Annotated in this window: 56 protein-coding genes (2 of these 56 only partly in view); 7 read left to right on the top strand and 49 right to left on the bottom strand. The window is 47.1% G+C overall.

Annotated elements, in window-relative coordinates; translation table 11 throughout:
• The 10 genes from gpAD87_RS17800 to gpAD87_RS17845 all read right to left on the bottom strand — a co-directional run.
• Positions 1 to 2128: the 5' portion of a 2-oxoglutarate dehydrogenase E1 component gene (locus gpAD87_RS17800; RefSeq protein ID WP_064639518.1), read on the bottom strand. It extends 746 nt beyond the left edge of the window; 2128 of the gene's 2874 nt are visible here — the first part of the coding sequence; its start codon is at positions 2126 to 2128; the stop codon falls past the left edge of the window.
• 677 nt (positions 2129 to 2805) lie between these two features.
• The gene (locus gpAD87_RS17805; RefSeq protein WP_442950741.1) at positions 2806 to 6435 is read right to left on the bottom strand and encodes a DUF5704 domain-containing protein; all 3630 of its coding nucleotides are present in this window, start codon (positions 6433 to 6435) and stop codon (positions 2806 to 2808) included.
• Positions 6436 to 6498: 63 nt separating this feature from the next.
• On the bottom strand, positions 6499 to 7782 hold the full coding sequence (locus gpAD87_RS17810; RefSeq protein ID WP_064639522.1) for an S-layer homology domain-containing protein: 1284 nt from the start codon (positions 7780 to 7782) through the stop codon (positions 6499 to 6501).
• Between the two features lie 342 nt (positions 7783 to 8124).
• Complete coding sequence (locus tag gpAD87_RS17815; RefSeq protein WP_231952610.1) at positions 8125 to 8538, bottom strand: NUDIX domain-containing protein; 414 nt, start codon at positions 8536 to 8538, stop codon at positions 8125 to 8127.
• Positions 8539 to 8701: 163 nt separating this feature from the next.
• Positions 8702 to 9064, bottom strand: coding sequence for a cupin domain-containing protein (locus tag gpAD87_RS17820; protein ID WP_064639527.1), 363 nt, complete (start codon positions 9062 to 9064; stop codon positions 8702 to 8704).
• The gene (locus gpAD87_RS17825) at positions 9061 to 9579 is read right to left on the bottom strand and encodes a GNAT family N-acetyltransferase (RefSeq protein WP_072734060.1); all 519 of its coding nucleotides are present in this window, start codon (positions 9577 to 9579) and stop codon (positions 9061 to 9063) included. The genes gpAD87_RS17820 and gpAD87_RS17825 overlap by 4 nt, the downstream gene beginning before the upstream one ends.
• Positions 9580 to 9746: 167 nt before the next feature.
• Entirely contained in the window at positions 9747 to 10169 is a 423-nt protein-coding gene (locus gpAD87_RS17830; protein ID WP_331710894.1) for a GNAT family N-acetyltransferase, read from the bottom strand.
• Between the two features lie 168 nt (positions 10170 to 10337).
• Positions 10338 to 10706: a YybH family protein gene (locus gpAD87_RS17835; RefSeq protein WP_064639530.1), complete on the bottom strand. Its 369-nt coding sequence runs from the start codon at positions 10704 to 10706 to the stop codon at positions 10338 to 10340.
• A 44-nt stretch (positions 10707 to 10750) separates the two neighbouring features.
• Complete coding sequence (locus tag gpAD87_RS17840) at positions 10751 to 11245, bottom strand: 8-oxo-dGTP diphosphatase (protein WP_064639531.1); 495 nt, start codon at positions 11243 to 11245, stop codon at positions 10751 to 10753.
• A 277-nt stretch (positions 11246 to 11522) separates the two neighbouring features.
• Complete coding sequence (locus gpAD87_RS17845; protein ID WP_064639534.1) at positions 11523 to 12308, bottom strand: DUF3891 family protein; 786 nt, start codon at positions 12306 to 12308, stop codon at positions 11523 to 11525.
• Between the two features lie 193 nt (positions 12309 to 12501).
• Between gpAD87_RS17845 and coaA the strand changes: the two genes are divergently transcribed.
• Positions 12502 to 13431 carry a type I pantothenate kinase gene (coaA, locus tag gpAD87_RS17850; protein WP_063564168.1) on the top strand — a complete coding sequence of 310 codons (930 nt, stop codon included), beginning with the start codon at positions 12502 to 12504 and terminating at the stop codon, positions 13429 to 13431.
• A gap of 58 nt (positions 13432 to 13489) precedes the next feature.
• Complete coding sequence (locus tag gpAD87_RS17855; protein ID WP_063564167.1) at positions 13490 to 13852, top strand: DUF423 domain-containing protein; 363 nt, start codon at positions 13490 to 13492, stop codon at positions 13850 to 13852.
• Between the two features lie 70 nt (positions 13853 to 13922).
• On the opposite strand, the gene gpAD87_RS17860 is transcribed toward gpAD87_RS17855, so the two are convergent.
• The 21 genes from gpAD87_RS17860 to gpAD87_RS17955 all read right to left on the bottom strand — a co-directional run bounded on the left by gpAD87_RS17860 (position 13923) and on the right by gpAD87_RS17955 (position 32096).
• Positions 13923 to 14474 (bottom strand): histidine phosphatase family protein, encoded by a 552-nt coding sequence (locus gpAD87_RS17860; RefSeq protein WP_064639536.1) that lies wholly within the window; start codon positions 14472 to 14474, stop codon positions 13923 to 13925.
• 32 nt (positions 14475 to 14506) lie between these two features.
• The gene (gene murI / locus gpAD87_RS17865) at positions 14507 to 15331 is read right to left on the bottom strand and encodes a glutamate racemase (RefSeq protein ID WP_082935157.1); all 825 of its coding nucleotides are present in this window, start codon (positions 15329 to 15331) and stop codon (positions 14507 to 14509) included.
• Positions 15332 to 15576: 245 nt separating this feature from the next.
• Positions 15577 to 15963 carry a hypothetical protein gene (locus tag gpAD87_RS17870; RefSeq protein ID WP_082935158.1) on the bottom strand — a complete coding sequence of 129 codons (387 nt, stop codon included), beginning with the start codon at positions 15961 to 15963 and terminating at the stop codon, positions 15577 to 15579.
• A gap of 227 nt (positions 15964 to 16190) precedes the next feature.
• Positions 16191 to 16886 (bottom strand): GNAT family N-acetyltransferase, encoded by a 696-nt coding sequence (locus gpAD87_RS17875; protein WP_064639541.1) that lies wholly within the window; start codon positions 16884 to 16886, stop codon positions 16191 to 16193.
• A 233-nt stretch (positions 16887 to 17119) separates the two neighbouring features.
• Positions 17120 to 18004, bottom strand: coding sequence for a hypothetical protein (locus tag gpAD87_RS17880; RefSeq protein ID WP_064639543.1), 885 nt, complete (start codon positions 18002 to 18004; stop codon positions 17120 to 17122).
• Positions 18001 to 18582: a GNAT family N-acetyltransferase gene (locus tag gpAD87_RS17885; RefSeq protein ID WP_082935159.1), complete on the bottom strand. Its 582-nt coding sequence runs from the start codon at positions 18580 to 18582 to the stop codon at positions 18001 to 18003. The genes gpAD87_RS17880 and gpAD87_RS17885 overlap by 4 nt, the downstream gene beginning before the upstream one ends.
• Entirely contained in the window at positions 18579 to 19160 is a 582-nt protein-coding gene (locus gpAD87_RS17890) for a DJ-1/PfpI family protein (RefSeq protein WP_064639545.1), read from the bottom strand. The genes gpAD87_RS17885 and gpAD87_RS17890 overlap by 4 nt, the downstream gene beginning before the upstream one ends.
• Positions 19161 to 19181: 21 nt before the next feature.
• Complete coding sequence (locus gpAD87_RS32815) at positions 19182 to 19304, bottom strand: hypothetical protein (RefSeq protein WP_256336659.1); 123 nt, start codon at positions 19302 to 19304, stop codon at positions 19182 to 19184.
• Positions 19305 to 19344: 40 nt separating this feature from the next.
• Complete coding sequence (locus gpAD87_RS17895; protein WP_269453516.1) at positions 19345 to 20307, bottom strand: SDR family oxidoreductase; 963 nt, start codon at positions 20305 to 20307, stop codon at positions 19345 to 19347.
• A gap of 26 nt (positions 20308 to 20333) precedes the next feature.
• Entirely contained in the window at positions 20334 to 21647 is a 1314-nt protein-coding gene (locus gpAD87_RS17900) for a F390 synthetase-related protein (RefSeq protein WP_064639547.1), read from the bottom strand.
• Entirely contained in the window at positions 21644 to 22504 is an 861-nt protein-coding gene (locus tag gpAD87_RS17905; protein WP_064639549.1) for an MBL fold metallo-hydrolase, read from the bottom strand. The genes gpAD87_RS17900 and gpAD87_RS17905 overlap by 4 nt, the downstream gene beginning before the upstream one ends.
• Positions 22498 to 23493, bottom strand: coding sequence for an NAD-dependent epimerase/dehydratase family protein (locus gpAD87_RS17910; protein ID WP_064639551.1), 996 nt, complete (start codon positions 23491 to 23493; stop codon positions 22498 to 22500). The genes gpAD87_RS17905 and gpAD87_RS17910 overlap by 7 nt, the downstream gene beginning before the upstream one ends.
• Positions 23490 to 24785, bottom strand: coding sequence for an ATP-grasp domain-containing protein (locus tag gpAD87_RS17915; protein ID WP_231952612.1), 1296 nt, complete (start codon positions 24783 to 24785; stop codon positions 23490 to 23492). Before gpAD87_RS17915 ends, gpAD87_RS17910 begins: the two co-directional genes overlap by 4 nt.
• Complete coding sequence (locus gpAD87_RS17920) at positions 24775 to 25776, bottom strand: beta-ketoacyl-ACP synthase III (RefSeq protein WP_064639553.1); 1002 nt, start codon at positions 25774 to 25776, stop codon at positions 24775 to 24777. Before gpAD87_RS17920 ends, gpAD87_RS17915 begins: the two co-directional genes overlap by 11 nt.
• Positions 25777 to 26032: 256 nt before the next feature.
• On the bottom strand, positions 26033 to 26914 hold the full coding sequence (locus tag gpAD87_RS17925; protein WP_064639555.1) for a TIGR01777 family oxidoreductase: 882 nt from the start codon (positions 26912 to 26914) through the stop codon (positions 26033 to 26035).
• An 82-nt stretch (positions 26915 to 26996) separates the two neighbouring features.
• Positions 26997 to 27518, bottom strand: a complete 522-nt coding sequence (locus gpAD87_RS17930) for a hypothetical protein (protein WP_064639557.1) — start codon at positions 27516 to 27518, stop codon at positions 26997 to 26999.
• 154 nt (positions 27519 to 27672) lie between these two features.
• On the bottom strand, positions 27673 to 28293 hold the full coding sequence (locus gpAD87_RS17935) for a YdcF family protein (protein ID WP_162842429.1): 621 nt from the start codon (positions 28291 to 28293) through the stop codon (positions 27673 to 27675).
• A 163-nt stretch (positions 28294 to 28456) separates the two neighbouring features.
• Positions 28457 to 29008, bottom strand: a complete 552-nt coding sequence (locus gpAD87_RS17940) for a nucleotidyltransferase family protein (protein ID WP_331710895.1) — start codon at positions 29006 to 29008, stop codon at positions 28457 to 28459.
• 262 nt (positions 29009 to 29270) lie between these two features.
• The gene (locus gpAD87_RS17945) at positions 29271 to 30152 is read right to left on the bottom strand and encodes a glycoside hydrolase family 43 protein (RefSeq protein ID WP_064640997.1); all 882 of its coding nucleotides are present in this window, start codon (positions 30150 to 30152) and stop codon (positions 29271 to 29273) included.
• A 78-nt stretch (positions 30153 to 30230) separates the two neighbouring features.
• A complete protein-coding gene (locus gpAD87_RS17950; RefSeq protein ID WP_231952614.1) occupies positions 30231 to 31088 on the bottom strand; it encodes a DMT family transporter in 858 nt (285 codons plus the stop codon).
• A 42-nt stretch (positions 31089 to 31130) separates the two neighbouring features.
• Positions 31131 to 32096 carry a metallophosphoesterase family protein gene (locus tag gpAD87_RS17955; RefSeq protein WP_064639559.1) on the bottom strand — a complete coding sequence of 322 codons (966 nt, stop codon included), beginning with the start codon at positions 32094 to 32096 and terminating at the stop codon, positions 31131 to 31133.
• Between the two features lie 272 nt (positions 32097 to 32368).
• Between gpAD87_RS17955 and gpAD87_RS17960 the strand changes: the two genes are divergently transcribed.
• The 3 genes from gpAD87_RS17960 to gpAD87_RS17970 all read left to right on the top strand — a co-directional run bounded on the left by gpAD87_RS17960 (position 32369) and on the right by gpAD87_RS17970 (position 34941).
• The gene (locus gpAD87_RS17960; protein ID WP_064639562.1) at positions 32369 to 33139 is read left to right on the top strand and encodes a DeoR/GlpR family DNA-binding transcription regulator; all 771 of its coding nucleotides are present in this window, start codon (positions 32369 to 32371) and stop codon (positions 33137 to 33139) included.
• 76 nt (positions 33140 to 33215) lie between these two features.
• Positions 33216 to 33746 (top strand): TetR/AcrR family transcriptional regulator, encoded by a 531-nt coding sequence (locus gpAD87_RS17965; RefSeq protein WP_064639564.1) that lies wholly within the window; start codon positions 33216 to 33218, stop codon positions 33744 to 33746.
• 88 nt (positions 33747 to 33834) lie between these two features.
• Positions 33835 to 34941 (top strand): MFS transporter, encoded by a 1107-nt coding sequence (locus tag gpAD87_RS17970; RefSeq protein WP_064639567.1) that lies wholly within the window; start codon positions 33835 to 33837, stop codon positions 34939 to 34941.
• 36 nt (positions 34942 to 34977) lie between these two features.
• On the opposite strand, the gene gpAD87_RS17975 is transcribed toward gpAD87_RS17970, so the two are convergent.
• Together gpAD87_RS17975 and gpAD87_RS17980 are read right to left on the bottom strand one after the other, a co-directional pair.
• Complete coding sequence (locus gpAD87_RS17975) at positions 34978 to 36012, bottom strand: formylglycine-generating enzyme family protein (protein WP_082935161.1); 1035 nt, start codon at positions 36010 to 36012, stop codon at positions 34978 to 34980.
• 239 nt (positions 36013 to 36251) lie between these two features.
• Positions 36252 to 36707 (bottom strand): hypothetical protein, encoded by a 456-nt coding sequence (locus tag gpAD87_RS17980; RefSeq protein WP_231952616.1) that lies wholly within the window; start codon positions 36705 to 36707, stop codon positions 36252 to 36254.
• 247 nt (positions 36708 to 36954) lie between these two features.
• Here gpAD87_RS17980 and gpAD87_RS17985 point away from each other — a divergent pair, with 247 nt between their 5' ends.
• Positions 36955 to 37272, top strand: a complete 318-nt coding sequence (locus tag gpAD87_RS17985) for a SunI/YnzG family protein (protein WP_064639569.1) — start codon at positions 36955 to 36957, stop codon at positions 37270 to 37272.
• Positions 37273 to 37387: 115 nt separating this feature from the next.
• Here the strand turns inward: gpAD87_RS17985 and gpAD87_RS17990 are convergent, their stop codons facing one another.
• From gpAD87_RS17990 to gpAD87_RS18035, 10 genes are all read right to left on the bottom strand, one after another.
• Positions 37388 to 38350 carry a glycosyl hydrolase gene (locus tag gpAD87_RS17990; protein ID WP_064639571.1) on the bottom strand — a complete coding sequence of 321 codons (963 nt, stop codon included), beginning with the start codon at positions 38348 to 38350 and terminating at the stop codon, positions 37388 to 37390.
• A gap of 91 nt (positions 38351 to 38441) precedes the next feature.
• The gene (locus gpAD87_RS17995) at positions 38442 to 39452 is read right to left on the bottom strand and encodes a carbohydrate ABC transporter permease (RefSeq protein WP_082935162.1); all 1011 of its coding nucleotides are present in this window, start codon (positions 39450 to 39452) and stop codon (positions 38442 to 38444) included.
• Positions 39453 to 39484: 32 nt separating this feature from the next.
• Entirely contained in the window at positions 39485 to 40384 is a 900-nt protein-coding gene (locus gpAD87_RS18000; RefSeq protein ID WP_064639573.1) for a carbohydrate ABC transporter permease, read from the bottom strand.
• Positions 40381 to 42966: a DUF5696 domain-containing protein gene (locus gpAD87_RS18005; RefSeq protein WP_064639576.1), complete on the bottom strand. Its 2586-nt coding sequence runs from the start codon at positions 42964 to 42966 to the stop codon at positions 40381 to 40383. The genes gpAD87_RS18000 and gpAD87_RS18005 overlap by 4 nt, the downstream gene beginning before the upstream one ends.
• Before the next feature lie 14 nt (positions 42967 to 42980).
• Positions 42981 to 43601 carry a YIP1 family protein gene (locus gpAD87_RS18010; protein WP_064639578.1) on the bottom strand — a complete coding sequence of 207 codons (621 nt, stop codon included), beginning with the start codon at positions 43599 to 43601 and terminating at the stop codon, positions 42981 to 42983.
• Positions 43582 to 45048 carry an NHL repeat-containing protein gene (locus tag gpAD87_RS18015; RefSeq protein ID WP_064639580.1) on the bottom strand — a complete coding sequence of 489 codons (1467 nt, stop codon included), beginning with the start codon at positions 45046 to 45048 and terminating at the stop codon, positions 43582 to 43584. The genes gpAD87_RS18010 and gpAD87_RS18015 overlap by 20 nt, the downstream gene beginning before the upstream one ends.
• 11 nt (positions 45049 to 45059) lie before the next feature.
• Positions 45060 to 45923 carry a carbohydrate ABC transporter permease gene (locus gpAD87_RS18020; RefSeq protein ID WP_064639582.1) on the bottom strand — a complete coding sequence of 288 codons (864 nt, stop codon included), beginning with the start codon at positions 45921 to 45923 and terminating at the stop codon, positions 45060 to 45062.
• Between the two features lie 2 nt (positions 45924 to 45925).
• Positions 45926 to 46837, bottom strand: a complete 912-nt coding sequence (locus gpAD87_RS18025; protein WP_064641001.1) for a carbohydrate ABC transporter permease — start codon at positions 46835 to 46837, stop codon at positions 45926 to 45928.
• A gap of 75 nt (positions 46838 to 46912) precedes the next feature.
• Positions 46913 to 49840, bottom strand: a complete 2928-nt coding sequence (locus tag gpAD87_RS18030; RefSeq protein WP_064639584.1) for an extracellular solute-binding protein — start codon at positions 49838 to 49840, stop codon at positions 46913 to 46915.
• A gap of 115 nt (positions 49841 to 49955) precedes the next feature.
• The gene (locus gpAD87_RS18035; RefSeq protein WP_231952618.1) at positions 49956 to 51332 is read right to left on the bottom strand and encodes an ABC transporter substrate-binding protein; all 1377 of its coding nucleotides are present in this window, start codon (positions 51330 to 51332) and stop codon (positions 49956 to 49958) included.
• A 521-nt stretch (positions 51333 to 51853) separates the two neighbouring features.
• On the opposite strand from gpAD87_RS18035, the gene gpAD87_RS18040 reads away from it, so the two are divergent.
• Positions 51854 to 52894: a LacI family DNA-binding transcriptional regulator gene (locus gpAD87_RS18040; protein WP_231952619.1), complete on the top strand. Its 1041-nt coding sequence runs from the start codon at positions 51854 to 51856 to the stop codon at positions 52892 to 52894.
• A gap of 112 nt (positions 52895 to 53006) precedes the next feature.
• Here the strand turns inward: gpAD87_RS18040 and gpAD87_RS18045 are convergent, their stop codons facing one another.
• The 6 genes from gpAD87_RS18045 to pgsA all read right to left on the bottom strand — a co-directional run.
• The gene (locus gpAD87_RS18045; RefSeq protein WP_064639586.1) at positions 53007 to 54185 is read right to left on the bottom strand and encodes a DUF4272 domain-containing protein; all 1179 of its coding nucleotides are present in this window, start codon (positions 54183 to 54185) and stop codon (positions 53007 to 53009) included.
• Positions 54186 to 54207: 22 nt separating this feature from the next.
• Positions 54208 to 55428, bottom strand: a complete 1221-nt coding sequence (locus gpAD87_RS18050) for an RtcB family protein (RefSeq protein ID WP_064639589.1) — start codon at positions 55426 to 55428, stop codon at positions 54208 to 54210.
• A 199-nt stretch (positions 55429 to 55627) separates the two neighbouring features.
• Positions 55628 to 56050 (bottom strand): hypothetical protein, encoded by a 423-nt coding sequence (locus gpAD87_RS18055; RefSeq protein WP_064639591.1) that lies wholly within the window; start codon positions 56048 to 56050, stop codon positions 55628 to 55630.
• A 107-nt stretch (positions 56051 to 56157) separates the two neighbouring features.
• Positions 56158 to 56595 (bottom strand): GNAT family N-acetyltransferase, encoded by a 438-nt coding sequence (locus gpAD87_RS18060; RefSeq protein WP_063564138.1) that lies wholly within the window; start codon positions 56593 to 56595, stop codon positions 56158 to 56160.
• A 39-nt stretch (positions 56596 to 56634) separates the two neighbouring features.
• Positions 56635 to 57060, bottom strand: coding sequence for a GNAT family N-acetyltransferase (locus gpAD87_RS18065; RefSeq protein ID WP_064639593.1), 426 nt, complete (start codon positions 57058 to 57060; stop codon positions 56635 to 56637).
• A gap of 75 nt (positions 57061 to 57135) precedes the next feature.
• Positions 57136 to 57671: the 3' portion of a CDP-diacylglycerol--glycerol-3-phosphate 3-phosphatidyltransferase gene (gene pgsA / locus gpAD87_RS18070; protein WP_064639595.1), read on the bottom strand. Its footprint extends 34 nt past the window's final position; 536 of the gene's 570 nt are visible here — the last part of the coding sequence; the start codon falls outside the window, past its right edge; it ends in the stop codon at positions 57136 to 57138.

Below are 57671 nucleotides of genomic sequence, written 5' to 3' on the forward strand. Positions count from 1 at the left end.
CGAATTGGTCAAAAATAACCTGTGCACAGTTGGCAAAGTCTCCGAATTGTGCTTCCCAGATTACAAGCGTATCTGGTGAATAGACGTTATATCCGTATTCGAAACCAACAACGGACTCCTCAGACAACGGACTGTTGTAGATGGCAAAAGATGCTCTTGCCTGTGGCAGATGATGCAGTGGGCAGAATTTCGCACCATTCTCGGAGTCATGCAACACCAAGTTCCGATGGGCAAACGTTGCACGCTCTGCATCCTGTCCACTGATCCGGATTGGTTTGCCATCTGCAAGAATGGTAGCAAACGCAAGCGTCTCTGCAAGACTCCAGTCTACTTTCTCGCCTTCGTTCAGAGATGTGCTTCTGCGCTGCAAAATACGCTGCAACTTCGGATACACATTAAAATTCTCTGGCCATTTCAGCAAATCGGCGTTAATTGTCCGCAGATTTTCCAATGGTACCGCAGTTGGAATAATCGAAACGACTTCTGGCTCGCTAATTTGACGTTGATAATATTCATGTACTTCATTGTTCTTCATCTGCTCGTATGCTTCTTTTAAGCGGTTCGTCACAGCTTCACGAATGCTGTTGATGGAGGCATCGTCGATAACCGATTCCTCTTTCAGATGATCCTGGTACAAGTGACTAACCGTTGGATGAGCTTTTACTTTGTCATACACCGTCGGCTGTGTTGTTTCTGGATCATCCGTTTCGTTATGACCATAACGACGGTAACCGATCAGGTCAATTAAGAAGTCCTTTTTGAACAGGTTACGGTATTCCGCTGCCATACGAATAGCTGCGATACATGCATCCGGATTGTCTGCATTGACATGCACAATCGGAATTTCATATCCTTTGGCAAGGTCACTCGCATAATACGTTGAGCGTGAATCACTGCTGTCTGTTGTGAATCCAAGACGGTTGTTCACGATAATATGAATTGTTCCGCCATTTTGGTAACCAGGCAATGCTTTGAAATTGAGCGTTTCTGCTACAATACCTTCCCCAGGGAAAGCCGCATCACCATGCATCAGAATAGTTGCTGCTTTGGTTACATCCTGCTTCGGATATCCGGGATCACGGCGATCATCCTGTGCTGCACGTGCAAAGCCCTGTACAACCGGATTTACATATTCCAGGTGACTCGGGTTATTGGCTAGCGTAAGACGCGCTTGTACTGTTTCACCGTCTTTTACATAACGGTTTGCGCCCAGATGATATTTGACATCCCCCGTCCAACCGTAATTGATTCCTGTTGACCCTTCGGAAGGAACCAAATCCTTGTTCGGAGAATGATGGAATTCAGAGAAAATTTTGCTATACGGCTTGCCCAGTACATGAGCAAGTACGTTCAATCGACCACGGTGAGCCATCCCCATCAGAATATGGCTGGAACCAGCGTGTGCCATAATTCGGACTGCTTCATCCAGCATAGGGACTAACACGTCGTTACCTTCAATGGAAAAACGTTTTTGCCCAACAAATGTTTTGTGGAGGAAATCTTCAAATTGCTCCACTTCAACCAAACGTTCCAGTAAAGCTTTACGCTCCTCTGGATTAAGCGGTGCCGGCGAAGTACGAGATTCTGCACGGCGGTTCAGCCATTCCCGCTCATGAACCTCATGCACATGGCTGAATTCATAAGCGATAGGACCAGTATATATTTGCCGCAGGCGCTGGATGGCATCCAATCCTGTTACCGTCTGTCCATCTGCACCTTCCCAGATCAGGGAAGCTGGCAGAGCTTTCAAATCTTCTTCATTCAATTCAAAATGCTTCGGTTCAAGCAAAGAAGTATCTGAATCTTCACTGATTCCAAGGGGATCAATATCGGCCGCAAGGTGACCATAGGTACGAATATTCATTACCAGTTTCCCTGCTGTAACCGCTTTCTGTAATAGTTGAATATCCACGCTTCCGGAAGCCTTTTGGGCGTTGCCAAAATACGAGACTGTATGTGCATCCCTGCCAGACATCGGCGGTGCACCCCATTGTTCAAATAATTCCCGATAAGCCGGTGTAACTGCACCCGGGTCTTCGGAGTATAATTCATATTGTTCCTGTACGTATCCCATATTCGGGCCATAGTAACTTTCCCAGGGTTTCTTGTTGCCTTCCTCGATCGTCATCGACGTTCCCTCCGTCTTGATTTAGTCATAAGTTTTTGACGGAAATCATTGACTAAGCCGTAATTTGCGTTCGTTCAACATTTTAAGCTAAATTTTTCATGAAGTCCAATAATCGTGCTGTTGGTGGTAGTAACGTTGTTCCGACGCTCCCGTCAAGGTTTGTCTGCGTTTTCAAAATCATAGTAAACTGATGATTGTATATACCGTCGCACAGATGTCGAATACTGTCCTGATCCGTTCGAGGGTTACACCTTCCTCAACTTTTTCAAGTGAAGTCCGTGTTCTAATATCTATTCTATAAACTTTTACGCTCAGGAGCATTTCCTATTTTTAGTTCAATTGATGCATAAATTAGATGAATCGAATAATTGGAACATTTCCGACCCACAAATGTGCTCTGATTGTATGGCGTTTTGTTGTTAATCGCTTATCCTGCGATGGTTTCTACACCTTTTCAGATTTCGCCCGATTTGTAGCCTCCTTATTTAGAATTGTGGTCCATAATGTTCAAAAACAAACCGTCAAGATAAATATTAACCATTTGGCTTGATATTCAACAAAAAAATGGGTGTCTCTTGCAATCCAATGTTTTAAACCAAAAGCCGCCTGAATGCGTAAAAGCATCCGGGCGGCTCTTTTGGACTTAGTTTATTTAAACTGACAGACATTTCATTTTTTTAATGTGGCACCTGAGACTGAAAATCGCTCCGGCTGGACTGATCTGCATGGTAAAAGACCACATCGCCATCCTTTAAGAGCCAAGTTCTGCCTTGACTGTCTACTGGACTGTTGTTGAAACCTTCCATCTTCCACTGATTCATCAGTGGAGCATAAATGTATTGCAGGTGTGGAGCTTCTGTATTCCCATCTCGAAGTGTCTCGATATTGAAGTTGACCACGATATATCCGTCCTTCAGAAATACAGAAGCCTTTTCATCCAGTTGATTTTGTCTGGCGAGCGATTCGAGATTGGTTCCCTTCGGCACGGCGTATACATCAGCAGGCAGGCTGTATTCTCCGTACCAACGCTGGATCGCCGCATTCGCTCGGTCCACACTAACACCCGAAGGAATGTCTGTCTTTGGTCCAATCAGTGTACGAATGGAAGCGGGTAGGATCATCCAGTCATAGCGGCCTACCCACGTTTTCTGGTGAGAGGTTTGATCTACAAGCGTAACCATATAATCAGCGAGCGATCTCTGGTTACGTTCATCGGCTGTCAGTTCATACGTATACTGATAACGCGCCGTATCCCCCAATTCCGTACCGGGTACATTACGCAATCTCGAGTTCAGGACAACAAACCGTTTCTCCAAATCCTGCGCCGATCCTATCCGAATTAGTCGCTCTTGACCGCGGTGGTAGTATAGATCGACTTCTTGTCTGGAAAAGCCGTCTTTGCTCACAAAGTAGAATGTTGGAGTAATTCGAACACCATCCTGTTTGCCAAACATATTTCCTTTTGTTTTCAGGTCGAACTTGATATGGTAACCCGTTTTCACCGCAATATTACTAAAACCCTGCACAGGGTGACTGCCTGGGCGAACAGGTAACACGAATGGTGCCAGATTCCCTCGCGGATCACCATCAATACTATTAAGTCCTGTCCAGTAACTCACCCCTGTCGGCTCTGAACTCCCGAGCTGCTTGCGGAACACATTTTCCCAATTATAATCAGCGATATCCGTAACGTGAAAATCATACAATCGCCCAATAACCTCCACCGGAACCGTATCTGCCGCAACATGATGGGTCAGATTTGTGTTGGCCTCTTGCTGTTCGGTGAATGTCGAAGGAGCATTTTCCGCAATATTGCGAAATTCAATTCGGTAATGTCCTTCATCCACCCATACTGGAAGATAGAAAATGGTATCCAGTTGGTTAACCGGAATGTCCACCCAGGTCTTGGCTGGAATGAACTGACTCCTATCGGCGTTATAGACGTCAAATGGGAAACGAATCTGCTTGATGCGAAAATACTTAGCATAGTCCCTATTGCCATAACCCGGGTAACTGGTTGCTTCCAGATGCTGCCCTGAGGTCGGGATGCGCACGATAAACGGTCGTTCCAGAATAAGCGCCGAACTGGTCGGATCAGGCACTGTTTTCTGGTTATGGGGCTGATCATCAGACACCCAGGCGTAGTTAACGACAGGCGTGTGCACCGTGACAAAATTGATTCCTTGAATAGAAAACTTCTGATCCTGACCGCCTTTAATGTTTCCAGGAATCAAGCCATATGCGATCTCGCCCGTTGTCGGTTGGTCCGCCTTGTTGACCAGTGCATTCTGAATAGTTAAACGATTCTGGTACAGCACGTTGTCGCCGATCATACCAGGCTGTGGAATTGTCCCAGGTCGCGGAGCAGTCTTATCCATCGAAGCAGAATCCATCACAGTGGTACCGTTAAACACTACCTTGTCATTATTTACAGTGTTCTCTTTAACCTCGGCTTCTGCTTTGGTTTGGAATAATGACGTCTCATCAGGTGTAGGCGGCTCGCTGTCACCGCCTGACTTTGTTTCAGTGCCAAGGTCGATTTCCTTGCAAGGTGCAGGTTTCACATGTGCGGTAACCGCATCATCATTAGCCGATTGTAAGGTCGGGGGTGTATATCCGTTTGGAGTCAACGTTACTGTACCACCGTAGCCACCAAGTGCATAATTGGATATCGTAGCTTGATTTAGCTGGTAGACTTCCAAATTATCAATCTGCCAATAACTATATTGTCGGATGACCTGCATTGGTTTTTCCACAGGAACGTCTAGTTCCTTCGGTTGTGGAGGTGTGCCTGGATCATTCGGCCCTGTCGAGGCTCTGCCCGGAATCGTCCATGTTTTGTGATACTTCTTTTTTACGTTGACCGTATAAGTCACTGTTCCCGTCATGTTCACCCAACGGTGCTGGAACAAGTATCCTCTAGCCATGACATTTGCATAGAGATCTTCAGAAGTCGGGATGCCACGGGTGACATCAAACTTCTCAGATCCCCGATCATCAGCTTTCAGCACTCCCCGGACAGATGGGTCCATGGCAGCCGAATCGATCAACGCTCCTTTATTAGGTGGACTGATAGTCACGGGGCAACCCACAACACCACCGCCGTTACCTGGATCAGTTCCCCCGTCTCCTCCGTTGCCTGTGCAGTCCTTTACCTCTAACACCTGTGTTCCTCGCTCATCCAACTGCTGGGCAGTGTCCACAAATCGGGCAGTGATGGTGGTGCTGCCGACGATACCTTTGATCGTCATTTTCCCATCTGCACCTATGGTCGCTACTGCTGGATTGGAGCTTTGCCAGGTCAATTTGGGATGAGCGGTAAGCTCATGAACAGAAAGATCTGACTTGGTCAGGATAGCTTTAGCTTGCAGCGGTGTAGCTGTGTCTGCTTTACAAGCGTTTGGCAGGTTCACAATGAGTCCTGGTTCGGACGTTACCGTAATGTCAGCCGTATCCGAGATGAGGTATGTACCGTTGTTCCAGATTGCACGCACAAAAGCAGTACCCGGCTTTTCAGCCTTCACCATTCCGGTTTTGGGTTCAATACTCACAATACTCGGATCGGATGACCACCAGGTGGTTTCAGCTTCGCGCCGACTTACGTCGATGCCTTCACTAAATTGAGTTGCACCATAGTTTTTCGTTTTAACTTTGGCTACCATCTGTTTAGTTTCTCCGACCGTTAGAGTGGAGTCTGGAGTTACTTCGATTTGCTTTTCTTCTTCGAGATCCCCTTCCCAGATGATATCCATTGGTGTATGGTAGGCTACTACTTGCTTCACACAATTTTGATTAGTTTTACCACCATTTTCGAACTCTGTTCGATCACTTACTGAATGATTCCCTCCTGTTTTTGTGTTGATTTTTACAATGGTACTATCTCTTCGTATTACCGTTTCACCAATTCCTGTATAAGAAGTTTGCTGTAATCTGGTTTGATAAGTAACACTTTTTATTCTTATAGACTTAAGAACTGATGAAGTTATAGGATATCCATTATATTCATTCCATTGAGTAGCAGGCCAATTGGAAAAGTCAACTTCATCGGGTATATCTTTTTCGTCAGGATAAGGAGACGAACAAGACAAGGGATTCAAGTTTCTAGAGAAAGTAGGCCCAGTAGTATGATCAGCTTTAAAACTTCCATCATCAAGCTGATACCAATAAACACCTGGATTAGCAACTCTTGGTGCAGATTTTACGGTCAGGACAGATGGACTCTTCATTGATTTTGGACCGTACGGATCATTGGTAGCTGCTTGAATTGGAAGATAAAATGTACACATAGCACCTACAATTAAAAACATAACGTTAAATACTAACATTAATTTATAATGGAGTTTCAGTACTCACTCACCGCCTTGAAGAAACTACATGTTCTGAATTTGAACTAAATCATTGTTGTTAGCTTTTAAATAATAAGAGCCACCTTTTGCCACGAGCACAGAGGAAGTCCAAAAACGTTTTTTAACATCTTTCTTTATAAGATTACTAGACATCTCTGGAATAGTTATGAATCCATTTTTTTCGGCATGTTTAACATCCATACGATTAAATCTTAACAATGCACTGTCTAGACCACCGCTAAAAGCTAAGAGATTCGATTTTTCTATATTGGATGTAAACGAAATATCTGCAAATGTCATGTAGCTTCCTGGAAACTGAATGGAATCGGGACCAATAAACAGTGATGAGTAAACCCCTTTCGGCGTGCCTTTCGTAACATCTACTACAATAATTCGATGCAGTCGAAGTATGCCGGAATTATTAGAGAGAGTTATATCTCCCTTAGATAGATCACTTACCGTAACAGAATTTTTAGTATAAAAGTAATTACTAATCGTCGTTAAATTCGTTCCTGTTGTACCTACCTCACGCATTTCATTCAGATCACTGTACTTCCCTGCATCCGTACCCTCGACATCCATATAACGCAGCAAAATGGCAGACACTTCAGCTCGCGATGTTGGATCAGCAGGCTTCAAGGAACCATCCTCAAATCCACCCACAATGCCAGTGCCGCGAACAAGTGCAAGATAAGGAATTTGCTCTGCACGAATCGTTCCCCGATTTACTTCAGGGGTAGGTAGCAGTGTATTTTTGCTATCGTCAAAAGCATCATGGAAACTAGTTCCGGACTTGATCAGTCCGTTCGCAATCCATTTCATCATCTCGTAGCGTGTCAGCTCGGCATTGGGGTTGAATCCTTTCGGATAATCACTTGCATGAATAAAGCCTTGGCCAACCAACTGTGTCACAGCTGATTCAGACCAGTGCCCCTTGAGATCAGCAAAAGGGTTCTCGCTTTGTACCTTTTCCAAGCTGGTTGCACGGCTGAGAAGTGTGGCATACTCACCACGTGTGATTTTGGCATTGGGGCGGAACGTACCATCCTGATAGCCGGAGATCAGATTTTTATCATAGGCTTTAACAATTGTGGCTTGCGCCCAGTGCCCTTTGATATCTTTGAACTTCGTGAGCGCAGAAGCAGTTGTGCCCGCTCCATTCGTGCTTGTAGCAGCATCCACAGTAGACACCAGACCCACGGTTCCAGTAGTCAGCAGCGTTCCTGCCAGCAAAGCCGTCGTCAACAATCCGACTATTAACACATTCCTTTTTGATTTACTACCGTTTAATCTCATCTGCTTCTTCAAATCTACTCACTCTCCTATGTACCTTAGTATGGGGCAAACTTCTGCTTCTTCAGCAATCGTACTACTCTTCAAGCCAAAACCTAAATTTGTCATAATCATCAATATTCTACCATGCAAATCTAGGCTATTGGTATTATTTTTCAGCAATCCCCATCACTACAAGGCCTGCAACCTCCCCTTCCAAAGACCTAATTCACCCCTAAAAACACAAAAAAAGGCCACGAATCCGCAGATTCATAGCCTTATGCTTTAAGGTGTCAGTCCTATTCATTTGAAAAAATTGTAATCTATCTATCACAGAATAAACGATTCTGTTCCATTTGACCAGTCCTAAAATTCAAATCAAGTAGTTTTGTTAATCATATACTTTGCAAATGGCGTCAACGATAACACTCCGACCTCTTCCATAGTAAACCATTGTGCGCCCAGCGAATCTTCACCATCCGGGTCCCTTTTGATCTCATAAGGCCGACTTTTGCTTGTCAAATATACATCGTATAGAATTCCAATATGGTGCAGCTCTTCCGGCTCGCCTTCGTAAACCCACTCCAATACGTTCGATTCCGCAGAACGAATCACCAATTGTAGATTGGAAAGACCCGTCTCTTCCTCGATCTCACGGTGTAGGGCGGTCTCTGGTTGCTCACCAAACTCCAACCTTCCTCCAGGCAAATCCCATTTCCCTAGATAGGCTCCTCTAGCCTTATGTATTAACAGGACTTTTTGCTCCCAAGTGACTAAACCGTATACCCCCATGTGTGTGTACCGATGCACTTAAAGGTTCTTCCTCTCGTCTGAAAGATGCCTAACTTGCTCTTCCAATCTACGAATACGCTTATTCAACTGATAGAACGATGGAGTAAATATCACTCCAATAATAATAACAATGACCCAAACACTCAAATCATCAGCCCCTATCTTAAGAATCTCCCGACTCTAGCGATAACCGAACAATCAGTTCTTCACCTTCAATCAACAATGCGGTTAACCCTTTATCCGATCCAGATTGGTGATTCTCTCCGTTGGTCCAATACGCGGCTTCTCCCGATCGTACAGCTACCCGTTCGCCTGTCTCACCTTCCACCCAACCTTCCCCTTCAAGCACCAATAACACCTGCTCTCCCACAGCTGGATGCAAACCTACACTTCCTCCTGCAGACAGTTTCAGTTGTGCTACGTGGCAGGCTGTTGCGCTTCGGAGTAACGGCGTAATCTCTGCTCCCTCACTGCCATAAGCGGTGATGGTACGTCGGTCCTCTGGTTTGAGACGATATATCTTCACTTCTTATTCTCCTCTGCCACGGTATCCAGATCCAGAGACAAACGAATCATATCGACGCAGCGAATACCATCTTCTATAATCTCTTCTTCATAATGCTTCACAAAGAAATCCCGATCGACCCCTACAATGCGAAAACCACAGCGTTGATATAGCTTCAACTGATGAAAACTTGAGTTGCCTGTCCCAATTTCTACCGTTCGACCACCGAGCCTGCGTGCTGCCTCTATCGCTTCCTTAATCATGTGTTTGCCAACGCCCTGTCCCTGTAACTCTTCCTGTACGGCAATATTAACAATCTCTACCGTCTCTGGACGCGTCTTAAGCAAAACAAACTCTCCTACCATTTCTCCTTCATATTCAGCGATAAAGCAAACACCGCGACTCAGATATTCGTCAACTATGGCTTTGGACGGATCAGCCATCAATAAAAGTTGATAAGGTTTTTCTTCTTCCCAGTCCAAAATCCGGAACGACAATTTCACACCAATCTCCACCTTTTCCTCGTACATATTCATTTACGTCCCGTTTGCAGAAGCCTATGTATGGCTAGTCACCAAATATATAACAACCTTCCGTATATAAATGTTTTAGTCTGAATTCATATTTTTCTCTTTATTATAACTTCGGGTTACTCCGGAACGATTTTTATACTTTATTTCAACCATCTAGTTCACCAAATCTATTAGCTATTTACCGCTCCAGCCTGATTTTGATAATGACGAATCACCATGCCAGATGCTTTTTGCATGCCCTGTTTCTCATAGAACTCCTGAAGTTCGTTATCGCACAAAAGATCAATCATATAGAGATCACACAGACGATTAAACATACGCTTGATGAGATCTGTTCCGATGCCTTTACCCTGATACTCCGGAAGTACTTCCAATAAGGGAATATATGCACTAAGAACTCCATCTGAAATCGCTTGAATAAAGCCCACCACATTTCCGGTTTCTTCATCAACAGCCAGTTCGACAGCATAGGATTGTTCCAGCAACTTCAGAAATGTAGGCGTAGATGGAGGGTTTGGCCAACCTTCGAAAAAATCCCCGCTAAGTTGGTCGGTACCTATTCCCTCCAGCGATTCACGAAATGTAATATCCATAATAGCAAGTCCTCTCCTTTTAAAAAGTAAACTTCATTATATCATAATATCTGGATATAAATATATAGAATTGGCTGATAAAATAAGAGACATGCTTCAAATAGAAGCCTTAATTATTAGCTTTATTCATGTAGACTGTTATAACAACGCAACGTTCTATTCCTCACGTTATACACCCGCACTTAAATGTTCGTGGATTAATTTCCATTCTCCGTTGATGCCTGCAACAAAAACATTGGTAGCCCGACCTTTTCCAGCAGCCGGCTCCCCTTGATACATTCCTTTCCAGTGATAGGTATAAATACAGACCGCCTGTTCTTCGCCAGTCGTAATCCACGTGACATCTTCTGCACGATATACCTCATCCTTGACTGTCTCCCAAGCGTTTTCAAAATAAGCCCGAATTTCGTTAAGGGTAGTACAAGACGTTCCCGTAAACCAATATACGGCATCCGGTGATAACCATTTGCTTACCTCATCAAACTGATGTGTATTGGTTGCTGCAATGTATCCTTCCAGTGCATGCTGGTATCCCATAAATGCTTCCTCCTCCTGAGCGTTTTGAATTATTTAACTTCACTCTATTCAAGAACCGAATCGCTATACACCATAAACGTCTCTTTCAGTGTACGTCCGGTTGATTTCTCCCAAATCACACTCCGCTCAAACGTACCTGCTTGAAAAAATCGCGGGAAACGTTCTGCAAACCAATCCTGCATGGGCAGCTCAAGCGCCTGTCCTAGAGACACCCACAACAGTTCGCCTTCCGGCGGCTCGTTCAATAGCTCTCCCTCATAAGAAGTAGCCACGTAGTTGAAGACCATATAACGCAATCCTTGCTCCGGATCACAAAATTCATCAAGACCTTTGTATGTAATCTCTTTCACAACAAGTCCTGTTTCCTCTTTAACTTCTCGCACGGCACCATCCACAATACTTTCTGGAAAATCAACTTTCCCTCCAGGAGCAATGTATCCCGGAAATCCTTTTTGGTTCGGACGATTCATTAATAGCACCTGATCATTCCGTTTGTCCCATACCATACACATCGTTAAAATCTCAGTTCTAGTGTTCATGTTTATCCTCCCAGTTGCCTTATACAAAACTTAATCCCTTGCAATTCATACATAGAATTAAGCTTATATACTTCGTTGTACACTAACACTTCTGGTACATAGATAGATTCTCCTGCTTCAATCTCTATTCCGAATCTCTCTTCACTTTCCTGATTATCTGCAAATTCAATTTTGATATAAACGCATACGAAAGACGGACACCGGAAATTTCGGAGGCCCGCCTCTTTATGATGTATGCAATGTTTTGCTTTTGAACCGAATATCGAATAGGCGATACTCAGCTCATGCCTGTAATTAATACCCGGCGCTCTTTCCACTCGGCACGGCGATAAGCCTGCAGCAGACCAAATTTGCGGATACTTGCTTTCGGTACCGATTTGTAAGGCATAACGACTGTAAAGTCCTCATCAAACGGCACAAAAGACAATCCGACTTTCTCATTGGAAAGCCACTCGGCCTGAATGGGCTGCCTTGAACAGGCGTCGAAGGTAGAGCCCAGTCCATCAGCGAAAAAATCATAACGTGCAGCAGGTGTTCCGGGTTCCTCCATACAGAGAAAAAGGCTGAGCTGATCACAAAATAGCATAATTTCTAAATCATGTTTCAGCCTAAGCTTCAACGCTTCACCACTACCAAGCTGCTGTTCCCAACGTAACTGATGCTCCCGTTCATCGTTTAGATACTCCCTGATATCTTCATCATCATTTGCGTTAGCACCCAGGTTGTTTTGAAACAAATCTGTATACATCATGCTGCACAACAACCCGGCGTACAGGTTTTTCTCCCGAACCTCTTCAATACCTTTACGGTAAAATACAAATCGTGGACGTAGCGGAAAATCACGAAACGAATACGGTATCTGACTATAATCATTCCAGAATGGAGCAGAATCCAGTTCAATCCATCCCCGGTCATGCTCTTTTGCGGCAAAAATCAGATCTTCTCGATGCGCTTCATCAGTTAATAATTCCGTTTTCCAATGGGAAGCCATTTCTCCGGCTACTAGTCCATGCTCATGCTGTGCGGTCAAAACAAAATCATGCTCTCTCTCATATACGATCATTTGCTGTCACCCTCCCGCATGGTATACGTTGACTTTAACATAATTTGGTTTACAATTTCCTATAAGTTGCTTTTCATTCAACTTTCAGGGAATATACTAAGGGACCATCAATGCAAAGGTGTTGTCAGTTCCCTGAAATTTGGTACACTAATGATTGTGCCAACATAACATTACATACAGAAAGCGGGATCTCATGAATTTATACTCTCCTTACACCGAGTTTAACCGCAAGGAATGGGCTGACTTGAAGAAATATCAGACCACTCTGCCACTAACGACAGCGGAATTGGAACAGCTAAAGGGATTAAATGAAGAGGTATCCATTCAAGAAGTTGAGGATATTTATCTACCTCTTACCCACTTTATTGACTTATATGCAGGAGCTTCACGAGAGCTGAATCGCTTAACGGCATCTTTTTTAAAAAAAGAAGCACATCACGCTCCCTACATTATCGGTATTGGGGGCAGTGTTGCCGTGGGCAAAAGTACAACTGCCCGCCTGCTTCAGGCTATGCTGGCCAGAGGCAAAGGAAATCCAAAGGTGGATCTGGTCACTACGGATGGTTTCCTGTATCCCAATGCCGTGCTGCAAGAAAAAGGCATCATGAACCGAAAGGGATTCCCGGAAAGTTATGATATCAAGTCACTGATTCAGTTCATGGGTGATGTCAAATCGGGCAAACCCGAAGTGATGGCTCCCGTATACTCCCATCTTGCCTACGACGTCATTGCAGGTGAAGAGAATGCCATATGTCAGCCGGATATCCTCATTATTGAAGGAATTAACGTGCTCCAGGTCAAAAAGGAAACCCCACTGTTGGTCAGTGATTTTTTTGACTTCTCCATCTATATCGATGCAGAAGAGGAGCATATCCGTCACTGGTACATTGAGCGTTTCAAGCTGCTACGCAATACAGCTTTTCAGAATGAGAATTCCTTCTTCCACAGCCGTTTTGCCAATCTGGAAGAAGATGAGGCTGTTCTTACGGCAAGTCAGATCTGGAAAGATATCAATGCCAAAAATCTGCACGAAAACATCCTGCCAACCAAAGGACGAGCCAGACTGATTCTGAAAAAGGAAGCGGACCATTCGATTCAGCGCATCCAATTGCGTAAGCTGTAAGCATCATAATGAGCAGAAACATTCTGCTTAATACTCATTAAAAAGGAGACAAGACTACATGCAGATCTTGATTGTACTTGGAAGTATCATGATGTTTCTTGCTGTTGCCCTTGGAGCATTCGGTGCACATGCGCTCAAACGCAGATTGTCTGCTGACATGATCAAAATATACGAGACTGGCGTTCAGTATCACCTTGTTCACGGACTCGGAATCATCCTTCTCGGACTGTTCGCTGATCGACTGGAGCAGCCTTCTCTTGTGTTGCTGGCTGGATGGCTGCTATTCGCCGGCATCCTCTTGTTCTCGGGCAGTCTGTATGTCCTAAGCGTAACTGGCGTTCGAAAACTGGGGGCGATCACACCCCTTGGCGGAGTAGCATTTTTGGTCGGTTGGGTAATGTTATTAGTCGCCGCTTTGTAAAACCAACATCGTAAACTGAAAAGAGTGTTCTAGCCGATCTCAAAAAATCGCTGGAGCACTCTCTTTATGTTTAACTTCGCCCTATACGGCGAATGCTGTGTGTGACTTTATCTCCCTGCTGTTTTTCCAGGACATATACATCAGGATTAGATAGATTTTTCCACTCCTCGAATCCAAAGGATTCATCATGGCTGCGAATGAGCAGAGATAACAGATTACCGTGTGTAATCACAGCCCCGCTATGCTCAGGCCGGCTCCACAGCTCGTCCAGCACCTCAAGGCCCCTGGCTGTCGCGAAACGAGAAGATTCACCACCTTCTTCCGTCCAGTCTTCGTCCGTGTATGTACGTTCAAGCACATCCATCCAGTTATCCAGATGAAGGGTACTAAGCACCCTTTCTTGAAGACGTTCATCCGTATGTATATGTTGCAGGACGGTTTTGCCCAGTGGGGCAGCGGTTTGAAGTGCTCTTTTCCACGGACTCGACACAATGTATTGGATTGGGTGCTCCGCCAACATCTCAGCAAGTTCTTCTGCCTGACGAAGTCCTTCATCCGTAAGCTCGGCATCCAGTTCTTGCCCTGTAGCTTTGGCATGACGAATGAGATAAATAGACTGCATCGCCCTTCAACTCCTGTTGATTCAAATTACATTCAATGCTTCTCCAGATATTCGAGTGCAATTCGCATGTTCTCCCGGTCTTCCGAACGGCCAGATGAACTAAGAAAAGTAACCTTTTCCTCTGTCCACACACCCTTTTGATCTGCCAACCCAAGAAGCTGCTTCAAGCGGTTAACTGTTCCCGTACTGCCATCAATAATCTGAATATGATCTGGTAGAACCGTACGAAGAATCGATGTGTAAAACGGGTAATGCGTGCAGCCAAGCACAACTGTACCGTATAAGTTCAGATCAAGATCAGCCAGTTTAAGGCGGAAATACGCCGCAATCTTCTGTGGATCAAAGTCCAACTGCTCACACCACTCCACAAGTTCAGGTAATGGAATGGAATCGACACTGTGGTGGTCATCCACACGGGATACCAATTCATGATATTTCGTTTGACTCAAAGTCAGGGCTGTAGCAAATACAAGCACTCTTTTGCCGCTTCTTCGATTCATTTCCACAGCTGGTTTCACAGCAGGCTCCATCCCGATAACGGGGATATCATACTTGGCACGTAAATCCTTCACGGTCAGACTGGTCGCTGTATTGCAGGCAATCACAATCGCTTGCACATTTTCCTGAACAATAGCCTCCACACAATTGAAGATATGTCCTCTAACCTCATCGGCGGACTTGGTCCCATAAGGAACATGCAATGTATCGGCATAATACAGAAACGCTTCTTCAGGGAATTGATGCAATGCTTTATGCAAGACGGTTAAACCACCGATTCCCGAGTCAAAAAATGCAATTTTCTTCTTCAAGGGTTTCACCTCTATAACGTATTCTTTCAGGTTCCTGGAACCTCTCATTCCTGCTCATGATGACTGGGAGGTGAGTTATGTTATTCCGGATCATCACAGACGTTAACGTTTGACGATCTGCGGTGATCGTTTCGGTTACGGATCGTTCTTTCGATCGCTGTTGTCTCCAAATTTTCTTGATATATTTTATAAATGTCCAAATTTGGAGACAAAGGCGAACGCTACCGCTTCTTCAGAATCGATTCCGTTCCCTCCACTACCTTCGCTGTAAGTCATGCACTAATGAAGAGCCATTATTCTAACTTCATTTTATACTGTCTGATCCAGTCTTTGCCACTTTGCCAGCGTTCCACGGGGTTACGCTCTCCGAGCAGTTCAGTACTAGCCTGAGCCATAAGCCATTCCTTAAGGCCATCATTCGAACTGGACTCCAGCTGCTGAATCAGGACGTTCAGTCCCTCTTCACCCGTATCCAGAATCTGAGCATACGCCTCTGTATTAGCAGCAATATAATCACCTGGATTACTGCTGGTCAGAATCTCAGGTTCGTTCACGATTTGCTGAAGATTGCTATCAATTTTCCAGCTAACGTCATGACTTTCCACCTGATTCGAGCATGCTACCAACATCCATGCTGCACACAGCATCACCGTGCTGCTTGCAATACGTTTGCGAATCATGGAATCACTCCTGTCCCTGCTCAAACTTATGAACGGCATTCTCATTAAATTCGACATACCTATGATCATAATTATACTCATCCCGATAGATACGGATATGCGCTACAATGACTTATTACAGGTCCTTTTGTAAACAAGTCCCAATCATTGCTGCAAGACCAACTTTTGTTTTTGAGTTTCAACGAGCAAATTGATGCAATTCATTTAACATAAAAGAATCCATCTTTTTATGACGAGGTCGTGATGCTGAAATCCACACCAAACTGGATTAGTCCCAACTTCCGGGCAACAGTCTGCGAAGCTATATTATCCCATGATGTACTATAGATTGGAATGCGCCCACTCTCTTTAACATAATACTGCCAGCACTTTACCGCCTCTGCTGCATAACCCTGTCCTCTGAAATTAGGCGCCGTATACAGACTAGCCTCAGCACCCTGTTGGGATACACGGGCTGAACAACATACAGCAACAGCCGAATTCTGCATAATATAAGCGGCAATGGGCATTTTCTCTTGCAGTCGTTCTATTAAATCAGGAAAATGCTCTTCCAGCAAAAAAGCACCATGACTCTCTATAAGCTGAACATTTGGATGCCATTCGCCGCACTTCTCGGGAAATGTATAAGCCGGGCCCATCCATGCACTCTTCACTGGCTTAAACGTCTCCACTCTCCGAATCAGCTTCGCAATATCGAGCGGAAGCTCAGCATCACAGCCTAGCTCTTCAATCAGAGTGAACGGCAACTGCTCATGATAGTAGGAACATTGCCCGACAGAAGTTATTCCAATAAATAAGGCTGGAGCCTGCCCACCATCCGGTTCGTTAATACTTAACAGACGCTTCTGATTGTCCATCGTATACAATGTATCTGCCTGAATTTTCATCATATCCATGGGTGAACGGTTTGAAATGGGATTCATAATTACGGAATGTACCTCTGCAATAATGGTTCGCCTACACTTCTTTTTCCAGCGTCATGCTGCTTCAGAAAATCAGTTATTAATCCTGATATCGTATATTTGCACACTGGCTATACCCCCTCATTAATTTCCATTATACGGTATATCACGTGCAGATACGAATCAAATGTGCACAATTGCGTATGAGTAATATATTAGAGAATTTTAAGATCTAGACAGTGATTCAATATCGTTTATTGATCCTGCAGCACGGCTTTTTTCCATGCTTCACCCAATTCAGCAACCGATGCATAACGACTTGCCCGCTCAGGGTCTACTGCTCGAATAACCACCTGGTACAACGCTTCTCCCGCATCCCATCTGGCATATGAACGATCCAACTCTCCACCCAGCAGGGAGAAAGCCATCGCTCCTAAGTTGAACACATTCGTAATTCCATCCATTGGTGCACCCAACTCAAATTCCTCAGGAGACATAAACCGGGATGATCCCCACATCCGTCCCATCGTATTCGTGAAAGAGCCCTTTCGATACAAATCAATATCACATATTTTCATCGATTGTTTGTCAAAATCATAGATCAGACTGCCATCGTAAAAATCAACAGCCACATACCCTCTCCGTTGCACTTCGATGTAAAAATCCAAAATACGCTCCATCGCCTGAATACGCGTCTTTACCGGAAGCTGTCTGAATCGATAATAGGGGGAACGAGGGTCCTCATATTTAGCTGGTGGTGGAAAATCCCAATGGGAATGCAGACATTCTCCTTCCACCCAATCGAATACACAGGCGTAGCCATGTTCTGTTGCAAAATGGTCTTTTAAATGAATCAATGTGTCATGTGCCAAATCTTCGTATATGGAAACGGATGATTTCAAATAATGAATCGCTTCGGCAGGTGCACTTATACTGTTCGCATGTATCGTGCATGCTCCAGCATATTTCACGAATATCCGCTTTCCGTCCAGACCCAGAATACCAAAGGACAAATTGCCAGAATCCTGCTGATCAAACACACGGAATACAGTACCCAGGCGCGCGATCCACTCGAATGAATGAGGTTCTTTTAACTCAAAAGAAATGCCGTCAAGTTCAAGCTGAATCGTGTCCGTCATAAGTCACCACCTGCTTCAACATGGTCATCGCACATATTCAAACGCTCAGCATAAAAGTACGTCATATGCGCTTCATCGTAACCTTTTCCCTGAACGACCAGTGCATTGCGCTCAATGCCATAGGTTTCAAATCCATGCTGCTCATACAATCGCCTTGCTGACCCGTTTGTGGTAACCACACTAAGATTGATTTGCTCTATACCTTCCAATTCCCTGCCCCGATCCAACACTTCGCGGAGCAAGCGGGAAGCAAGTCCACATCCACGATAAGACGGGGAGACATAAACTCCCCAGATGTATCCTTTGTGCCTCAGCTTTAGTCCATGTTCTCTTTTGAACCCCATCGTTCCTGCGAGGATGCCTTCTTCTGTATATGCACCCAGAATGTAATCATCAGCTTCATTATGTATACGTTCCTGCACTTCACTCATGGGAAGCTGAATGGACATTTCAAATGAAGCCCCGAAGGCTTCCGGATGATTTTTCAGTGCTTCCAGCCGCAAAGGCCAATATTTCTCTGCCTCATCTCTTCGTATATTGCGAAGGATGAACACGTTCTCCTTTTGACCTTCATTCATTCTTCAACAACTCCCTGCATGTCATAAGGATAATCGATCTGGAGCTTCACATTATCTGCGGCTTCCTGGCCTGCAAGCAAACCTACAACATAGACCCCAAGATCAATGGACGTCGCTACCCCGCCGGCTGTGATCACATTTCCGTCTTTCACAATCCGGGTTTGAATCACCTCAGCAACATATGGCTCAAGCAGTTCATAGACATTGGGATGCGTTGTTGCTTTTTTACCCGTTAAAAACCCCGCCGCCCCCATCAGCAGAGAGCCTGTGCACACGGATACCTTCAGTGGAACATTCTCGGCCTGTCTCAGCCAGCCGACAAAAGCCTCATCGAATCGAAGCTTGCGTGTTCCCATACCACCAGGCACAAAAACGAGATCATATTCCGCCAAATCAGGCTTCACCCGGTCCACCTTCAACGTTAAACCCGATTCGTCTCTAACCTGATCTGTCATCGCACATGTTTCCCACGTTGTGCCTTTGGTTTGTTCAAAGAAATTCAACCGATTGATCACATCATAGAATCCTGCAAAATCAAGGAAAGTCAAACCATCAAACAAAACAAAAGCGATTTTCATATGAAAGGCCTCCATTATTTTTTATTTCGACGCATCCCGTTCCATGGCTTCCTTCACCCAATCACGTTCGGGTAGTTTACTGTTGATACGGAAGAGCAGGCCAACAATGGATAGCAGTAAAATAATGACGATGATTTCGAACATAGCTCTTTACCCCCAGCATATTAGTTGAGTGCGTTTTGCCCTACTTCAGTCCACGCGCAATAATCCACTCCAGCCATTTCCATGGAAGCAGCAGCTTGACAATGATAAGCAAACGCGAGCCTTTGCCCAGCGCATAACGAAGTCTTGGTGCACGCATCCGTGCAATGCGAGCAATCAGATCGGCCACTTCCTGCGGATCAGGTGCAGTCTCTCCAGCATGCTGGGAATAGCGAAGAACCGCATCCAGCTTATCTTTATAGGGAGAATCATCGCTCCTGTGAATTTCGCCCAAGCCTTTACTCCATATGGGTGTACGATAAGCACCCGGCTCTACCAGCACAACCCGGACGCCAAACGAGGACATCTCATGTCGCAAACTTTCCGTGAAACCTTCAACGGCGAATTTGGATGCAGCATACGGCGCATAACCTGGAAAACCGGACAATCCGCTGACGCTGGACAAGTTGATGATCAATCCCTGCTTTTGCTCACGCATGATAGGCAGGACCGCACGTGTAACGGCAATCAAGCCAAACAGATTCGTTTCCATTTGCCGACGCCAATCATCCATGGATACTTCCTCAATAAATCCGCCAAGCGCAAATCCTGCATTGTTCACCAGCATATCGATCCGCCCATTGTTTTGAAGTACCGTCCGAACAGCCCCCTGCACTGAATCAGCATCCGTTACATCCAGGCGAATAACCTGTAACCGATCCGAAATGCCCGCCTGCTCCGCCAGCCTTGCCAATTCTACATTCCGACTCAAATCTCGCATCGTTGCTGCAACACGATATCCTTGTTTAGCCAGCGTAACCGCCGTAAGCATACCGAATCCACTCGAAGTACCCGTAATTAACACCACAGGGGCGTTTGAGTCGAACTCTTTCGATCTCCCCACGGTTGAACCTGTTTCTCCCTTTATATTATCATCCTCTGTCTGTATCTTCTGTTCTGTCATCTGCTTCACCTCTTCCTTCGGTGGATTTAGTCGATTTATCACGTTACCTTATCATCCAAACGCTTCACTTAAGTGTGTTGTCTCTCCACTCGGCGCAGCTTCGTTATTCCCGGTTCAAACGTATAAGGAACGAATATGATCTCGGGTATGGTGCATTCCAGCCGCTCTCCCAGCTTCGTCAGCTCCCGCTTCACACAAAATTCCACCTGCTGCATCCCTTCTCCTCCTCCAAGCCGAAGCGATACTTCCAACATTCCGTTACCTCGCTGCACGACCCGATAATGCTCAATAGCTGGAGAGGCTGCAATCACCGAACGCGTAACAAAATCCGGAAACACAGGTACGGCTTCGCCCGTTTGTCGATGTGGAAAATAAAGCGTGTCATCACAGCGCCCTTCGATCCGCTCAATGGCAGTGAATGGAGACCCACAGGCACAAGGAACCGCTGCCTCGGTCAAAATGTCGTTCAGCCGATAGCGGATAATCGGCTGTGAGGTTCTGGAGAAGTCGGTGATCACAGGCACGAACCTCCGGGTCGCGGGATCAATGAACTCTTTTTCAATATGAACGATATCTTCATTCAAATGCAAAGTACCGAAGCGGCAGGTTACGCCCAAGAACCCCTCCGTACACTGGTACACCTGATGAATCGTTTGCCCAAAAACATGCTCCAGCACCTTGCGATCCAGCGGGTCCAGCACTTCAGCAACCGAAATGATTTTGTCCGGTACAGTGGTCAATGTGCCTGACGTATAAGCGTCAGCCAACATTCTCAGCATGGAAGGCGGCGCTACCCATACGGTGGGTCGGTATGTTTCCATACGCTCAACCAAGGTATCGACACGCTCCAGCAGATCGAAATATTGAAATTGCAGTTTACCCCGCTGCACCGATTCATACAGATTACTGTTGGCCCGGAGGAAAAAGGCGATCTTGGCAGGCTTCCACAGTCCGCCAGGCAGGAGCTTGGCCAACACAGTCCCTGTCCACGCATCCTGCTCACGATCACTCACCAGAAACAACCCCCGGTTGCCCGATGTGCCTGAGGACAAGCCTACCGTCACGCCCTGAACGGATGGCTTGAAATCACGCGTTTCCTCACTTTCCCCGGCGAGAGCCATCGCTTCGCCCTTGGAAATGCCCACCGTGTTGAGCCGATCGAAATGCTGCATCATGATCGTTTTGTCAATCAGCGGAAAGCTTCTCCAATTGGCATCAGCATCACCCCACCACTCCCGGTAAAAAGGCGACTTTTTACGAACCAACTCCACTTGCCGAATGATCTGGCGTTCCTGCCAGCGTTCAAGCTGCGCTCGTGTTTTCCATTTTCTCAATCCCCGTGCAAGTGCATAATGATAGACAATACGCAGTGTACTGCTCATATGTGCTCACCCACTGTACCCCAAGCATTCAGCGATTCACGGCAATGACTGGGCACAATCCGAATCGCTGGAAACTGCTGATACAACTGAACGAGTCTGTCAAAGTTTCTTCGATACGCCTGACGATCCGACATAATAATTCCAGCGAGTGCATGAGGTCTGCGTTGTTCCTGGAAAGCACGACTCGACCACACCGCGTCCGCACACAGAAAATAGTCATGCGACTCCGTACTAAGCAAAATCCCCATCATGCCTTCCGCATGACCCGATACGTCAACACCCAGCAGACTGCCATCACCGAAAATATCGTATACCTCGGAAAAGGGAAAATCCTCACCCGCTCTCACCCATCGCTCCGGCTGCTTCGTAACAGGCAATGATCGGGCATCAAAGTCCTCTGGCAGCAGGCTGGGCAGAAAGCCTGCCTTTACAGCCGCAATGGGGCCAAGTGAACGCACCGCGTCATAGGCTCTTGGCAGATAGATCAATTGTGCCTGTGGGAAATCCCGCACACCTGCAATATGATCCCCATGAAAGTGTGAGAGGATGATGTACCGGATATCCGAAGCTTCCAGTCCTAAACGAGCCAGAAAATGTACCGCACTGTCTTCTTCACGATAGACCACAGGTGTAATATGACGGTACAACGCATTTGGCAAATGAGCGGTTTCCTTGAAAAAGCGTGAGCTATATCCCGTGTCCAGCAGAATCGGACCATGTACAGGATGAATGATACACGCAAAGCCTGCCGGAAAGGCCACCGGACGCAAACTTCCACCACGCAGCGTCAGAAACTCCGGATGTGTACAGTAACCTGCTGCGCCCAGATGAAGCTTTACCGAAGTTGTTGTCAGCATGATTCAGCCCTCCACCAGTCTGCAAATTGTTGTAACCCCTCATCAATGGACAACCGAGGCACATACCCCAGCTTCTCACGGGCATCCGTAATATCCAGCGTCTGCGGGATAGATAACGAACCAACCGTATACCGCGTCAATTGAGGTTCACCTAACGCAGGAATCAAGCGGTGTACACGTTCCAGCACTGCGGCTGCTCCGTATGCTGCTCGGTAGGGAATATTTCGACGATGTAAAGACATTTCCAGCTTTCCAAACAACGTGCTCACCAAATCCTGAAACGGTCTCGGATCTCCATTGGAAATATTGTAGGCACGACCCAGCACTTCTGTCTTGGCATCCCTGCATAACAACAGCGCATCCACCACGTTATCCACACAAGTCAGGTCAATGAGTGCCTGTCCGCCTCCGATCATAGGTACACCCGATTTGGCATTTGCTGCAACGATTCTGGGAAAAAGGGTCTGGTCATATGGACCAAAAATAGCTCTCGGACGAATCATGATCGATGGAAGTCCATTAACATGAGCCTGCAAAACCACTTGCTCAGCGAGCCGCTTGGTGGCTGCGTAATGATTAGCTGGTTTGGATGGCAAGGGGTCATTCTCATGTATGGCATATCGCGGACTGTAGTTAAAATATAAGCTCGGCGTTGATACATGAATGAAGCGCTGTACGCCACCTTTCATACAACGGTCCACCAAATGCTGTGTCCCCTCCACATTACTGCTGTAAAAATCCCGATATTTGCCCCACGGCGACGATAACGCCGCACAGTGAAACACAACATCCTGACCCGAACAGACCTCATTCACCGCCGCCTGATCCCGTATATCTCCGTTATAAAATCGAATGCCTGCTGCCTCAAGCTGTGCACCGTGCTTTGGCTGGCGTCCCATACCCGTAACTTCCCAGCCTTGCTCTGCAAGCCGTATCGCCAGATGCCTGCCCAGACATCCGGTTGCTCCTGTAACCAATGCTCTATTCATCGTTGTTCACCGTTCCATTCTATGTCGTGAGTCAAAGCTTCAGTCAGCGAGAACTTATGTTTCCTTGCAAGCCGCCAGGCGGAGAGTACAATTGCAAATTGCTCAAACAAAGGTTTCATATCGTATCTCAGATACACCACATCCCTCGTTCCCCGCCAGGCTGTCATCCATGTCCGCAGGCTGCCCTTCCCCCAGAGTTGCTGCAATCCACTTCCCAACATCGGAAGCATCAACATCGCTTTGCTTCCTTGCTTGGGGATGATCACCTTTGCTGCTTTCACCAGCTCTTCAGGTGCAATTAAAGCACGTACCAAACCATCACCAGGGTGAAACAAATGGATGCCACTGGTCGCCCTCGGATTACACTCAATGGCATACACTTGTCCGTCCTCTGTTTCGATAAAATCAAACCCAATCTGCCCGCTAAACCCTGTCGCCTGTACAAATTGCCTTACCCACTCGTAAATTTCTTCATGCTCCACATGTTCAAAAAAAACACTCGCCCCTACGCTGCCCGTTCGATAGCGACTGTCGTAGGTTGTATGTGCAACGATTTTCCCTTCATAAGCTACGCTGTATGTACATAACATTTGCCCGGCAACATAAGCCTGTGCAACCCAAGGGGAAGCCGAGGATATTTCCGTGTCACCAGGAGGATCATTCTGTAAACGGTGCTGCTTCATTTTACCTTCGTATATCTTCTGATCAGGTGCGCCTCTATCAAAGTCTGCTGTGGAGGATATCGGCATACGAACTCTGGCAGCAAAGCGGGAGTATACGGGCTTCCATACCCATTCCCCTTCTATATCCAGATCAGCCTGCGCTTCCATCCATTCCTGCCGACTGTTGATCAGACGGGTATCCGGCACCGAAAGGCCAAACGACTCTGCAAGCTGAATAAAGCGATATTTATGATGCAATTCATGCAGCTGCTCTATAGGCGAAACAAGTACACGGCAGTGATTACGCAGTCGATCTGTCCCTTGGGCAATATAAAAAACTTCTTCACACATCGGAATCAACAAGTCGATCTGCCAGGTTTGAACCAGACTCTCCATCTCTAACAAGTAATCCTCTGATTCATGACGTGGAGATGGAACCATGAAACACTGCTCCACCGCACTGGTCAATCTGCACAAATGACGCACCACGCTCTCCGCGACGTAAACCCGGTGACCCGCACGATGAAGCATACGCGCCAGATCGAGCGTTACCGGAGCCCGCCCGCCTGTGAGCAGCACATTTAAGGACGTAGATGCTTGATGTTCATTCTTCATGAATCTAGTAGTCAAAAATAAGTCCTCCCAGTGATAATCCGGCGGCTGTTCCGATCATTAGCACCCGATCTCCCCTCTGAATGCGCTGCTGCTTGATCGCTTCATGCAGCCCCATCGGAATGGAAGCGGCAATGGTATTGCCGTGATTTCGTGTAATGTCCATAAAACGGTCCTCTTCGATTCCTAGCTTCTTGCGGATCAGCCTCATCGCCATGGCACTTCCCTGATGCGGAATTACCAATTGGAAATCCTTCATCTGATTACCGGTTGCTTGCAACATATCGTCAATAAATGCTGGCAGCAACCTGGAAGCCATACGGAAGATGGCCTGTCCATCCATATGAAAAAGATAGGGGTCCGGCTGCTCTGCCACATAATTCGAGGCATGCAGACGAGTACCCCCACCGGCAATTTCCGAAAACCGCGCGCCGCGGCTGTACGTTTTCAGCGAGGCATGCACAATCTGCGAAGACTCTCCTTCAGCAGAGCGTTCAATAATGACAGCAGCAGCTCCATCACCGAACAGGGCAGCACTCTCCTTGTTCGACCAATTCAATCCCTTCGAAGCGATCTCCGTAGCTACAAGCAGCACCCTTTTATAACGCCCGGCATCCACCATATAGGAGATAACATCCAACCCGTTTAGGAAACTTAAACAGGTCGCATCCATGTCAAAAGCCGGTACACCTGAATCCTGCTGTCCCATCGCCTGCTGAATGAATACCGCCGTACTGGGTAAAGGTTGTTCCTTCGTACCGCTCGTACACACCAGACAGTCTATATCTGCGAACGTCAATCCCGCATCAACAAGTGCGGCTTCGGCAGCCCTCGCTCCCATGAAGGAAGAGGTCTCTGCACCAGAAGCGTAATGACGCACACCTACACCTGTTGCTTTGCTGACCCAGCCCGCAGGCACCTGCAAACGGCGATCCAACTCCTCGTCGGTTACTTCCTGTTCAGGCAAATACTTGCCTGTTCCAACAATTCTCACTCTTCTAAGCTGCATATGACCTACCTCTTTCTCTTCTTCTGACTGAATATAAGTTCAACTAATAAATATGTACACTAACACTCCAATGACAGAACAACCTTGTTATCGCAGTTATCGTGTAAATGTTTAGTCGAACATATCTAAATGAAAATTACACTTCACCCCGCCTGGCTAAACGCCATGACGAAGTGCAGAAAATACAGCAGAAGGGCAGATATCTCTGCCCCTCCCGTTGTGTTATTTTTTTATTCAGTCATGTTGATTCATTTCCTTACTTCAAAATCTCGGCCAGTGCAAGATCGAGCGTATCATACTTGAATGTAAATCCTTCTCTTTCCAGCCTCTCGGGAATAACCCAGCGACTTTTGAGAACCAGCTCTGTTTCGGTCCGGATGAATCGTGCCCCCAGTTCCAGCATCCAGCGAGGTGAAGGAAGTCCAATCCGAACTCCCATCTGCCGCCGCAGACTCTCCATAAGCTGGCGGTTCGTGACAGGATGCGGAGAGGAAGCATTAAATACACCCTCCAATTGCGGATGCTGCTGAACATAGATCACCATGCGGAACAAATCTTCTATATGAATCCAGCTAAACTGCTGGGTTCCAGGTCCTTGTGATCCACCCAGCCCAAAGCGGACCAGATTGGTGAGTGGCTCCATGACGCCGCCTTCTCCCAGCACAATGGCAATCCGTAATGCAATCTGACGTGTAGACGGCAGGCTGAATTCAAAAAAAGCCTTTTCCCACGCCTTGGCGACATCCACCGAGAATCCGGAGCCAATCTCGCCCTCTTTCTCCGTCATGGGACGATCTTCTGCATGTCTGTATATGGTGGCCGTGCTCGAATTAATCCATAATTCAGGAGGGTTGCTACAAGCCAGAACAGACTCGCCCAAAATGCGGGTTGTGCGTGTTCTGGATTCCAAAATGACTTTGCGGTTCTCGTCCGTGTAACGGCAGTTTACGGATTTTCCGGCCAGGTTAATCAGCAATTCTGCACCTTCAAGTGCCTGTATAATTCCAGCCTGGTTCTCCCAGGCAATATGACCGGGCTGACGTGAGATAATGAGCACCTCATAACCAAGCTCCTTGAATCTTTGGGCAAAATCCTGACCAACAAACCCTGTTCCACCCGCCAACACAACCTTTTTCACGGTATCCCCTCATTTCCCCATACTGGGTAAAGCAACTACGCTATATATGGACTAACACTGTCTGCGACCGTTTTGTTTGGTTTTAATTTACGCCCAATGCTGCGTATAAGCGATTGCGTTCTTCAATCGCCCATGCGTTCGCTGAGTTTTGCTCCAACTGATACATAAGCTCATCATGGAAATCATGAATCATGAACCCTTCAGGCAAATTCCCCAGCATGGCTGTAAAATTGTATTCAGGCAGTTTTCTTTGTCCTTTACCGATCTGCTTCAACCATTCCATCCATTCGACAAGCGTCAGCACTTCTGCCTGCCATAGTTCGGCCTGTAATCCAAGTGCATCCTGAAGCTGCTCATAAGCAGATAGCTCGGAGAAGGGACGACAAGCTTGCACAGCCAATTCATACAATTCGATTACTGCGCGCCGCACCTCATGCTCAAGCTCGATTTCCAACCCTTCCATGAAGTCCTGAACTTGAATTGACAGCCCGTCATCATATAGTAATGGTGCGTGTGCCAACAGACGCACAATCTCTTCCATGTCATGCGCTGAAACTTTCTTTTGCTCATAGAGAGCAGGTAACATATATGCTGTAATGATCATTCACTCCTACATCGTTCTTCTATTAATGACGTATATTATATCATGATTTGGCGGGTTATCCTTGAATCACTTTAACGATGACAAAAAAGGCAACCTAACTCTTTCAAGAGAGCATAGGTTGCCTTTCTGTTCTTATTGGAGAAGCAAACAGCATCTAAATAAATGCTTTAACCGCTGCAAAATACTCCCGGATCATATTGATCGGTTTCAGATAACCCGGTGAAGGAGCTGAAATGCCGTATTCGGCAGCGTAACCGTTCTTGGCGGCCAAATACTTGGATCTGAACATATGGTAATCACTTGTGACAATCATGATCTTGGGATGCTCCAGCCCGGATGCATCAATGATTTTTTTGGAAAAAGCCATATTCTCCTGGGTGCTCGTCGATCGATCTTCCATAATGACTTGTGTGGGGCTGATCCCCTGATCAACAAGGTAGTTTTTCATGGCGAGTGCTTCCGGAATCGATTCTCCCGGCCCCTGCCCGCCGGATACAATCACTGGCGTCTGAGGATGACTGCGGATATAGTCCAAACTGGCATCCAGCCTTTGTTTCAAGGTCAATGACAGTTCAGTTCCCTTGATGCCCGAGCCGAGAATAATGACATAGTCCGCTTCTTCAGGATCATTCGCGTTAAGCTGAGTAAACACAAGTGCTTCGATAATTACAAATGAAACCGCAGCGATCCCGAAGCCAGTAAGCAGAATGCGTTTTAGCAGGATATGCTTTTGATAATCAATCCGCCTCAACACGATAAAAGCTATAGTGATCATGCCAAAAAACTTCACTGCGAAGTTCCAGCCCCAGAAAACAAGGAAGAACACAAAACATGCAATGAAAAAAAGATCAAGGATTAGGCCTTTTTCTCGTATAAACTTTTTCATAAATCCAGTAACACTCCTTCTCGGGCCTTCACTTCCGTCATATGCCCTTGATTCAGGATTTTATGATCGTGAGCTTGGGCCACTGTTGTTGCCAGCATTTCTTCTCTACACGATGATTATAGTAGTCTGCATCCGAGAAAAACGGACTTTGGCGTACGATTAACGCATACAGATCCTCCAGCCCATGTGGGGCACAGATACACACCTGACCCAGTTCATCTAACCGCACACCTATGGCTGTGACGATTTCTGGCCAATATCGAAGGGCATCTTCTGTGGATTGATAGGGCTTGTTTCCATTACGCAGATGCATCCTCGCCTGATTTTTCACCGACCATTTGGAATTGCCTGTCTGCTCGCGAAGCCCTTGTTCCAGCAGCAGGTCCCGCTCCTCACGCATATCTTCCGTATCGTAGTAAATAACATCAATATCGCTGTGAAGTTCGCGAAGAGGATAGCCATGAAGCACATCCCAGATATAATTGCGAATATACCCCGCACCTATGTAACACTGAGGCAGATCCAGACTGCGAATCCGCCGCAGGTCGAGCATTAATTGTTCATGCTCCGTAATCGCCTGGATCAACTTTTCCTTATGCAACATATAACGTCTCTCCCCGTCACTCTGTCCATTTCATTGTAGAGCTATCATTGCTCGCTTTTACATTACCGACACGCTGCTCCTTCCAATATATCATGTTTGAGTACCTGCGATAAAATAAACAAATCCCCTCAGGCAGTCATCCTAGGCTCATCTGAACAGATGTTCCTTAAGATCATTTACCCTGAGGGGATCAATTGAAGAAGATTGAATAAGCGATTAGGCCAGTGCCTTTTCCGAATACGTGATCTGCATTTTCTACATTTTACGTTGGATTATCCATAAGCGTCAGTTGTCCTTGCTTCTCCTGCATGCGGAAAATAACGGGTCGTTCCTTCGGATGATTGTTCGGAGCATGAATGGTGAGACACAGTTGTCCTTCGAACGTTCGAAACAGCATCCCATGTCCTCCATTATTGGCGAACAACGGCTTGTCATCCTGCTTCCATGGTCCTTGCGGTTTACCGGACACCGAGCGGGCCAGCCCCAGTGTATAACCGTCTTGACCGGATGTGGACCACATCATGACGAGTTCATTATTTTGCATACGATACAGAAACGGACCATCTGTGACATAACGGTTTCGCTGTTCTCCACCTCCAACAGACCATGGCGCTTCGGAAGCTTTGAATAACAGATCAGGTTTGCCTATCGTTCCTTTCAGATCCGGTTTCAGACGTACCGCGTACATCTCCCCATCCTCCACCTGCACCCATTCCTTGCAAAAGATCATCCACGGATCACCCTGATCGTCCACATACAATGTACCGTCCAGGCATTCCCAATCGGGAGGCGTAAGGGAGCGACACCACAATTCAAAAGGTCCCTCCGGCTGATCAGCCACCAATACACCTGTTACCCGCGGAACACCTTCCGCCTTAAAGCTGGCAAACATATAAAAGCGACCTTCCCATTCATAGACTTCCGGGGCCCAATAGTGGTGATCGGACCAGAAGTCCGCAGGTGCACGGAAGCATGGGGAAGGACCGCTCCAATGAATCAGGTCTTCGCTCTCATAGACATCAAAACCGATGGCTGGGCCATTCCACACATTTTGCCCGATAGAGCCATATAAATAATATTTCTTGCGCGATGGTATAGCCAGTATGTAGGGATCACGAAAATGAATATCTTCCAAACGGTGCACGTTCAATGGTTCATCCTCCTCATGAGAGCGGTTCATTAACCATGAGTATACACCATATCTCCAAATACTGGAATTCCATTAACCCCACATACCAATCAGCAATATGCCGCCAAAAATAACGATGGAACAGAGAATACGCTTCTTCCCCTGCTGTTCTTTCAGTAACAAAATACCGAGGAAGGCCGCGAATACCGTTCCTACTTCCCGAAGCGGGCCCAGTCTGGCCATTGGCGCCTGCTGCAATGCAAACAGAAACAACAAGTACGAGCCCGGATTCAGCAGCGCTCCCAGCATAATGGTTGATCGGTTCTTCTTCCACTCTTGACGCAGTTGGCGGGAAGCGAGCAGCGCCGGAGTCAAGCCGGCAACAAAGCCAATGTTCGTCACTTCAAGTAACGACAGGGGTGAAATATGCTCTAGATTTAATTTGTCCACGAACACATAACTCGTTGTACATAACCCGACACATAAGGCCATCAGAACCGGCTTTGATCCTGTTACACTTGAGCCAGATTTGCCAACTCTGCTTCCCACACCACTCAGCACCGTAAATCCTACAATCATGCAGGCAATACCGACCCAGCCGAACATGGACAACGTTTCCCCCAGAAAAGCAACACCGATCAATGGCACTAACAAGGTGCTCGTTCCCCGCATAATCGGATAAATCTGCGACAAATCGCCCAATTCATACGTCTGCGATAGCAGCCAGGAATACAAGGCTTGCAGCGCCATCGATAACACAAGTAGTGCATAGGCTGGTATGGATAAAGGTTCCCGTACCAACTCCACGATAAGCACAGGCAGCAGTATTACGGTTGGAATCATCATGATAGACCATAAAAACACACTTTTGTTTAAACTGCGTTTGGTGAACATACTCCAGACAGCGTGAGCCATCCCGGAAGCGAGCACCAGAACTATAGGTAAAATCATAATCAAAACGTTCCTCTCTAATGCCTTGCTCTTCTATATTCTCTAATGTGCTGAAGTGCTCTCAGGTTGATGTTCTGGCTGTTCCTTCACGACCAATCCGTCTTCCAGACGAATCCAGGTATCAAAGCTGCGTTGTCCCGCCTGCAATTGAATGACCCGTCCTCCGCGCAGCATGCCTTCCCTTCCATATGTACTGTGTCCACTCGAACGCCCGTAGCAGAGACGAATGCCGTGGTAAGTCCCCTGAAAATCATTCACATGATCATGTCCGCAAAAGGTCCCCATCACATCGCCCATCTCCAGCAGTGCAGAGAACAGACCCGAGTTCACTTGGGCAGAGCAGACAGGTTCGTATTTGCTGCCGTAACAGATTTGTGTGTCCCACATGGACTGATATTCAGGAATCGGGATATGGAAAAACGCCAAGGCTGGGAGCTTCTCCCCGCGGCTGCGGCCGGGATTAACGCGTGTGGATTCAGACATCAGCCACTGGATCTGATTAGGCTGAATCCAGCCATAACCGGGAATGGACTCGAACTGGGAATAGTTCCCCGAATCGAGTAAATACAACACTGCTGCCGGACAGCCATCCGCTCCGGCAATCTCCAATGTGTAATTGCCTAGTCCCGCAATCTCACGCGGTCCAGGTTCTGTCACGGTATGCGCATGCTCCTGAATCACATCCATTAATGCATCGGGGGTAATCCGATTCTCTGTATCATGGTTGCCATACACAAAAGCCCACGGAATACCACGCTCTTCCACTACCGACACAGCATCCCGGAATGCCTGCTCCGGGTGTTCACATTCCTTATTGCCAGGATCGACTGGTCCCGTGTAGATGACATCGCCTGTAAAGACAACCAGATCGGGCTGTTCCGCTTCAATGACCGTTTTCATTAATTGCCTGGTCCGAAGATCTTCAGGTCGCCCATCTTTCCAGTGTAGATCTGTAAACTGCACGATTTTGAATGCTCCATTTGCTTGAAAAGCAAGCTGACGTTTCACCCTTTTTCCTCCCTGATGATCCATATACTATGGATTAAAGTTTTCAGTGTTGTTTGTTGTGGTTTTACGTTGTTTTATATGATCTTATCGTCACATCATATTGCTGTCAATACATATTAAGAACAGAATTTACTTCTCATTATACTCCTCATTACATTTCAAAATTGACAAGGTCTTCTCTCCAACTTAAACTATTAAAACAACAACAATCCACACTATCTCACAACTCTAAAATAAATAGAACTTAGATCGAAACTTCAGGAGGCACAGCCATGTCTTTAACGTATGAAGAACGCAGACACACCATTCTTATCCAACTTGCTACCCAGGGCAAGGTTCAGGTACAGGTTCTGGCGGATCTGTTCCAAGTATCCACGGAGACGATCCGGCGGGATCTGGATCGACTTGAAAAGGAAGGCGAATTGCGCAAAGTGTACGGAGGCGCTGTACGTGTACGCTCAGGCATGATCGAAGCCCCTTTTCAAAAGCGAGCGCAGCTTCAACTGAACGAAAAGCAGGCCATTGGCGTGGCAGCCGCCTCTCTGATTGAGGATGGAGAGACCGTAATGCTGGACAATGGTACAACAACGCTGGAGATTATGCGGCAGCTGCGACATCGGTCTCAGGTGACCGTCATAACCAACTCCGTCCCCATTCTTACCTGTGCGCTAGAGGAGTTTGCAGGCAAAATCATTTTTGCTGGAGGAGAAGTCACCCCGGTCGTACAAGCCTCTACTGGACCCATTGCTCATGAATTACTCAGTCAATTCAAAGTCAACAAGGCGTTCATCTCAGCAGGCGGCGTTTCGTTAACGGATGGAATCACAGATTATGTGCTGGAAGAGGCACTCATCTCCCGCAAAATGATGGAGCGTGCGGAGGAAGCCATTTTGGTAGCAGATCATACCAAGTTTGGACGTTCAACCTTCGCCCAGATTGCACCTATTAATCAAATATCCATGGTGATCACAGATTCTGGATGTCCCACAGAATGGATAAATGCTCTTCACCAAATGGAAATCGAAATGGTTCACAGCATTTGACAATGTGAGCCATTTTCTATATTTTAGAAGTATAATGATCGTTCTATCTTATTCTGAAGGGAGCGTATTACTTCTTATGAGCAGCAAAAAGGAAATGCTGTTGAACGTGGCTGAGGAATTATTCTACCTGCACGGCTTTCATTCTATCGGCTTGAAGCGAATCATCACAGATGCCGGGATCGCCATCATGACGTTATATAATCACTTCAACTCCAAGGATGATCTCATTGTTGAAGTACTTCGGCGGCGCGAACAGCGCTATCTGGAACAGCTGCGGCAGTATGCCGACAACAAAGCGCAGCCCGTATTCCTCAATCTGGCGGAAGGCCATGCAGGCTGGTTGATGGAGCATGAGTCAAGAGGATGTTTGTTTCTGCGTGCCAAGGAGGAATTTGGCGGAGATCCAGACAACGTCATAGTACAAACTGTCAACGCACATAAGAAACATGTGATGACCTTGATTAAAAATCTTGATCCTGCCGCAAGCGACCGTGCAGTGTTGCAATTTAACCTGCTGCTGGAAGGTTCTACTGCACTCGCTGAGACAGAAAATGTAAATAACGTATGTCGGGAACTCATTGACATGACGCAAAATAGTTTCAAGTAGTCCCACACCGGGTGAGTTAGTAGTTCAACTCACTTTTTTATTTCAAAGAAAATATAATGATCGTTCTATCTAAAAGGCGGTGGATTTGATGAAAAAAATTATTTTCCCAGGGATTGCCCTTATCGCTGTATGTTATGCATTCGGGAGATTCAGCTATGGGCTGTTTATGCCGGAAATCTCGGAAGCACTCCAACTGGACGATGCCCAATCCGGAGCAATCAATTCCGCAACCTACATTGCGTACTGTCTGTCTCTACTTAGTGCCCCACTGTTAATTAATCGCATTGGGCACTATCATGTCATTCAAATAGCGGGCGTTAGTGCTGTGCTCGGTTTATTGGGCATAGCCTTGTCTCCAAACGCGTTTGTTCTCACACTAGGTGTATTTCTTGCCGGATTAAGTACAGGCTTGGCCTCTCCTGCATTGGGTAACACCGTCTACGCTGAGCTTGCACCTGAGCAGCAAGCCAGGGGGAATAGCTGGATTAACACAGGTACCAGCTTTGGCATTATCGTATCCGGTCCGATCTACTGGCTGTTCACCGAGTATTGGCGTTTAACCTACATCTTCTTTGCTGTTCTGGGTGTTGTAGTAGTGTTATGGAATAGACGTGTTCTTTCCCCACGCAAAACAGAGCCTTGTACCAAGTCCCTCTGGGCATGCATGAAGCCGACCAGACCCGGCGTGGCTCTGCTCATGGCTTCCCTTCTGACAGGTATCAGTTCTGCGATCTATTGGACCTTTGCCCGAAACTTCCTCACTGACGAAAAAGGGGCCTCCGATTCGGAAGCCGTACTGTTCTGGATTGTGATGGGGATTATGGGGATTCTCGGCGGGTGTGCTGGCCGGATTATTGAACGCATCGGAATTGGATGGTCCTATCGGATAGGCCTTCTGCTCTTGTCTGTTTCACTTGGCGTTATCCTTCTTCCATCGATGGCCGCCAGCCTGGTCTCAGCTGTTATGTTTGGCAGTAACTATATATTTCTGACCAGTGTATTCATCGTGTGGGCGACCAGGTTATTTCGTCCAAATACGTCCATCGGAATCAGCCTTGCTTTTCTCGCGCTCGGTGCGGGGCAGTTCATTGGATCATCGATAGCGGGGTACACCATTGAGATGTTCTCCAACACGACAGCATTTCTGGCCTTTGCTGTACTGGGTCTGTTCGGATTACTTATTCGGGTGAAATAGCCAGACCCTTATCCTACAAACAAGCAAACCAACAGACTATACATCCGCTGCGCATCTGAAACCAATATGCCCAGTAGATGTATCAGGCGTGTTGGGGATTCTGGCCGCCACTCTATAGCGATTGCAGTAGGAACGGTGGCATAGGTAGGAACCGCCTTTTAACACCTTGCGGTCTTCATGAGGAGATAATTCCGTGGCAGCATCCGCAGCCTTCTCGTGATCCGTAACGTAGTTGTCTGCGCACCACTCCCATACATTTCCTGACATATTATAAAGTCCGTATGCATTGGAAGGAAACGATTGAGATGGAGCGGTGCCTGCATAACCGTCGGCTGCATTATTTTTCGCCGGAAATACACCCTGCCAAATGTTGCAATAGTGCTGTCCATCCGGCCTTAACGTATCGCCCCAAGGATATTTTTTCTGAATTAGGCCACCCCGGGCTGCATATTCCCATTCGGTTTCTGTAGGCAGACGTTTACCCGCCCAGCGGCAATAGGCATTGGCATCATTCCATGAGATATGAAGAACCGGATGATTAGAGCGATCTTTTATATTAGAATCGGGTCCTTCAGGATGAGCCCAGTCTGCACCTTCAACAACCCACCACCAGGGTGTCTGTTGTACCACGGTTCGAACTTGAGTCGCCGTTTGCGGAGAAACGAACAGATGAAAAACAAAAGACCAGCCAAACCGCTCCGCCTCAGTCCTATACCCAGTCTCACGAACAAACTGTGCAAATTCCGCATTGGTTACCGTACAGGCATCCAGATAAAAGGAGTTCACCTGAACTTCTCTAACGGGGCCTTCTCCATCCGCGGCAAAAGCTTCGGGGTCATTCGTGCCCATCAGGAAACGTCCACCTTCAATACGAATGCTTTCTTTCTTCTCTGCTCTATTGGTTAGAGCTATTGTGAAGTCAGCTGAATAACTGGTATGACTTGATGGCTTGTCCTCAACAGCCTCTACCGATGCAGCCGTTTCCTCTGGCAGACTCTTTTCCTCGAGCTTGCCGCCCCGACTTGCAGCGCAGCAGCAGGAAGAAGGTTTCTTTGGCAGCTGATCATGCATCTCAAGCATCCCCTTCATGGTTAGGTTTAAGATTCGTTCTCTCTATTGTACACGGCAGGGCGAATATTCGGATACGGTGGTGTTGTCATTCCTGCTCCTACTTTTTTGAAAGTTTTCATTCATCTGAACTTCTTCATCCGTTTCGCATATCAATCAAGGTGACTATATGGGCTAATGATTCTCTCGTTCCACACCTGTACTTCGATATAACGCTCCGGTCCGAGATCACCCTGTTGATTCTATTCCTGAGGCCATCCATAGGATTGAATAACGTTCAAGATTTCGTCTTTCGTGTAGACCTGCTTACGGTAAGGTTTATCATCCATATAACGCATCGTTGGAAACAAATCGCCGTAGGTAAAACTTACGGAATCAGCAGGCAGATCATCCCATGAGATCATGACCCAATCCGGTTCGGTATACCATGATTCCAACCACGCGCATGCACCCAGGGTTATATAGTGAGGATAGCGGTGGCTCGGTTTCCCACCTTTAGAGATAAACTGCTCGTACGCTTTTCGCTCAATTTCTCTTCGAAACATCATGTAATCTGCTGATCGCTGACTGGCAAAATTCCGGCCTTGATGACGGATTCGTTGGGTTACTGTTTCCGCGTCTTCGTCAGACAGACTGGATAGATTGCGAAAAGGGCCCAGACTTTTTTCAAAATAATGATATGCGTTCATATCTGTCATATGGCACCTCCTCCATATACATCTCTTCGTCTCCCGTTTTCGTTAGAAATAGTGTACATCATGCCAACATGTATGGAAATAACTGTAGTAAACCATTCCCTCTGGTGCACTATGCCATTTCAATTACAGTACCATCTTCGGATCGCTGCTTCGCTACTCCAGAATGATTCAGCACCTCTCCATCCAATAAGTGATAAACTAATAAAAAGGCATTTATCTTCAACAGGCTTAAAGGGAGGTTGTGTGTATGTTAGGCATTAAAGTACAGCAAGTACAGAATAAACTCATCATCCGTTGGCAGCTTTCCAAAATAGAAATTCTCATCTCAGATATTAAAGCAGTTACCCTTGATGATACATATGGTGGAAGTGAGCCTTCAGCCGTTCGAATCGGCGCAGCGTATGGCGCTTCCGAAACAATCCTGATCCGTACAACCAATCAATCCTACATCTTGTTTACTTCCAATGAGGCATTGTATCCAAAAATCAGTGCCATGCTATCCAATAATTCAGGTGAGCGGAATGCGTCAAACTTGCAACGTGCTAACGAATCTAGCGCACCTTAAAGGTCCGATTCTCAAGGCAGGCCAAATTAACGCGAACAAGAGGCGTCCACCGTCATGTTCATGACTTATGGAACAGCCCCTTTTTTTCACGTCGGTAGAAGTTCAGATGATAGCCCTATCTCCAACTCCACTTCGGTAATTGATCCAGCGTAATGACTTCTTCACTATTATATACTTCCTTCAAATACACCACGGTATTATGATTGCCACCCTTTAGGAATTCTCCCGTCCAGGTACAGAACCAGCTCCAGTGTACACCTTGCTCTTTCATTTGCTTTGGGTCAGGAATGGAGCCGTTCTCGGCTAAGGCAATGATTTTGCTGTCATTCACCAGTTCACGCAGATTTTCATAACGCTTAGCTAATGGGCTGTGATCCCCTGCTTCTGGATACACATCCACACTCACAATGTCCACCACATCGTCACCCGGATACCAATCCGGCTTTTCCGAGTTCCACACCCAGATCAGATTACCCAGCTCATACGTGTTGACCAATTGATCATACATTAGGCGGTATAACTTTTTGGCAGGTTCAGGTCCTTTGGCTCCCCACCAGAACCAGCCTCCTTCCGCTTCATGAAGCGGCCGGAATAACACAGGCACCCCAGCCTCCTTGAGTTCTTGCAGATGTACTGCAATTGCATCGATATCCCGGATCAATAAGGTATACTCTTGCGATTCAGGATGAGCCAATGCTGAATCGAGATCGTAGGTGGTGGCATCCGTATAGAAACCGCGCCACCATTCTTTACCTGGTTCATCTATCAGATGAGTAGGTGCATTCCAGTGCCAACACAATGTCACAATTCCGCCTTGCTGATGCCATGCAATCGCATCCCGAATCTCCTGAGAGATCGCGCCGCGTTCTGTCCTTGATGGAGAATAATCCATGAGATCGAATCCAATTACCGCCGGCTTGCGGCCTGTATTCTCATTAATCCAGTTCAGATTGCCGTAATCCTGCTGACCGGACAGTACCCCTTTTCCATAACGCTCCGCCAAGTACTTCATCAGTTCTCTAGCCTCGGAAGTCGCATCTTTATTCACCAAATAACCGCTTATCTTTTGTTCCGTCATTGATAATCCCCCATTCCAAGGTAGGATACATAGAGACCCAAATATCAAAAACACCCGAATTACGCATCCTACACGACTACGCCAAGCCCGGTTAACCAACTACACCTGAACGTTCAATACTTTCCACGAAATAGCGCTGTACAAATAAATACAAAATAATGAGTGGTGCAATCGCCAGCAGAATTCCTGTATCCACGATCATGGCAACATAATTGGGGTCTGCCTTCATGCCCGAGTTCGAGCCAAAACCCATCAATTGGGGAATTAACTGGTTCGCCTGGGCAGGCAATGAAGCCACCTTCAGCGAGATAAGCGGGCTTTCACTCATGAATAGCGCGGAATAGAACGTATCGTTGTACTGCCAGACAAAAGAGAACAGAATGACCGTGATCAGCGGTGAAATGGCGTTCGGCAGCATAATTCGGGCAAATGTCCGGAATCCGCCTGCTCCATCAATCAGTGCAGCTTCTTCAATTTCCTTGGGCATGCCCTTGAAGAACTGGCGGAAAATATAAATGAACAGCCCCGCTTTCAGCCCACCAGCCGTAGCCGCAGTAATCATCGACGGCCAGTATGTATTCAGCAGGTTGATCCCTTCTCGCCCCGTGAACAGCCGAATCATGCCGAGAAAATCAAAGTTGCGGAAATGCAGATACATCGGCACCATCAGGGTGCTTGTCGGTACTAAAATAGTGAGGATGACTAATACAAACAGCACATTGCTGCCGGGAAAAGAAAAGCGGGCGAAGCCGTACCCGGCTAACGCACAGGATATCGCTGTGAGCAGCGTTGTAATCGTGACGAACAACAACGTATTCGCCAGCAAAGGTAAATAATCCATCACCTGCGCCGCAAACTTGATATTATCCAGCGTAAAATGCTGGGGAATCATATAGATGGTCGGATTATAGATATCCTGTTTATCTTTGAACGCAACCGAGATTTTAAGAAACAATGGATACAAAATAATAAATGAAATACCAATAATCAATGCATATCTGAAGATGGAATACAGGAGGTCCGATGTCTTGTTTCGTACCCTCTGCATGCGGTAGTTCTCTTTCGGAACCACCACCATGCGATCCGTTCCCGACACAGCCATAGTCTCATGCCTCCTTCAACGTTCGTTAGCTTTCAGTTGTAATGAACCCGTCGTGACAGTACCCATCCCACAACAACCAATACCAGACCGATGACCAGCGTATACAGCCAGGACATGGCTGAGCTCAGGCCGAAGTTCTGGGTTTTAAATGCCGTCTGGTAGATGGCCTCCGTCACCGGGCTGCCTGCAAAGGAATCAATAATCGTATAGATGACATTCGTCAGGATCAATGGACTCACCATCGGAAACGTAATTTTCCAGAAGGATTCATAGGCCGTTGCACCTTCAATTTTGGCCACTTCATACATCGAGCCGGGTACCGATTGCAGCGCAGCGAGGAAGATCAGAATCTGTACGCCAGAGCTGCTGACAATATCGTAAATGCGCATGATGGCTTCAACGATGTAATCGACATATGCCATTGGCAGCCCCACATCATTCAGCATTCGCACGATTGAAACGACGTTGAACGAAGCTCCCCCCTCCGCCGACGTATCCACTGCACTGATGTCTCCCATCAGATTGATCAGACCTGCGGACTCGGCCGCCGCCACAGCACTGGAGGCCAGAATGACCGGCAGGAAGAAGATCGCACGTGCCATCGTTCTGCCCTTGAATTTCTGGTTAAGCAGTGTCGCCGTAAATAAACTGAAGAATAGAATCATCGGCACATTCAGCAGCATCGCTCCGACCGAATCTACTAGAATCCGGTTAAATGTTGCATCGACCAGGATGGCATCTTTGAAATTTTTCAAACCGACAAAATCCAGTACATAGCCTCCTGGGGCAACCGACAGATTGCTCAAACTGAACCGGATCGATTGCAGCAGCGGCGTAGCGAACAAGAAGATGAAACCAATCAGCCAGGGCGAAATAAACGCAAGGCCAAGCAGCGCTCTCCGTGATTTCAAGGATAAACGAAGGGTTCTCATCGGTTCACTCCTTCCACTGCATAGTCCGCCCCGCCAACGGTAATTCCATCAATCGTTACCGGATCAGCCGTGTAATTCACCAAAATCGTTGCATCGCCACTGTATGTGATACGCACAACCCCATCCTGAACTCGTTCATGCTCGGTTATTGGCTGGTTCCGCAAATGACCTAATACCTCATTCGCTTCCTTGTATAAGGCTGCTGCGTCATCTACCCAATAGGCAAAGTCAGTGGCATAAGCCGAATCATAACTGGTCAGCTTCAGCTTGGACGATGGTTCATACGTCCATTGAAACTGCGGAGCTGATCCCAGCTCCAGACTGCGGAGCAGCTGTTTGCGCAGATCCTGATCCCCTGACGTATTCATTGCGGAAGCAGCGTAGTCCATATATCCATGAATGACCATCTCATAAAAAGGAACTTCCTCATCGGTAATGTTGAACCGGCTGGAGCCTGAGGGAGCATTAACAATATGCAGCGTATATCCCCACGCATACGCATTAGCGGATGATAACATCATGTTTGGATATTCCTGCTGCAGCTTGCCCAGCTGCTCCTTCACGATGTTCTTCGCGGTCTCCCGGTGGATGACACGACTATCCCGATAATCCGAGCTCAATACCTGCCCGAGATCACGCAGCGATAATGCGCTGAGTTCCAATTTGTTGATTTTCCCGGCAAACTCGCTCACCACATACGGCAGCTTGGCGGCCGACAACAGATAATAGCTGTCTTTGCTCTGATCCATCCGGTTGAGGGCAGGACTGTATGGATACAGTTCAGCTGTCTCCTTGGTGACAAATCGCGCTGCATCGGAGGAAGGGGCAAAGTTCCAATCGTCGTGATAAATACGCTGAAACGCCACATCAGGGAATAACGCTCCACCGGACTGCTTCAGTTGTTCAGACAGATCATGCAACTCGGAACGACTGCCCACTTCACTGTCCAGCTTGACCTGGGTCGGTGTATGGTGACTGAAACCTCCGCCAAACCATCCCTGATACCGCATCTGCACGCGGTTCACACCTTCCTGCTGCAGCCTCGCAGCCATTTCAGCCGCTTGTTCATATGTCGTCATAGCCAATGTGGTCCGATAAGGTACACCCAGGAATGAAGCTTTTTTGTCCACTGCACCTAACACATCCACGTAAAAAGGCAAGGCTGATTCGTCCTCCAGCGGTTTCAGTACGTTCTGCCCCACCAATTGCTGCTGATACAAACGGGCCATCCCGGAATAGCTGGCATCCTTACCATTAAGGAAATGGTATCGCACCTGAATATCCCCGCGGAATGGTTCCTCGCTTAGTAGCTGAATCTCCTGCATCTTTTGCGAGGTATACATCTCCAACTCATCCTCACCCCGCAGGGAGAACGTGCCGTAGACGTGGTTATAGCTATTTTGCCTGCCACCAATATCCGCAGAGATACTGGCCATGCCATCCCCTTTTTCAATCACGGCAAACCAGGCATGTTCACCGTTCTTCAAACCAAAGACAGGCATATGCACAGATTCACTAACCTGCGGGCGACTGAGTGAATTGTCATTCGGATCTGCACCATACACATGTTGTACGTACTGCTCCTCTTTGACCTTTCCGTTATTCAGATGGATCAGACTGCCTGAACCGTCAGGTACAAACATATAACCTTCACCTTTCGTATCGGCGGCACCAAAATAAGCGAGCAGATCGATATTACGAATACGGTATTGACCGCTCTCTTTCACCTGACTTAGCGGCACGGTTACAACCAGCGAACCTTGATCCAGCCGATATTCCACCGGAATGACGAAGCTTGGTTTATCCGATGTGCCCCCGCCTTCGACTCCATTCTCCTCATTGTCAAAAGCAAGATCTTCAGCGGTGTAACCCGCCGTCTCAAAGGCATCCAGCATCTTGTTCAGTACAAGCTGCTTTGATATCTGTCCATCCAACCGTTCCAGCACATCCGGATTGTTCTTGGTTGGATAGTAGCGGGCAGATGTATATCTTGCGACTGTGGCATCCAGTTTCGAAAGTACCTTCTCCTCCAGACGCTGTTTGCTTATCAGTTTGGGCAGAGCATCAATGCCTAGCGAGGTATCCCCAAGCGTGTATGTAACACGAATGCCCTGATCCACATTGGCAGCTGCGAACTGTTTGTTGCTGATGCTGGAGCTAAAGTTCGGAAAGTTCTCCAGTGTACCGATCGCATCCCGAAATGACACGTTCAGCTGGGAGGACAACACTTCCTTTTCATAAGCGGAAGCCAGGCCATCCTGATTACGTTCGTTCGGATTGCTGTACCAGATCTGTCCACTCGCTCCATCACGAACGGCAATTTCCGTCGTCTCCTCGTTGTAATAAAGCGCCAGTCCCTGATCCTCGGCGACCAGTTGCATACCCGGCACCCCCTGCGAGGAATCGGTAAGGAATTGCAATGATTCCGTCTCGGTTGGCATAGCCTCTGTTGTTGCTTCAAGAAAAGTCATTGCCTCCACGGCTGGAACTCCCCTGTTATTGATATACAGCAGTCCGGCTGTAAGCAGGATCACAGCAGCACCACTGGCCAGCACCGTATATATTCGTTGCCTTTTGTTCACGGATGCCGCCTCCTTTAGGTCCGAAAAATCAACTCGCGGTAGATGTTGTAACCGAATTCATATAACTGCTGCAACATGCTGAACACCAATGCTCCGAGGAACACGATTATGCCCATGACAATTAACGTCAGCAGCATCGTCAGGATCGTTTTGATCACGGTGTACTGGTGTACCGTCATCGTGCCAATGAAGAGCAGCAGCACGAACCAGAAGAACGCGATGCTATTAAATAAATAATAAAAAGCCGTCTCTTCCTGTACCATAAACCGGCTAATGATAATCATCGGGACATAGATCAAAATAATCGGAATAAGTGAGTATCCTGTTGCCAGAAAAATCTCCTTGAACTTCCCTTCACCTTCCATCAGGGTGGTTACAGCCCAATTGGCTATGCACCAAAGAAAGAACGGTACTGCAACCGTTGCGATCTCCCCTATGCTGTTGATTGTGCGAGGATCGATGTAATTCACAAGAAACCCCGCGTATTGTTTTTGCAAAATCATCATGATAATGGTAAGCGCCAGTGCTCCAAAAGCAACGGTCAACCTGCCCCGCTGATCCGACTTGATATCCCAGAATGCATCAATGGGGTGAAAAATGAGATGCAGCGGAAACCTAATGTAATCCTGCTTCACGGTCAATCTGCCTCCTCCGTCTCCATTTAACTGCCACTCGGACCAGGATCAGAATGAAAATCAGTGCGATGGCAAGCGTCAGAAAGGTGCCGAAATGTTCCTTCATCATCTCTCGCCGATATCTTTTGAACGCGACAGAATAACTTTTGCGATCCATACCCAGTTCGAAATAACCCAGAGCTTCCTCGTTTTTCTTCTCCATCAGCAAGGATTTTCCGATACCGATATAGGCGATATCATAGTTGGCGTTCAACTTCAGCACTTCTTTCCAAATATGAACAGCCTCCGTATCCTCACCCTGATAATGAAGGGCAACCGCCTCATTCACGCTGGCTCCAAACCGTGTTGGCTCATAGATAACCAGATTGCTTTTCCCCCGATCCAGTACCAATTGATGATCCCCGGATTGTTCCATGGCGACTGGTGTTTTGAGCGTTCCCACCTGATTTCCTTTGCCTCCATATACGTAGAGCAGATGACCTTCATCATCGTAAGTAAACACCCGGTTCTGCGTCGCATCCAGCACACTGTACATACCGTTGCCCAGTACCTTCACATCAATCAGTTTGGACGGACCCGGGTTATTGCGGAATCTGATATCTCCTTTGACTTCAAAATAACCAAATCTCTTCAGCACATCCTCGCCGGATGGATTCAGACGTTTAATCGGTTCGCTGGAACCCGGGTCGATATTGGTCGCATATACGAACCCTTTGGAGTCGATATCGACATTGGAAAACTCGGTCGGTACAAACAAAACCATCTGCGCCCGCTGGGCTTTGGTTGAGAGCAGCCGCCAAATGTATTCGCCGTAGTCGCGTTCCACCTTGTTCGTACCGACGTATCCAATGAATTGACCGTGCTCGTCAAACTGCATAATTCCTTCGTAGACACCCTGAGCCACCACATACACCCGGCCTACCCGATCCACAGTCAATTTCAACGGTTGGAATTGAAAATTGGTCGCGAGGATATCGGACTCCGGCTTCGTAATCGTATGGACCAGCTGACCTTCCGCATCCAGGACAACTACACGGCTGTTCCCCGTATCAGCGATGTATACTCGATCCTCTTCATCCACGAATAATCCACCTGGCGTATTAAAACTCTCCTTGCTGCCGTCCATCATAAATCCTTCGATCACCCGCAGCAGCTTATAATCCGCGTCCAGGACAACAATTCGGCTGTTGCCACTGTCCAAAATATAAATCTGCCCGGAGGGAGAAACGTTTACATCACCGGGGTCTTTGAATTCGCCAATGCCCAGGTCGCTGCCCGAGATGGTTTGCTTGGGCAGATAGGCATCCGGTGAAGGAACGGCCTCTTTCCAGTAGTTGTAGTTATAACTCTCATACGGCGCCGGGGAGGCCGCCGCAGGCACGGCATTCACCAGCAGCAGCGATACTGCCGCCAGGAGAACAAGCCATCTTTTTACTGTGCGTGCCATATCGTCCCCCCTTATTCCTTCATGCCCGAACTCGCCATCGTCTCAATGATGCGGCTCTGCGAGAAAATGAACAGCGTAATGGGCACACTCATCAAAATAAGTGCTACCGCAGCACCTGCCCCGGCCCGGGATATCCCGCCCTGAATGATCTGACCCGCCGCATAGTGCAAGGTCTTGAGCTGTTCACTGTAGATGTATCCATTGCCATCACTGCCCCACAGCATCTGGAACAGCAGAATGATCAAGGTGAGCCAGGCTGGCTTTACATTGGGCATGACAATGGACCAGAAAATCCGGTATTCACTGGCACCGTCAATTTTGGCTGCTTCCAGCAACGCATCCGGGATCTGCTCCATAAACTGCTTCATCAGATACAAACCTAATGAATAGGCAAATGCCGGAATAATGACGGCCCAATACGTATCAATCCAACCCAGCCATGACATGATCATATAGTTGGGAATGGCCGTCACGGCAGGTGTGAACATCAGGGAAAGCACAACAACCTGGAACATGAACACTTTGCCCGGAAATTTGTGCTTGGCGAGTGGGTACGCCGCTGCCGAAGCGAGCAGTACATGGCCCACGATGCCAATGCCCGTAATAAATACCGTGTTGAATATATATCGTGAGAACGGAACCCACGAGTCACTCAGCAGATTCAGCAGATCCGTAAAATTGCTGAACGTTGGATTTTTGACAAATAGCGTTGGCGGAAAAGTAAAAATCTCATCCAGCGGTTTGAACGCATTATTGATCGCATAGATCAGCGGCAGCACCATGAAAGCACCAAATACGAGCAGAAGGGCAAACAGGGAGATGCTTCCTGATAAAGAGCGGTTGACCCGCTTTTTGCCTGTCGCAATTGCAGCCATAGCTATTCTCCCACCCTTCGAAGCAGTTTCTGTACCAGCAGGTTGGTGCCCACCATAATCATGAACAGCACGGTTGCAATCGCCGAGGCGTATCCCATCTCAAACCGCGTTGTACCAAAGTCGATCAAATGGGTCACCACCGTCTCCGCCGCATAGTTCACACTTGGGAACCCCGCCAGCGCAATGGACACATCCGCCACCGCGAATGAGGTCGTAAGTTGAATGACCGCACCGAACATCAATTGCGGGCGCATCGAAGGCAGGGTAATATACCAGAGTTCCTGCCAGCGATTTTTGATCCCATCTACCGCGCCAGCTTCATATAACGTCCGGTCTACGGTCTGCAAACCGGCGATAAACGCCAGAAAGCCTGTGCCAAGACTGAGCCACAATTGCACCAGAATGAGGATTGGCATAATATAGGCTTCCGTTTTCAACCACTGGATTGGCTCCAACAGAAATCCCCATTTGATTAGCAGTCCATTGGCTATACCGTAGCGATCCCCCGAGAAAATCATCAGCCAGATAAAGTAGACATTCCCCGAAATGGATGGCGCATAGAAGATCAGCGTCATGAATGCTCTCCATTTGGGTGTTAATTCATTAATGATCCACGCAAATACGAAACAGGCAATATAGCTGATAGGTCCGGTAATAATGGCAAACAGCAACGTATTTTTGATGGCAATCAGAAATACGTCATCCTCCAGAAACAGTCGGGTATAGTTCTGCCAGCCAATAAAACGCGGAAACTCCAGCATGTTGAAATAGGTGAAGCTGAGTATGATGGAGATGACCACAGGAATCACAGTGAACATGATGAATAGGATCATATAAGGAGCTAGCAGTACATAGGAATGTTTGCTGGCCTTCATTTCCTTGAGCTTCCAGGACCACCATGATTTCATGCCCATGCCTGGTGTTTTCTCAGGAGGACTGTTTTGTCCGTCTCGGAGTGATATTTGTGACACTGTTAACCCTCCCTCTGCTTACGGAAGACCAAATTCATTACGCTTGACTCGAATCTCGTCCTGAATATACTGGGTGTAATCCATGATGGATTCCCTGGCTTCTACTTGGCCAACAACCGTCTTGTAAAATGCATTGAACAGATGGCGTCCGGTAAAATAACCACCAGGTACTTCGGGAATTCCCTTTACCGTCTCGAATTGTGCTTTCAGATTCGCATAATCCTCAGCAGGCCACGGAAGTGAATCCAGCGCCTTGATGTTGGCTGTCGGATAACGCGCAGCCGCGCCCATCAGCCCCTCCATCTCACGACCAAACTCGGCCTGAACCGGTGTACTGGTCCACCACTTCATGAACTCCCACGCGGCGTCCTGATCCTTGGCACTCTCCAGCATCATGACCGCACTGCCGCCACCCGGAACGTCCCGATTCAATGTTCCATCCGGCTGCACCGTCCCCGGAACCGGAACAAATCCCCATAATCCACGGATTTCCGGTGCAAATACGGATAGTTGGTTATACATCGTGTAATCCGTCAGACCAATCGGCATCTGTCCTGTCCGGAAACGGTTGGCAAAGTCGTACTCCCGCTCCAGCTTGTAATCGGTATAAAACTCTGTCCACTTCTTAAATGTCTCAATCCCGATGCGCGAATCCAGATCGGATTCCTTACCGTCATTCCGATAGAAGGAACCGCCATTCTGGAGCAGCATCGTCGCGTATTGCGAATTAGGCGGAATGTTCACACCCTGCATGTTGGCCTGGGCCACCACCGGCATGCCAAACTCCATATGGTTTTTGCTCAGAATCGCAAGCAGGCTCTCGACATCATCCCACGTTTGAGGAACTTCAAGCCCCAACTCTGCAAGCACATCTTTTCGGTAAAACAACATATTAAAGGTCTGTGTCTCCGGCAAAGCGTACACGCCTGAATCATAGGCGTACGGTACGATGGCACTGTCTCTAAACTCCTGTTCTACCGTGGTATAGTCACTGAACTGGGTGAGATCCACCGCCGAGTTCCGCATCGCAAAATTCACAGGCAGATCATTGCCGATCTGCATCGCTACATCCGGTCCTTCACCCGATAAAGTGGCTGGCAACAGCGTACCCATGTTAACCAGCTTCAGATTGACGTTAATGCCGCTCTCCGGTGTGAATGTCTCATCAATCATCGCTTTCATCGTGTTCGCCTGATCACGACCACTGCCGATCCAGACCGTCACCGTGCGCTGATCCTCTGATGTGGCTACGTTCCCGATCTGGTTATAATCAATGAAGAACGAATGATAGAATGTCTTCGCTTCATGACCAAGCTTCGCCAACGGACCCATACCCGTTCCGGGAATGCTGCTGTCTAATGAAGCTACATAGAGTGCATCAATCTCAAGAGGTTGCTCACGAGCCTGCTGTACCCAAGTTCCCAGCCCGCCTGTGTTCGTTTTGTATGCGGCAAGTCTTCTTGGAATGGTATCCGGCTTGTCGATCATCTCATCCAGCTGTTGGGCCATCGTTTTGATCAATGCTTCCTGATCGCTGGACTGGCCTGACAGAAGACGAAGTTGCCCTGCCACTTCCTTCAGACGCTTGCTTTCTCCGCTAAATACCTCCAGCAGATTCGGAATCTGCTTCTCCACCCGATAATCCCGAAATTCATCCGGTTTGGTGCCTGTAATCATCAGAATTCTCCGGTACATGGAGTTCAGGTTGTACAAGCTGTCCTCCACATTGCGAATAAGTGGCGCGAAATCTCCTAGACTGTTCTCCAGCCGAATGACATGTTTGCCTTTATCCAACTGAAACTTGTAAGCTTCCTCACCGCCCAGCACATCAATGCGATAGTCGCTTTGGTAACGGAATGGCGCCTTCGTCATCTCCGCAAAAGGAATCTCGCCATCGATGGTCAGCTTGCGCGTGGAATAGATGCCTTTTACAAAATTTTGCTGAGCGGTAAAACCGATATGATAAAGTCCACTCTCCGGCACATCCACTTCCCATTCGATCCACTGTCCTGGCAGACGCCAGTTAAAACCACCAATCGTATTAATACGCACCTGGGAAGCGCTGTACGGAGCTACAGCTGAACTTGATCTTTCACTGGTTGGATATAACGTAGGTGAAGATTTGGCAACAGCCGCTTCCCCTTCAATTCGGATAAGCACATCCTTAGGCTGACCGGAAGAATCCGTCTGCCTGGAACCTGCGGTTTCCGCATAAGGAACGGCTGGCTTCTCATTGAATAGCCGTATGGATCGAATTACCATGGGTTCGCGAGAGGATTTTAGCGTTAACGTGTGCTTCCCCTTTTCCAGATAGAACTTAAATGGAGCCTGTTCATACCCGTCCGAGTCCTGAAATGTTTCCTCCATCCAGCGGGGCTTCTCCACTTGTTTCGGACGAAGATCATTGCCCTGATTATCCTGTTCAACAGCTTGTTTCTCATTGCCCCATACGCGGTCAAACTGCAAATAGGCGGCTTCCGCAAACGGAAGTTCACCGTCAATGTACAATGCACGCTCAATGGCCGAACTCTTGCCTTCTACGGGAAAATAGACAGCAGAGAGGTTGTACATCCCGGTTTCCGGCACGTCAACTACCCAGTCGATCCCGCCTGTCTCCCCGGTATGCAGCGATACACCCGGCTTGCCCTCATAATCATTCAGCTTGCGTACCTCTTCACCCTCTGCCCGTATGTAGTCTCCTGCTTCGATGGTCATATCCACATTTGGTCTTGAGGCCTCACCTGCTTGGGACAGATATTGTTCATATCCGTTCTTCTGCCTCGTCTGCTGCAAGATGGCATCCACCTCAATGGCAGGCAAACTGCCAGAAGGCACAACTGCACTCTTTACACCTGCACCGGAAGTAAGCAAAAGTATGACGCAGGCTGCCGCTGCTGCAATGACTATGGGCAGGATCCATTTCTTTCGTTGTAGAATTCCATCCATCCTACGAGCCCTCCTCATCAAGGCTGATGCCAGCAATGCCTAATTGGTAATACAGGAAAAGAGGTACCCGTGCGTGAGCCGGACACGAGGTACCCCTGTCTGAATCATGCTGGTATTACTGTTTGCCAAGTTTATCGACTGCCGCTTGTGCCTGCGCTTTATACTTCTCAGCTGTTGCTGTAACGGAAGCATTGTTTTTGATGATGTCGTTTACATAGTCACCGATTGGATAGCCCGTGTAGGCGTCATCTAGCAGGATGCGCCCCGTTCCTGCGATATGCTCGCGAATCATGGCGATATCCCTCTCGTCGGTATAACGGCTTTCCAGGTAATCCTGACCTGGATACTCTTCAATCTGTGGAATGTCGAAGGTTTCTTCATAGATTTGGTATACCATTTTAGGATCTTCCACACCTTTGGGAATGAATTTTGCTGAGGCAGCGTTGTTGGCGTATGTTACATCCTTGTTGCCCTGAGGACCGTTCGGAATTGGTACGACTCCAGCAGCAAAGGTGATATCGCCCAACTGCCATTCCGCAGCAGTGAACAAAGCCACATCTCCATCCTTGAATGTGTTGCTTTCCTCCCAGTTCGTTTTGTCGCCTGTTTTGACTTTCACAACATTCTCGACGTTATACAGGCGTTTGACGAATTCGGCAGCTTCAATCGTTTTCGGATCGGATAATCCTTCTTTTGAATGTTCGTCGTCTACGATCGTGCCGCCATTGGCTGCAGTAAAGTGACGAAGTACGTCGATGGCCCAGCCAGAGAACCCGTATACGTCAATTTTTCCGTCGTTATCCGTATCTTTGGTCGCCTGTTTCGCCAGTTCCATGAATTTATCCCAATTCCATTCGCCTTTGTTGTATAGCTCCTGAGGATCAGGCAGCGACAACTTCTTGAATAAGTCACGGTTATAGTGAAGTCCCAGACCGATGCTGGTTGGAGATTCAAATGCGTAGTAGTTGCCTGCGATGGCAGGGAATTTCGTGATCAGGTTTGCCTCTTGGTTGATGTTATTCTCAGCTGTGGTGAATTCGGAGATCGGAAGCAGTTGCCCTTTGAGGATGGCGGGTAATGCGGATTTGTACTCCATCTGAACGATGTCTGCGAACGGTTCGCCAGCTAGCGCTGTCGTGGTAAATTTGTTCATGTATTCTTCGAATGGCACGTTTACAAACTCAATTTTCACGTTGTATTTCTTCTCGACTTCAGCGATTTTATCCAGTCTAGCCTTATCCGATGCGGTCTCCCCCGCTGGCTTCAGATCCCACCAGGCCGCAACCTTGATGACACGTCCACCCAAATCAGGTACATTTACGGCCACTTCTTCTTTTCCGCCTTCTTTGTCTGTTTCGACGGTTCCAGTGCTATTGCCCGAATTCGCTGGTGCATCATCAGCTGGCTGAGCCGCCCCCCCACCACTGCAAGCGGATACAAAAAGCATTACGACCAATAACATGAGCGGCAAAACGTTCCATTTTCTAGTCACGATTTTAACAACCTCCCCGAATGTGTATACAAATCATGGTCCGGCATAACTCCCTGACTTTCATTTACCCTAATGAAATTCGACGACCACCACCATTTGTTATTTTACCGTTTGGTTTTGACAAACAAAATTTAACATAGCATAATGTAAGCGTCAACATTTTTATTGTTAACATTTTCTAATTATTCTGATAATATGCTGTTATATCGCTTGAAAAGCTTATGATATAGCATATTATCCGAATACCATTCTGAGTACTTCCATATCCAAAACGAAAATCATTTTTGATTATTTTGTTATTTTATAAAATAACAAAAAGATAATAACCCATTCAAAATTCGCCTTTTTCTCCTGCAACACATCCATTCGCCAAGGTCTATTTTCGTCGTTACATGTATGGAACACTAACATTTTCACTTCTACAGCCGTTATTAGATTAAGAGAAATACATCATGATATACTAGAAACAGCTTTATTGCACAATGTAAGGAATACGGCAGAACTACGAGTGTAAGGATGGTATGATGAAGACGAAGGTAACAATTCAGGAAATTGCACATTTTACAGGTCTGTCGAAATTTGCGGTCTCACGAGCACTGTCCGGAAAATCAGGTGTTAGTGAGCAGACACGGGACGTTATTCTTAAGGCCGCTGGCAAACTTGGATATTTCAAAGATAACAGCATGTTGTCTGGTGATATGTATAGCAGCAATGAACTTCAGGACCCGCAGAACACGCGGTGGAGTGGCACCATTTTGATTTTGTTTCCTAATGTTCGTTATCAGAATCAGGAATCCGTATATTGGGGGCCTGTCTTTAACGGGATATCCTCCAGACTGAACCAGAAAGGCATCAATATTCTTACTCTGACAGAGCCTTCTGCGGATCAACTGTTCACGTTGCTGAATCCGGATGCCATTCGGGGCATTATTACGGTTGGTTCTATCTCCACACCCATTCTGCTTGAAATTAAGCGTCTGGGCATTCCTGTTGTCATGGTGGATCATCTGGACCCCGTCTTTCACAGTGACAGTATTTTCACAGACAACTTTGCTTCCATGCGTGACATTATGCTCTATTTGCTGCGCAAGGGATTCAAACGGTTTCAGTTTGTTGGAAATACCAGTGATGCGCACAGCTTCTATGAACGATGGGTCGCCTATACTTCGGTATTAATGGGTCATGGATTGGAAATGAATCAGATCCCCGAACTAAGCAGCCCGGATGTGGATGATTTTCGCAAGACGTTCACTTCGGTCATTCATGAGGGGAATTTGCCTGAGGTTTTTGTCTGTGCCAATGACTTCTATGCGCTATACACCATCGAGGCTCTGGAGAGTATTGGGATTAGTGTACCCGACCAGTGCGTAGTCACCGGTTTCGATAATGTGTATGATAATATCCCTGTACTCGCCACAGTTAATGTGAACAAGGAATTGCTTGGTGCGCGTGCGGTTGACCAGATGTTATGGCGAATTGTAAACCCGGAGAGCAGTGTGGAGAAAAAGCTGATTCTTGCTGATGTGATGATTCGGGAACAGTACGGAAGACATAGCGGATAAAACGGCAAGGTAACCATAGACAGCAAAACACCCCCATAACCAGTATTCGACTGGCTTGGGGGTATTTGAATTTGAATGTCATATAAAAAATAGTTGATGTTAAAAGTCCATTCTACGTATCTGTCCGGACATCATCCCAATCTTGATCCAGATAACAGATCAGCCAATTCAGCGCACGGTGACGTTCGTAGGCCACTCCGCCATTCAGACCCCCGGGAGGTGTTTGCTCCTTCACACGACTGTCTACACACACCCAGTTGTACCGGTAGATTAGATCCGCTGCATCCAAAATCTCACTTTTGGAGCGAAGCTGTGCCCCGGCTACAAAGGCTTCAACATTGTCACATTGCTGCAAATACCCCACATCTTCTCCTACGTTACAAAGATTTACCGGAGCTCCAAGTTCCTTGACGTAGCCAAGCGCCCATAACATCACATGATAAGCCTCATATCCCCATGAAAAGGAGATAACCTCCTGATGCTCTGCCCCATGCTGCTCCACAAATCTTCTCTCCACAGGTGAAAAGAATGAAGCTGCATCATACTTGTCGATCACTTCCTGGACCAGCGCTGCTGTATCTTCTGCGCTCTCCCCCGCCCCCAGGCATTCACCCTTGAGAGCTGCAATACAGAGGGCTACCGCGCGATCTGCGACTTGTTCTACACTGCGGATCGTTGTATGCTCATCCCCCGCTCTTGCAGGTAAATGAACATTGAATGGGATTCCTTGCTCCGTTAGAAGCTGCTCGGAGCGCTCTTTACGCTGCCTTGCAGATTCCGATGGGGGTCTGACATCATCCAGAAAACTGGTGTGTGCTGTCACTTGGTAATCCTCTACTTCGGATTCTCCGTTGACATCCAACAGCAGCTGACCTTGCGCATTCAGCAAGGAGCCACCTCCCCAGAAGATGACTGCATCCAGGGCATCGGCCAGATGCAATAATTCATTAAAGAATTCTTCGGAAATGTCTTCTTCTGTCTCGATCCCAACAACCATATTCAGTGTAGAGCATTTAATAAGTGCCTTTTCCTGTAGCGCAACATTCTTTCCCTCAATCTGACTTAGAAATCCCAGCATCCCCTGAATCATTGCAGTAAATTCTTCAGGGTGGGTCTGGCTCGTCATGATATTGAAGCCCTTCGTCTTTTTACTAAATAACTTCTTGCGCGTGACTTGAATATGGGTTTTGTCTTCCTTACGCTCAATTGTATCCTGAGGGTATATGGATTGAATCATTTCCAACAGCTGATCCAGATCAAACTGCGAACTGTATATTGCACAATTTCTCATGAGGTTCACCTTCTACTTTCAATTAGTCCTTATACGGGTCGAATTCATTGCCTCCGGCCATTGCGACACCTACGGGACGCAGGATATGGTTGATTTTCAAGGTATGCGCATGCGCATTCAGCACGTCCTGCAGCTTCTTGTACACAAATGGACTTTCATCCGTTCCTGCACCCCGAAGCTCCACACCATAGGCACGAATCGCCGCTTGCATCTGTTCCTCGCTGATCTCGCCGCCCATGCGTGTACGCAGCTTGTAGTTCATTTTGCCAGCCGCCTGGGTTCGGCTCATAGTGCGTCCTGCACCATGAACGGTGCTGCGGAAAGACTCGGTATTCTCTTCGCTGTGGATTCCTTCCACGATCACCGAGATATCTCCCATGCTTCCGCCCACAAAACCGAGCTGGCCCGGTGCCAGCGGCGTTGCTCCTTTGCGGACCACCACCACGTCTTCGCCCATATGCTGTTCTTTCCAGGCAAAGTTATGATGGTTATGAACCGAATATTCTGCGCTCGCTCCGAGGATGCCGAGAACCTGCTCAATCACATAATCGCGCCCTGCATACGCATAACGGCCTGCCAAAGTCATCCCGTCCCAATACATATCACCCATTTCACTCTTGAGGTCAAACAATGTCGGTGGTTGATCCATTGATTCTCCCGGCGCTTTGCCACTAAACGCACGTCCGGCAGCCAGATTCAGAAAACCACTGGCGACCTTATGCCCGAAGCCACGACTGCCAAAGTGGTTTGCAACCCATACTTTACCCGTCGCCTCTTCCACAAAAATATCGACAAAATGATTGCCACTGCCTACCGTCCCGAGCTGGTTACACGCGAGTGTCTTCAACTTGTGCTGTAATCCAGACTCAATGGAATCAAACAGCTTCCAACTGGCATCGTCGAACAGCTCATGCTCCACAGGATTTGGATTGTTGCGTCCTACACCGAAGGATATGGTTGCATTAATGTCATCCATAATGACAGCAATCTGATCCCGTATATCATCCCACATCAGGTTGGTGCGCACAGCTTTGTTACCGCAGGCAATATCATATCCAACCCCAGACGGACTGATCATGTTCCGGTAGGCAACCACGCCCCCGATGGGCTGTGAATATCCTTTGTGATGGTCTGCCATTAGAGCCACGCCCAGTACATCTCCATACTGCGAGCAAGTCACCGCCTGACTTACCGCATTCTCCAGCGGCTCCCCCCAGACTTTAATGTTATCTAAGATACGCATGATCTGGTTAACCTCCTTTTGTCTTCATTAAAACTTACAATTAAATATGTACATTGAAATATATAGGTACCTGCCCACAACTTTCTTTATTTTACCAAAGAGGGACCCTTCCCGAAACTATACATTCCTTCAGCTCAAAGATATCCGTATAAAGTAAAAAAAGAGAGCTAGGCTCTCTTTTACATGATCAGTCCCTATTTTATTTCTTACTGATCTTAAACTTGAACTCCCACGTCGCTGTGTTATCCGAATAACGGCCTCTGTTCTCCGTCACGACAACCGATAGAGTCTTGTTGATTGATTTGGTAATGGAGGAAACCTTAACGTTCATACTTTTGCTCCCCAGATCAGGGATTTTGTCCTGCTCTTCGGCATTCGCTTGTAATTTCAGCGTATCTGTAGGTTTCAGATTCAACGTGACCGACGAACCCTCCTCCAGGCTCTTGCCGTTCACACTTGCCCCTATGGCCCATTCATTACCAACGGAATTGTTCTCCACCAGTTCTGCACTGACAAGCGTCACGGTCACTTTAACCGTCTTGGCAGCGGCATAGGATGTTGGGGAACATACAGCGAATACCAAACTAAGAATCATCAAGACATTAGCCCATTTTTTGAACACGAGAGTGCCTCCCTCATATCAGTTCATTAAATTTCAAGACTATGCCTTATTCGCCCTGCTCCTTAAGTAGTCCTTCTACTTATTAGACATTTTCCGTGATATATTGATTAATTAAAATGCTTCCGATAACCCTGAACTTTCTCATCTTTAAAGCCCAGCTTTTCATAAAAAATATGAGCCTCTTTCCGCTGATCGCCAGACACCAGAATCATGTATTCACATCCAAGATCTCTCGCAATGTGCTCAATCTGAAGCATAAGCTTCTGACCAATTCCCTGTCTGCGTACCCGATCGGATACAATCACATTCTCCACAACCATGAAGGGATTGCACTGACCCGCCAGATCCATACATTCAATACCCATAACCGATCCGGCCAGTTCGCCGTCGTAAAATGCACCGAGTACATGGTAGTGCCCATTTTGCTGGATATAATGAAACATCTTCTGCATCTGTTGTTCATTAGTCGGTGTACCCATCAATTCGTTGTATAATTGGCTTAGCGCCGGTAAATCCTCAAGTTCGATTGCTTTAATGGTAACCATAATACCCCTCCTGATTTGTCCTATTTCGCATACGTTGTCTTAAGTTAAATCCTTCTTAAAATAATAATGATGGTGTCCGGTCGGTGCATTCTCGATCGTTGTGATCAATTGGTAGCCATGCTTCTTGTAAAATTCCGGTGCTTGATATGAGAAAGTGTTCAACATGACAAAATCACAAGATTTCTCTCGCGCAATTCGCTCAACTTCAAGCAACAACTGAGAACCATATCCCCGATGCCGTTGTTCAGAATCCACCCAAAGAATATCAACCTCCAGCCAGTTCCAGCAAAGTGTACTAAGCACTCCTGCAACAATCTCGCCGACCTCATTTTTGATATTGAAATTTAATTCTTCGTAACGATGCCTTAATTCCTCGCTCACATGCGCAGCATTAAATGCAATGAGTTGCTGACGAACATATTCTGAATCCTCTGAAGTACTTGAATTGATGTTTATTTGGGACATCCTCTTCTCCTCCTTCTCGTCATTACTTCGTGGTAAACATCTGAATAGGACCTTCCCAGTCAGGGCAGGGGTTCTTTATTTCAGTAGTCTATAATTTACTAAGATATAGTTCAATCCTGAGAACAGCGTAACTCCTGCCGCCAGCCATAATAAAATCATATCAACCCGCACATCCATCAGCAAACTGAACGGAAAATTATTCAATAATACAGCGATGATGGCTGCCACCTGCAGCACCATTTTGATTTTTCCATATCGATCAGCAGCCAAGGCAATTCCCTGTTCACTCGCAATCATACGCAGTGCTGTAATGACAATTTCACGTCCAATGATGATCACAGCAATCCATGAACCGATCAGATTCTCCTGAACCATCATAATCAGTGCAACCGAAATCAAGAGTTTATCTGCCAGTGGATCAAGCAATTTCCCCAGATTGGTGATCTGATTATATTTTCGGGCCACATACCCATCCAGCTTATCCGTACCCGCAGCCAGTGCAAAAATAATAACGCCAATCACCAGACCATGCTGATCCAATAGTTCACTCGACTCCTGTATCCATGATGGCAACGGGATGAAGCACAACATAAATAAAGGAATCAATGTCA

The organism is Paenibacillus sp. AD87 (assembly GCF_001659845.1).
In the GTDB taxonomy this organism is placed as follows: domain Bacteria; phylum Bacillota; class Bacilli; order Paenibacillales; family Paenibacillaceae; genus Paenibacillus; species Paenibacillus marchantiae.

Bases quoted from the DNA above. Each gene is read 5' to 3' on its own strand.
- gpAD87_RS17805 (WP_442950741.1), bottom strand. From the start codon at position 6,435: ATGTTTTTAATTGTAGGTGCTATGTGTACATTTTATCTTCCAATTCAA.
- gpAD87_RS17815 (WP_231952610.1), bottom strand. From the start codon at position 8,538: ATGGGGGTATACGGTTTAGTCACTTGGGAGCAAAAAGTCCTGTTAATA.
- gpAD87_RS17825 (WP_072734060.1), bottom strand. From the start codon at position 9,579: ATGAATATGTACGAGGAAAAGGTGGAGATTGGTGTGAAATTGTCGTTC.
- gpAD87_RS17830 (WP_331710894.1), bottom strand. From the start codon at position 10,169: ATGGATATTACATTTCGTGAATCGCTGGAGGGAATAGGTACCGACCAA.
- gpAD87_RS17835 (WP_064639530.1), bottom strand. From the start codon at position 10,706: ATGGGATACCAGCATGCACTGGAAGGATACATTGCAGCAACCAATACA.
- gpAD87_RS17840 (WP_064639531.1), bottom strand. From the start codon at position 11,245: ATGAACACTAGAACTGAGATTTTAACGATGTGTATGGTATGGGACAAA.
- gpAD87_RS17845 (WP_064639534.1), bottom strand. From the start codon at position 12,308: ATGATCGTATATGAGAGAGAGCATGATTTTGTTTTGACCGCACAGCAT.
- coaA (WP_063564168.1), top strand. From the start codon at position 12,502: ATGAATTTATACTCTCCTTACACCGAGTTTAACCGCAAGGAATGGGCT.
- gpAD87_RS17855 (WP_063564167.1), top strand. From the start codon at position 13,490: ATGCAGATCTTGATTGTACTTGGAAGTATCATGATGTTTCTTGCTGTT.
- gpAD87_RS17860 (WP_064639536.1), bottom strand. From the start codon at position 14,474: ATGCAGTCTATTTATCTCATTCGTCATGCCAAAGCTACAGGGCAAGAA.
- murI (WP_082935157.1), bottom strand. From the start codon at position 15,331: ATGAGAGGTTCCAGGAACCTGAAAGAATACGTTATAGAGGTGAAACCC.
- gpAD87_RS17870 (WP_082935158.1), bottom strand. From the start codon at position 15,963: ATGATTCGCAAACGTATTGCAAGCAGCACGGTGATGCTGTGTGCAGCA.
- gpAD87_RS17875 (WP_064639541.1), bottom strand. From the start codon at position 16,886: ATGAATCCCATTTCAAACCGTTCACCCATGGATATGATGAAAATTCAG.
- gpAD87_RS17880 (WP_064639543.1), bottom strand. From the start codon at position 18,004: ATGACGGACACGATTCAGCTTGAACTTGACGGCATTTCTTTTGAGTTA.
- gpAD87_RS17885 (WP_082935159.1), bottom strand. From the start codon at position 18,582: ATGAATGAAGGTCAAAAGGAGAACGTGTTCATCCTTCGCAATATACGA.
- gpAD87_RS17890 (WP_064639545.1), bottom strand. From the start codon at position 19,160: ATGAAAATCGCTTTTGTTTTGTTTGATGGTTTGACTTTCCTTGATTTT.
- gpAD87_RS32815 (WP_256336659.1), bottom strand. From the start codon at position 19,304: ATGTTCGAAATCATCGTCATTATTTTACTGCTATCCATTGTTGGCCTG.
- gpAD87_RS17900 (WP_064639547.1), bottom strand. From the start codon at position 21,647: ATGAGCAGTACACTGCGTATTGTCTATCATTATGCACTTGCACGGGGA.
- gpAD87_RS17905 (WP_064639549.1), bottom strand. From the start codon at position 22,504: ATGCTGACAACAACTTCGGTAAAGCTTCATCTGGGCGCAGCAGGTTAC.
- gpAD87_RS17910 (WP_064639551.1), bottom strand. From the start codon at position 23,493: ATGAATAGAGCATTGGTTACAGGAGCAACCGGATGTCTGGGCAGGCAT.
- gpAD87_RS17920 (WP_064639553.1), bottom strand. From the start codon at position 25,776: ATGCAGCTTAGAAGAGTGAGAATTGTTGGAACAGGCAAGTATTTGCCT.
- gpAD87_RS17930 (WP_064639557.1), bottom strand. From the start codon at position 27,518: ATGATCATTACAGCATATATGTTACCTGCTCTCTATGAGCAAAAGAAA.
- gpAD87_RS17935 (WP_162842429.1), bottom strand. From the start codon at position 28,293: ATGATCACTATAGCTTTTATCGTGTTGAGGCGGATTGATTATCAAAAG.
- gpAD87_RS17940 (WP_331710895.1), bottom strand. From the start codon at position 29,008: ATGTTGCATAAGGAAAAGTTGATCCAGGCGATTACGGAGCATGAACAA.
- gpAD87_RS17950 (WP_231952614.1), bottom strand. From the start codon at position 31,088: ATGATTTTACCTATAGTTCTGGTGCTCGCTTCCGGGATGGCTCACGCT.
- gpAD87_RS17960 (WP_064639562.1), top strand. From the start codon at position 32,369: ATGTCTTTAACGTATGAAGAACGCAGACACACCATTCTTATCCAACTT.
- gpAD87_RS17965 (WP_064639564.1), top strand. From the start codon at position 33,216: ATGAGCAGCAAAAAGGAAATGCTGTTGAACGTGGCTGAGGAATTATTC.
- gpAD87_RS17970 (WP_064639567.1), top strand. From the start codon at position 33,835: ATGAAAAAAATTATTTTCCCAGGGATTGCCCTTATCGCTGTATGTTAT.
- gpAD87_RS17975 (WP_082935161.1), bottom strand. From the start codon at position 36,012: ATGCATGATCAGCTGCCAAAGAAACCTTCTTCCTGCTGCTGCGCTGCA.
- gpAD87_RS17980 (WP_231952616.1), bottom strand. From the start codon at position 36,707: ATGACAGATATGAACGCATATCATTATTTTGAAAAAAGTCTGGGCCCT.
- gpAD87_RS17985 (WP_064639569.1), top strand. From the start codon at position 36,955: ATGTTAGGCATTAAAGTACAGCAAGTACAGAATAAACTCATCATCCGT.
- gpAD87_RS17990 (WP_064639571.1), bottom strand. From the start codon at position 38,350: ATGACGGAACAAAAGATAAGCGGTTATTTGGTGAATAAAGATGCGACT.
- gpAD87_RS17995 (WP_082935162.1), bottom strand. From the start codon at position 39,452: ATGGCTGTGTCGGGAACGGATCGCATGGTGGTGGTTCCGAAAGAGAAC.
- gpAD87_RS18000 (WP_064639573.1), bottom strand. From the start codon at position 40,384: ATGAGAACCCTTCGTTTATCCTTGAAATCACGGAGAGCGCTGCTTGGC.
- gpAD87_RS18015 (WP_064639580.1), bottom strand. From the start codon at position 45,048: ATGGCACGCACAGTAAAAAGATGGCTTGTTCTCCTGGCGGCAGTATCG.
- gpAD87_RS18020 (WP_064639582.1), bottom strand. From the start codon at position 45,923: ATGGCTGCAATTGCGACAGGCAAAAAGCGGGTCAACCGCTCTTTATCA.
- gpAD87_RS18025 (WP_064641001.1), bottom strand. From the start codon at position 46,837: ATGGGCATGAAATCATGGTGGTCCTGGAAGCTCAAGGAAATGAAGGCC.
- gpAD87_RS18030 (WP_064639584.1), bottom strand. From the start codon at position 49,840: ATGGATGGAATTCTACAACGAAAGAAATGGATCCTGCCCATAGTCATT.
- gpAD87_RS18040 (WP_231952619.1), top strand. From the start codon at position 51,854: ATGATGAAGACGAAGGTAACAATTCAGGAAATTGCACATTTTACAGGT.
- gpAD87_RS18045 (WP_064639586.1), bottom strand. From the start codon at position 54,185: ATGAGAAATTGTGCAATATACAGTTCGCAGTTTGATCTGGATCAGCTG.
- gpAD87_RS18050 (WP_064639589.1), bottom strand. From the start codon at position 55,428: ATGCGTATCTTAGATAACATTAAAGTCTGGGGGGAGCCGCTGGAGAAT.
- gpAD87_RS18060 (WP_063564138.1), bottom strand. From the start codon at position 56,595: ATGGTTACCATTAAAGCAATCGAACTTGAGGATTTACCGGCGCTAAGC.
- gpAD87_RS18065 (WP_064639593.1), bottom strand. From the start codon at position 57,060: ATGTCCCAAATAAACATCAATTCAAGTACTTCAGAGGATTCAGAATAT.